Below are 55,791 nucleotides of genomic sequence, written 5' to 3' on the forward strand. Positions count from 1 at the left end.
CAGGTACAGAAAGACAAGGAACTCGATCATGCAGAGCGGCATCGAAAGGGAGCTTACGGGCGACCTCCCATTTCCTGGAACTTTGATCGGAGCGAACGAGATGGCGGTCTCCAGCGACGCGGAACAGAAGTTCGACCGGGTCAAGACCCAGTTGAAGGCGCGTCTGGGGGCTGAAGTCTATTCGAGCTGGTTCGGCCGCATGAAGGTCGCGGAAGCGTCCAAGGGCATTGTCCGCATCTCGGTGCCCACCGCGTTCCTGCGCTCGTGGATCAATGGCCATTATCTCGATCTCATCTCCGAACTGTGGAAGCAGGAGGATGCCGATCTCCTCAAGATCGAGATCGTGGTGCGCACGGCCACCCGTCAGGGGCGCAGCCATGCCGAGCCGGAGTTGGCGCCGGCGCGCAAGATGACACGACAGACGCAGACGGCGCTGGCCGCCGGCACCGTGAGCCCCGGCAGGGTGGAACGCCCCCCAGTGCCGCGCCCGGGTGCGGCGGTCGAGAGCGAGTTCCGCCACAATGTGCTGGGTTCACCGCTTGACCCGCGCTACACGTTCGGCTCCTTCATCGAGGGGCCGTCGAACCGGGTGGCCTTCGCCGCCGCCAAGGCCGTGGCGGAATCGCAGTCAAGCGCCGTGCGCTTCAATCCGCTTTTCCTGCACGCGACCGTCGGGCTCGGCAAGACCCACCTGCTGCAGGCCATCGCGGCGGAATCGCTGAAGCAGAACCCCAAATCCCGCGTCGTCTATCTCACCGCGGAATATTTCATGTGGCGCTTCGCCACGGCGATCCGCGACAACAACGCGCTGACGCTCAAGGAACAGCTGCGCGATATCGACCTGTTGATCATCGACGACATGCAGTTCCTGCAGGGCAAGTCGATCCAGCATGAATTCTGCCATTTGATCAACATGCTGCTCGACAGCGCCAAGCAGGTCGTCGTCGCCGCCGATCGGCCGCCGTCCGAGCTGGAATCGCTCGAGCCGCGCGTCCGCTCGCGCCTCAATGGCGGCGTCGCGCTTGAAATGTCGGCGCCTGATTTCGCCATGCGTCTCGGCATGCTCAAACTGCGCCTGGCCACGGCCAGGATCGACGATGCATCGCTCGACATCTCCGACGAGATCCTCAATCACGTCGCCCGCACCGTGACCGGCAGCGGACGCGAACTGGAGGGCGCGTTCAACCAGCTGCTGTTCCGGCAGTCGTTCGAGCCGCAGATCACCATCGACCGCATCGACGAGATCCTCGGCCACATCTATCGCACGGGTGAGCCGAAGCGGGTCCGCATCGAGGATATCCAGCGCATCGTGGCGCGCCACTACAACGTGTCGAAGACGGAATTGCTGTCCAATCGGCGCACGCGCACCATCGTCAAGCCACGGCAGGTCGCCATGTATCTGTCGAAGGTGATGACGCCGCGTTCCCTGCCCGAAATCGGACGGCGTTTCGGCGGTCGTGACCACACCACGGTGCTGCACGCCGTGCGCAAGATCGAGGATCTCTCCGGCAACGACAACACGCTGGCACAGGAACTTGAGCTGCTGCGACGGCTGATCAACGACCAGGCCTGACCGGTCAGGTACGGGCAAGCCGGAACCGCACTGGAATTCAATGGCTTGCCTACCCGGCCGTGAGTTCGAAATGGGCTCGCGGCCTGGAATTCCGGGAAAAGCGCGAAACGGTTTTCCGGGGGAAGCGCGTAGCGCTTTCCCTTGGAAATTGCGTCAAAACCAAGCCTCGTGACGGTCCGGATTCCGGATTCGGCACCCTGGCCGGCGGTCTTCGCTGCCTTTATCCCCAGAAAGCCTGCGCAGCCGGCCCGAACCGGTGGCGCGGGCTTGCGTTTGCTGGCTTTTTCCTGTCAGTTTACGCAGATTCTGAGCCTGTTCAGACCTTTCGCGGGGCGCCGCCAGCCGGAGACCCGCTCATCCTTTCAAGCGAGCCTGTTTCGTCATGCGTGTTATCCTGGAACGGTCAAATCTCCTGAAGTCGCTCAACCACGTCCACCGAGTGGTCGAACGGCGCAACACGATACCGATCCTGTCCAATGTGCTGCTGAGCGCCGAGGGCGCCAGCCTTGAAATGAAGGCGACCGACCTCGACCTGGAGGTGACGGAAGCGACGCCCGCCAAGGTGGAGCGTGGCGGGGCAACGACGGTTCCAGCGCATCTGCTCTACGACATCGTGCGCAAGCTCTCGGACGGCGCCGAGGTGATGCTGAAGACCGATGAGGACGGCAACGCCATGACGGTGACGTCGGGCCGCTCGAGCTTCCGGCTGCAGTGTCTGCCGCAATCCGACTTCCCCGAGCTTTCAGCCGGATCCTTCTCGCATATTTTCCGGCTCGACTCGGTTGCCCTCAAGGGCCTGATCGAGAAGACGCAGTTCGCCATTTCCACCGAGGAGACGCGCTATTATCTCAACGGTATCTACCTGCACACGCATGAAGTCGGCGGCAAGCTGAAGCTGCGCTCGGTGGCGACCGACGGCCACCGCCTGGCGCGCGCCGAAATCGACGCGCCGGCGGGCTCCGAGGGCATGCCGGGCATCATCATTCCGCGCAAGACGGTGAGCGAACTGCAGAAGCTGGTCGACGATCCGGATGTCGCCGTGACCACCGAACTGTCCGATACCAAGATCCGCTTCACCATCGGCAGCGTGGTCCTGACCTCGAAGCTGATCGACGGCACCTTCCCCGATTACCAGCGGGTCATTCCCACCGGCAACGACAAGAAGCTGATCCTCGACCGCCAGAGCTTTGCCGCGGCGGTCGATCGCGTCTCGACCATTTCCTCCGAACGCGGCCGCGCTGTGAAGCTTTCGATCAGCGAAGGCCAGGTGACGCTTGCGGTCAACAATCCGGATTCCGGCAGCGCCACCGAGGAACTGGCGGCCGACTATTCGTCTGACCCGATCGAGATCGGCTTCAATGCCAAGTATCTGCTCGACGTCGCCGCGCAACTAACCGGCACGGAAGCCAAATTCATGCTGGCCGATGCCGGTTCGCCGACGCTGATCCACGACATGGCCGACGAGACCGCGCTTTACGTGCTGATGCCGATGCGAGTATAGCCCGCGCGGGTATCGATCAGGCCCGTGACAGGACCGGCCGGCTACGAAGCGATGGTTGCGGCACTTCTACAGGCGGATAGCGGTTGCCGGCACAGACGCATATAAGTAAGCTAACACTTACTAATTTCCGCAACTATGCGGCGCTGGCGATCGATCTTGCGCCGGGCGCCGTGGTGTTTTCCGGCGACAATGGCGCCGGCAAGACCAACCTCCTCGAAGCCATTTCCTTTCTGACGCCCGGGCGTGGCCTGCGCCGTGCCCCTTACGCCGATGTCGCGCGCGAAGGCGGCGATGGCGGCTTTGCCCTGCATGCCCGGCTTGACGGACCCGACGGCCAGGTCGAGATCGGCACCGGCATTTCGGTTGGCGAGGGCGAAGGCGGCCGGCGGGTTCGCATCAACGGCGCGACTGCCCGATCGGCCGAAGATATGCTGGAATGGCTGCGCGTGGTGTGGCTGACGCCGGCCATGGACGCGCTGTTCACCGGGCCGGCCGCGGATCGCCGGCGCTTTCTCGACCGGCTGGTGCTGGCGATCGATCCCGGCCACGGCCAACGTGCCCTCGATTATGAGAAGGCGATGCGTGGCCGTAATCGCCTGCTTACGGATGGGACTCGCGATGATCGCTGGTTCGAGGCGATCGAGACGCAGATGGCCGAAACCGGCGTCGCCATTGCGGCGGCGCGCGCCGAACTTGTGCGTCTGCTCGCCGCCATGATCGACAGGTTGCCCGACACGGGACCGTTCCCCCAGGCCGACATCAGCCTTTCGGGCGATCTGGAAGCCGAGGTTTCCAATGCACCGGCAGTCGATGTCGAAGAGCGGTTCCGCCGCGCTCTTGCCTCTGGCCGTGATCGCGATCGCGCCGCGGGACGAACGCTCGAAGGTCCGCATCGTTCCGATCTCCTGGTGCGGCACCGGCCCAAGGCGATGCCGGCCGAGCTCTGCTCGACCGGCGAGCAGAAGGCCTTGCTGGTCGGCATCGTACTCTCGCACGCGCGGCTGACCGGCGAGATGTCCGGCCTGACGCCGATCCTGCTGCTTGACGAAATCGCAGCACACCTAGACGGCGGCCGGCGGGCGGCACTGTTTTCGATCCTCGAGGAGTTGAACTGCCAGGCCTTCATGACGGGAACCGATGCCGCGCTGTTCTCCAGCCTGAAGGGGCGTGCGCAATTCCTGACCGTCGACCACGGCACGGTTGGGCCAACCGAAGACGCCTGACAAGGTTTTTCGGCCGCTGTATGGTCGCGACATGACCACTGCGCTCACCGCCGACGAGATCGAACGCTATGCCCGCCACATCGTGCTGCCGGAGGTTGGCGGCGCGGGCCAGCAGAAGCTCAAGCAGGCGCGCGTCCTGGTGATCGGCGCCGGCGGGTTGGGTGCGCCGGTGCTCGAATATCTTGCGGCGGCCGGCGTCGGCACGCTCGGCATTGTCGACGACGACACCGTGTCGCTTTCCAATTTGCAGCGCCAGGTTATCCACGCCACCGATACGGTCGGCACGCTGAAAACCGAAAGCGCCAGGGCGGCAATCGCCCGCATCAATCCCAACACCGCGGTCGAGACGCACACCTTCCGGCTGAGCGCGGACAACGCCCCTGCCCTCGTCGCCCGCTATGACATGGTGGTCGACGGTTCCGACAATTTCGAAACCCGTTATACGGTGGCTGACGCCTGCGCGAGCGCGCGTAAACCCCTTGTGCATGCCGCCGTCGGCCGCTTCGACGGCTCGGTGACGGTGCTGAAGCCTTTCGAGGTCGGCAAGGACGGCAAGCCCAATCCGGGCTATCGCGACCTCTTTCCCGAGGCGCCACCGCCGGGCCTGGTGCCGTCCTGCGCCGAGGCCGGGGTGCTTGGCGCCTTGACCGGCGTCGTCGGCACGCTGCAGGCGATGGAGGCGATCAAGCTGATCACCGGCATCGGCGAGCCGCTGGTCGGCCGGCTGCTGCTCTATGACGCGCTCGCCGCGCGCTTCGAGACGATCCGCTACGCCAGGCGCTGATCTTGGAGCGGACCGTGCCCCTCTCGATCGACCGCATTCCTGCCGATTTCGGCCGCTGGGATGAAGTGCTCGCCCTGATCATGCATGCCTTCGCCTTCATGGACGGCGTCATCGACCCGCCGTCCTCGGCTCACCTGCTCACGCCAGACACATTGCACGACAAGGCCCGGCGCGAGACCGGTTTCGTGGCTCTCGACGGCGACAGGATCGTCGGCTGCGTCTTTGCCCAGGAGAGGGCTGACGATCTCTACGTCGGCAAGCTCGCCGTCGCCCCGGACTGCCAAGGGCAAGGCATCGGCCGAAGGCTGATGCAGTCGGTCGAAATTCTCGCGCTCGACCGCGGCAAGGCGGCACTGGAGCTGCAGACACGGATCGAGCTCACCGCCAATCACGTCGCCTTTGCCCGCCTCGGCTTTCACGAGACCGGGCGGACGGCGCATGAAGGCTACGCCAGGCCGACATCGATCACCATGCGCAAGGCTCTTTCGTAAGCCTTGGCTTGCATTTGAAGAATGAACAGGAAGCGCCGCCGCGATGCGGTCAGGTTCTGAGCGGCAGCACGCGGTCCGGCGGGCGGTGACCGTCGACGAAGGCCCTGATGTTGATGATGACCTTCTCGCCCATATCGATGCGGCCCTCGAGCGTCGCCGAGCCCATATGCGGCAAAAGCACGACCTTATGCCTGGCGGCGAGCTTGAGCAGCTTGGCATTGAGCGCCGGCTCGTGCTCGTAGACGTCGAGGCCGGCGCCGGCGATCTTGCCGTCCTGGATCAGCTTGACCAGCGCTTCCTCGTCGATGATGTCGCCACGCGCGGTGTTGACGACATAGGCCGTCGGCTGCAGCAGCGCCAACCGCCGCGCCGACAGAAGATGGAAGGTCGCGGGCGTCGACGGACAATTGACGGAGATGATGTCCATGCGGGCCAGCATCTGGTCGAGGCTCTCCCAATAGGTCGCCTCCAGCCCGTCCTCGACCGCCGGCAGAACGCGATGGCGGTTGTGATAGTGGATGGAAAGGCCGAAGGCCTTGGCTCGCCTGGCGACGGCCGTGCCGATGCGGCCCATGCCGACAATGCCGAGCCGTTTGCCCCAGATGCGGCGGCCAAGCATCCAGGTCGGCGACCAGCCGGCCCATTTCTTGTCGCCGGTGAGCACGTTGGCGCCTTCCGCCAGCCGGCGTGGCACCGCCAGCATCAGCGCCATGGTCATGTCGGCGGTGTCTTCGGTCAGCACATTGGGCGTGTTGGTGACGGTGATGCCCTTCTTGGCCGCCGCCTCCACGTCGATCTTGTCGACGCCGTTGCCGAAATTGGCGATCAGCTTGAGATTTTCGCCGGCCTGGGCGATCAGCGCCGCGTCGATGTGATCGGTCACCGTCGGCACCAGCACGTCGGCTTCCTTGACCGCGGCGACCAGTTCCGGCTGCGTCATCGGCCGGTCCTCGACATTCAGCCTGGCGTCGAACAACTCGCGCATGCGGGTCTCGACCGGGTCGGGCAGCTTTCGCGTGATGACCACGAGAGGCTTCTTTTTGCCTGCCATTGTTTCCCTCGTTGAGACCTCTTTAACCAAGACCGGCGAAACTGAAAGCCGGTCGCGGTAGCCGATTTTACCCATGTAACAAGCGGTGCCGCCGAAGACAAAGAAAAAGGGGCGCCGAGGCCACCGGGCCGGCGCCGAAAGGAACGAAAGTGTCTGGTTTCGCGTCGCTTCGCCTGGCCCTCAGCGCAGCATTTCTCGGCGCTCTCCTCTATTCCCCGCTCGCCGCGGCGCAGGGCGCGGCCGCACCCGCCCAGGGTGTCGTCACGCTCGGCCCAAGCGGCCTGCCGCTGCCGCGATTCGTCAGCCTGAAGCCGGCGCGCGTCAACTCGCGCGTCGGCCCGGGCGCCAACTACTCCGTCAATTGGATGTATGTGAAGGCCGGCCTGCCGATGGAGGTCATCCAGGAATTCGATACCTGGCGCCGCGTCCGCGATGCGGACGGTTCGGAAGGCTGGATCAACCAGTCGATGCTCTCAGGCCGGCGCACCGCCATCATCGCGCCGTGGCAGCGCGGCAAGGGCGCCCAGATCAACCTTATGAAAAGCCCCAACAAGGATGCCAGCGTGGTGGCGATCGTCGAGCCGGGCGTCATGGGCACGATCAAGTCCTGTGACGGCCAATGGTGCGAAATGACGCTTGACGGCCACACCGGCTGGCTCGCCCAGGCCGCGGTCTGGGGCGCCTATCCCGGCGAGCGGGTCAAGGACTGAGGTCGTCCCGCTTGTGCCCGATACGGCCAAGGTGGGTGTCCTGAAAACCGGTTGACAGCTTCAGGCCATAGCCCAGTGCGCGGTCTATGGCGATGTGGGCGATCCAGATCAGTGCGACCGCGATCGCGACCGTATGACCTGACAAATACCCGACGAGCAGCAGCAGCACCGGTACGATGAGGATATGCAAGGCGTTGTAAGCGATGGCGCCGATGCGCGGCCCGCCGAGGTAGCCGAACATCGACAGATCCGGCGCCAGGATGAGCAATCCGAAAAGCCACCAGGAACCGCCTGACCAGGCGTAGAAGACGATCGCGGCGGCCGCTACGACAGCCCATTCGAGCCGGACTATCAGGTCGAGGGGCTTCATCCCTGATGTATTATTCTGGCATTGCCGACCATTCCGGGCTCTCGCCGGTCATTCCTGCCGCTTGGGGCGCAGCCTCACGACGATGTCGACATTGGCGATTTCCATGCCCTCGGGCGGATCCGGCAGGTTGGTGACCGTCACCGGACCGTTGGCGATGTCGAAAATCCGGTTTTCGCCTTCGACGTAGAAATGATGGTGGTCGGAGGTGTTGGTGTCGAAATAGGTCTTGGCGCCTTCGACGGCGAGGATGCGCAGCAGCCCTGCCTGGGTGAACTGGTGGAGCGCGTTGTAGACCGTGGCCAGCGACACCGGCACGCCGGCGGCCAGCGCTTCCTCGTGCAGTTCCTCGGCCGAGAGATGGCGATCGCCCTTGGCAAAAAGCAGGTCGGCCAGCGCAATACGCTGCCGTGTCGGCCTCAGGCCGGCTTCACGCACCCGCTTGTCCACAGCGACATTTTCCTTCCGGCAGCCCCGGTCCATCTGGTCTTCCAAGCCAACAGTCCCGCTTCAAGACACGCCCAGAATGGCAAAAAAATGAATGTCTGCCGAAACCGGATCCCTGTTGACATATATTCTGTCGGCCGAATGCGATCAATAGCGCGCATTGACCCGGGCGGACTTGCGGGTTAAGCGCAAACGCCGGTTTCCGGCCTGAAACAGATTGTGTTAGGACACCAACGACAAGGGCGCGCTACCGCCCGGACGATATGGGGACGAGATTGATGGCGGGTAAATCCAGCTACGACTACGAAGAATTGCTGGCCTGCGCCCGCGGCGAGTTGTTCGGAGAGGGCAATGCCCAACTGCCCTACCCGCCGATGCTGATGTTCGACCGTATCACCGAGATCAGCGAGACCGGCGGCGCCTTCGACAAGGGCTTTATCCGTGCGGAGTTCGACATCAAGCCGGATCTTTGGTTCTTTGCCTGCCATTTCATCGGCAATCCGATCATGCCAGGATGCCTCGGTCTGGACGCCTTGTGGCAGTTGACCGGCTTCTACCTCGGCTGGCTCGGCGAACCTGGCAAGGGAATGGCGCTGTCGACCGGTGAGGTCAAGTTCAAGGGCATGGTCACGCCGTCGGTCAAGAAGGTCGAGTATGGCGTGGATTTCAAGCGCGTCATGCGCGGCCGGTTGGTGCTGGGCATCGCCGACGGCTGGATGAAGGCGGATGGCGAGCCCATATATGCGGCGACGGACCTGAAGGTCGGTCTGTCCAAGCAGTCGGCGGTCGCTTGACCGCACCCGTGGCCGACCCACTGGCCAGCATCCCTGGAAGGAGTTGCGAATGAGACGTGTCGTAGTCACAGGCCTCGGCATCGTGTCGTCGATCGGCAACAATGCCAACGAGGTACAGACCTCGCTGCATGACGCCAGATCCGGCATCAGCTTTTCCGATTCCTTCGCCGAGCACGGCTTCCGCTGCCAGGTCTGGGGCGCGCCGACGCTCGACCCCTCCGCCATGATCGATCGCCGCGCGATGCGCTTCCTGAGCCAGGGCGCGGCCTGGAACCACGTCGCCATGGACCAGGCGATCGCCGATGCGGGCCTTGGCGAAAGCGACATCACCAATGATCGCACCGGCATCGTCATGGGCTCGGGCGGCCCCTCCACCCGCACCATCGTCGAGGCGGCCGAAACCACGCTGAAGAACGGCAGCCCCAAGCGCATCGGCCCCTTCGCCGTGCCAAAGGCGATGTCGTCGACCGCGTCGGCAACGCTGGCCACATGGTTCAAGATCCACGGCGTCAACTATTCGATCTCATCGGCCTGCTCGACCTCGGCGCATTGCATCGGCAACGCCTATGAGCTCATCCAGTGGGGCAAGCAGGATGTCATGTTTGCCGGCGGCCACGAGGATCTCGACTGGACGATGTCGGACCTGTTCGACGCCATGGGCGCCATGTCGTCGAAGTTCAACGACCGGGCTTCCGCCGCATCGCGCGCCTATGACGCCAATCGCGACGGCTTCGTCATTGCCGGTGGCGCGGGCGTGCTCATCCTGGAGGAACTTGAACACGCCAAGGCGCGCGGCGCCAAGATCTACGCCGAGATCGTCGGCTACGGCGCGACTTCTGACGGCTACGACATGGTGGCCCCTTCCGGCGAAGGCGCGGTCCGCTGCATGCGCCAGGCGCTGGCGACGGTTTCAACGCCGGTCGACTACATCAACACCCATGGCACTTCGACGCCGGTTGGGGATTCCAAGGAAATGGGCGCCATCCGCGAGGTGTTCGGCGAGAAGATGCCGTTCATCACCTCGACGAAGTCGCTGACCGGCCATTCGCTGGGCGCGGCCGGCGTTCAGGAGTCCATCTATTCGATCCTGATGATGCAAGGCGGCTTCATCGGCGAGAGCGCCCATATCGAGACCCTCGACCCCGAATTCGAAGGCATGCCGATCGTGCGCAAGCGCATCGACAACGCCAAGATCGACACCGTCCTGTCAAATTCCTTCGGTTTCGGTGGCACCAACGCAACGCTCGTTTTCCAGCGCTATTCCGCTTAAGGCCAGCGGTTTTCTAAGAGGATTGCCTGCCATGGACGGATTGATGAAGGGCAAGCGCGGGCTTGTCATGGGCGTTGCCAACGATCATTCGATAGCTTGGGGCATTGCCCAGAAATTGTCCGAACATGGGGCGGAGCTCGCCTTCACCTACCAGGGCGAGGCCTTCGGCCGCCGGGTCAAGCCGCTGGCCGACAGGCTCGGCGCCTCGCTGGTCGTTCCCTGCGATGTCGAGGACAGCGCCTCGGTCGCCGCCACGTTCGAGACGCTCGGCAAGGAATGGGGCGGGCTGGACTTCGTCGTCCACGCCATCGGCTTTTCCGACAAGAATGAGCTGAAGGGCCTCTACGCCGACACCAGCCGCGACAATTTCGTCCGCACAATGGTGATATCCTGCTACTCCTTCACCGAGGTGGCCCGCAACGCCGCGGCACTGATGACGGATGGCGGCTCGATGATCACGCTGACCTATGCCGGTTCGGTCCGCGTCATGCCGAACTACAATGTCATGGGCGTCGCCAAGGCCGGCCTCGAGGCCAGCGTGCGCTACCTTGCCAACGACTACGGTCCGCGCGGCATCCGGGTGAACGGCATCTCGGCTGGCCCGGTGCGCACGCTCGCCGGCGCCGGCATTTCGGACGCCCGTCACATGTTCTCCTACCAGCAGCGCAACTCGCCGCTGCGCCGCACGGTGACCATCGACGAGGTCGGCGGTTCGGCGCTTTATTTGCTGTCCGACCTCTCCTCGGGCGTCACCGGCGAAATCCACTATGTCGATTCCGGCTATCACATCGTCTCGATGCCGACGCTCGACGAGTTGAAGCAGACGGATGGTTAACCAGTCCGGAAACGGATCAAGGCGACCCGCTTTGGGCAACCGTTTCGGAAAATGGCCATTTTTCCAGTAAAGAGAATAATCTTCTCCAGTAAAATTGGATATATTCGCGGAAACTCATTTTAAGAAGATTTCCGCTATAGAGTCCCGTAATCTGGGGACCTTTGAATGCCTGCCGTCAGCAACCCGAAGCGAACACCGGTGTTCCGACTGCTCACGATAGCAAGTTCGGGCATTGGCAGTTTCGTGCTTGGCATCTGGGGCCTGAAGCACGGTCTAGGCGACGGCTTTGCCGGCATATCAATGGACATGATGGTCGCGATCATGGCAGCGCTTTGCGCGCTGGCGGCGTCGGTGGCGGCCATGTCGTTCTTCGCCGGCGTCGATGAATCGGCCGATTTCGTCTTCAACGAAACCCATTTCGACAAGCTGACCGGCCTGCTGGCGCGCCCGGCGATGGTCGGCAAGGTCGCCGAGGCGGCATGCGCGACAAGCCGGACCGGGGAGCCGGTGTTCCTGATCGACATCGACATCGACCGGTTCAAGCAGATCAACGACGCCATCAGCTATACGCAAGGCGACGAGTTGATCCGCGCCTTCACCAGGCGGCTACAGGCCTGCGTGCCCCCACGCGCCCTGATCGGGCGTATCGGCGCCGGCGAGTTCGCGGTGCTGCTTGCGGATCATCAGATCCAGGGAACGATGGAGAGCATGGTCGAAAGGCTCATCGACGAAATGATGGAGCCCTATGAACTGAGCACCCATCAGCAATCGGTGAGCCTGTCGGTGGGTATCGTGGCCATGCCCAAGGACGGCGTCGATCCGGTGCTTCTCCTGCGCCGCTCCAACCTGGCGCTGCAGAATGCGCGCGCCGGCGGGGTCGGCAACTGGTCGGTCTTCGACAGCGAAATGGGGCGTGTCGCCGATTATCGGCAATGGGTCGAATCCGAACTGCACACCGCTTTCGAGCGGGGAGACTTCGACCTCCACTACCAGCCGCAGCTCGACCTGCCGACCGGCCGTATCATCGGCTATGAAGCGCTGATCCGCTGGAATCATCCCGAACGCGGCGTGATCCCGCCCATGGAGTTCATCCAGATCGCCGAGGAAACCGGCATGATCAACCCGATCGGCGAATGGGTTCTGCGCAAGGCCTGCAGCGACGCCCGGCATTTGCCCGACGACTGTTTCGTCGCCGTCAACATCTCGCCGGTTCAGTTCATGACCAAAGACTTCGTCGGCGTTGTGCGCGACACCATGCGGGCCACCGGCATCAAGCCGTCGCGGCTGGAGCTGGAAGTCACCGAGACGGCGATGATGCAGGACCGCGACCGTGCGGCCGCCATCCTGAAAGAGCTTGCCGAAATGGGCATCTCGGTCGCCGTCGACGATTTCGGCACCGGCTATTCCAATCTGAGCTACCTGATCGATTTCTCGTTCGGCAAGCTGAAGATCGACCGTTCCTTCGTCAGCCGCATCGATACCGATTCCAGCTCCGGCGCCGTCGTCTCAACCATTGTCGGGCTTTCTCGCGCGCTCGGCGTCAGCATCATCGCCGAAGGTGTCGAGACCGAGAGCCAGGCGACGCTCCTGCGGGCCGCCGGCTGCGAAGTGGTGCAGGGCTACCTGTTCGGTCGGCCCGCGCCGCTCAAGTTCAGGCTTGGCGACGAGCACGCGACCGACGAGGTCCGGCGCGTCGCCAACCTGCACTGAAGGCGATACCGCCCCGTTTCAACGACACGCGACAAACACCTTGAACATGCCGTCGCGGGCAAGCTCCGCGTGGCTGGCAAAAGCGGCCGACAGCACGGGCTCGTAGGGAAGCTGGCGATTGGCGACCATGAACAGCCTGCCGCCTGGCTTCAACGCCTTGGCCGCCGCGCGGATCATACCGGCGCCGATCTCCGGCTCGGCCGCACGGCTGCGATGAAAGGGTGGGTTCATGGCGATGACGTCGTAACGGCGCTCGACAGGCTCGGCGAGCAGATCCGTCCAGAAGAAGCCTTGCGCCACTGTGTTGGCGAGGTTGCCCTTGGCCGCCTCCAGCGCATCGAAATCGGCTTCGTAAAGATCAAGCGCCGACAAGCCTGGCGAGCGGGCAGCCATCTCAGCGGCCACATAACCCCAACCGGCGCAGAAATCGGCCGCATTGCCGCGCAGGTCGCCGGGCAGGTTGTCGACCAGCAGTTTCGAACCCGCGTCGATGCGGTCGAAGGAGAACATGCCGGGTGCGGTGCGGAACCGCTCCTCGATCAGCATAGTGGGATTGGCGGCGCGAAGCGTGGCGGCGGCCCGCATGTCCGCAGGGCGGTGCAGCCAGAAGGCGATGCCGTGATATTTCGGCATATGGCCGTCGAGCGGCACGAGTTCGTCGACGCGCTTGCGCAGGCTGGCAATGCCGTCGTCCTTGCCGCCGGCGACGACGACAAGTCCGCCCGGCGCCACGCGCTCGAGCGCCTCGGCGATACGCAGTTCGTTCTGGCCGCGATGACGGCCGGCGAGCACCAGGGCGGCATCAAAGCCGTCGCCCTCGGTTCGCGGCGTGACGGTAAAGCCCGCCGCCTGCAACGCGCGGAAATGCGGCCGAAAACTCTGTACGAGATGCAGCGTGGCCTCGAACCCCGACGGCAAGCGCGGGCCGGGCTCGGCGCCGAGGAAGAGGATACGCTCGCCCTTTCGCGGCAAGGCAAGAGCCTCAGCCTCGAACGGATGGAAAAGCGTCTTCAGCGCTTCAGCGGGCATAGAAATGCTCCCAGAGTCTTACGCAATTCCCGGGGGAAAGCGCTTCATACTTTCCTGGAACTGCTCCAAACGAAAACGGGCGCGACATAAGCCGCGCCCGCTTCGATTTTTCTGTCAGATCGCTCAGGCGGCGTCTTCTTCGCCTTCGGCCTTCTTGTCGCGCACGATCTCCTTGCCGGTGGCCTGGTCGACGACCTTCATCGACAGGCGGACCTTGCCGCGCTCGTCGAAGCCCATCAGCTTGACCCAGACCTTGTCGCCTTCCTTGACGACGTCGGAGGTCTTGGCGACGCGCTCATTGGCGAGCTGCGAGATGTGGACCAGACCGTCGCGGGGACCGAAGAAGTTGACGAAAGCGCCGAAGTCGGCGGTCTTGACGACCGTGCCTTCGTAGATTTCGCCGACTTCCGGCTCGGCGACGATGGTGTGGATCCACTTCTTCGCCGCCTCGATCTCCTTGGCGTTCGAGGAAGCGATCTTCACCGTGCCGTCGTCCTCGATGTTTATCTTGGCGCCGGTCTTCTCGACGATCTCGCGGATGACCTTGCCGCCCGAACCGATGACGTCGCGGATCTTGTCCGTCGGGATGTGCATGACCTCGATGCGCGGCGCGAACTCGCCGAGTTCCGGGCGGGCGCCGGTCAGGGCATGCGCCATTTCGCCGAGGATATGCTGGCGGCCGTCCTTGGCCTGGTCCAGCGCGATCTTCATGATCTCCTCGGTGATGCCCTCGATCTTGATGTCCATCTGCAGCGAGGTGATGCCGTTGGCGGTGCCGGCAACCTTGAAGTCCATGTCGCCGAGGTGATCCTCGTCACCAAGGATGTCGGAGAGCACGGCGAAGCGCTCGCCTTCCTTGATCAGGCCCATGGCGATACCGGCAACGGGCTTGGCCAGCGGCACGCCGGCATCCATCAGCGCCAGCGAGGTGCCGCAGACGGTGGCCATCGAGGACGAGCCGTTGGACTCGGTGATCTCCGAGACGACGCGCAGCGTGTAGGGGAACTGGTCAGCGGAGGGCAGCATCGGACGGATGGCGCGCCAGGCGAGCTTGCCGTGGCCGATTTCGCGGCGGCCCGGCGAACCCATGCGGCCGGTCTCACCGACGGAGTAGGGAGGGAAGTTGTAGTGAAGGAGGAACTTCTCCTTGTACATGCCGGTCAGCGAATCGACGTACTGCTCGTCTTCGCCGGTGCCCAACGTGGCAACGACCAGCGCCTGGGTCTCGCCGCGGGTGAACAGCGCCGAACCATGGGTGCGCGGCAGGACGCCGACTTCCGAGACGATCTTGCGGACCGTCTTGAGGTCGCGGCCGTCGATGCGCGAGCCGGTGTCGAGGATGTTCCAGCGCACGACCTTGGCCTGGAGCTCCTTGAACACCGAACCGATCTGCTCGGAGGTGTACTTGGCGTCTTCGCCTTCGGCCGGAGCAAAGGCTGCCTTGACCTTCGCCTTGACGGCGTCGACGGCAGCATAGCGCTGCTGCTTGTCGGTGATCTTGTAGGCATTGCTGAGCTCGTCGCCGACGATCTTCAGCATCTCTGCTTCAAGCGCTGAGTAGTCCGGCGCGGTGAAGTCGCGAGGCTCCTTGGCGGCAACTTCGGCCAGCTTGATGATGGCGTCGATGACCGGCTGGAAGCCCTTGTGGCCGAACATGACGGCGCCGAGCATCAGCTCTTCGCCAAGTTCCTTGGCTTCCGACTCAACCATCAGCACGGCGTCGGCGGTGCCGGCGACGACGAGGTCGAGCTTGGATTCCTGCATTTCGTCGATGTGCGGGTTGAGGACGTATTCGCCGTTGATGTAGCCGACGCGTGCGCCGCCGACCGGGCCCATGAAGGGAACGCCCGACAGGGTCAGAGCGGCCGAGGTGGCAACGATCGACAGGATGTCCGGATCGTTCTCGAGGTCATGCTGGACGACGGTGACGACGATCTGGGTGTCGTTCTTGTAGCCGTCGGCGAAGAGCGGGCGGATCGGGCGGTCGATGAGGCGCGAAACCAGCGTCTCCTTTTCGCTCGGACGGCCTTCGCGCTTGAAATAGCCGCCCGGGATCTTGCCGGCGGCATAGGTCTTTTCCTGGTAGTTGACGGTCAGCGGAAAGAAATCGAGGCCGGGCTTGGGCTCCTTCATCGAAACGACGGTGGCCAGAACCTTGGTCTCGCCGTAGGTGGCGAGCACGGCGCCGTCAGCCTGACGGGCGATCTTGCCGGTTTCGAGGATGAGCGGGCGGCCGCCCCATTCGATTTCCACTTTGTGTTGATTGAACATGTCTTGTCCTTTGTATGAGGAAGGGCCGCGCCGTTTCAGCGTGCGCGGGTGCTCTTTCCTCTGGCTTCCTTTCTCGGGCAGCCACGGGCAAGACAACGGGAGGCTCGGCTTTGTCGGCACGGTGGCCAAACGAGCGTCCTGCAATCCTGCCCCATGACCGTCCATGGGTGGCTTAGAGTGGCCCTCTGCGCGCTCTAAGCCGGATATGGCCAATCGATCGATCGGCCCGCGCATGACCCCGAAACCCACGGCTTGCGGAACGCGTCATGCGCAATTCAACTTTGCGGAGCGTCCGTCCGGCATCCCGATGGGGTGCGCGGCGCTCCAGTCCTGCATTCGAGATCGGATTGGTCCTCGGCTCGAATGCGCGACCGGCGGACTCCTTGAGAGAGCCCGCCGGTCAATTCGTCAACGGCGCAGACCGAGCTTCTCGATCAGTGTCTGATAGCGCGCGTCGTCCTTGCGCTTGAGGTAATCAAGCAGGCTGCGGCGCTGGGACACGAGAGCGAGCAGACCACGGCGGGAATGGTTATCCTTCTTGTGGTCCTTGAAATGGTCGGTCAGGTTCTTGATGCGCTCGGAAAGGATGGCCACCTGGACTTCCGGAGACCCGGTATCGCCCTTGGCGGTCGCGAATTCACCCATCAATTCCTTTTTGCGCTCGGCAGTAATCGACATCGTGTTTTTCCTTATCAGTTTGAGGAAACGGGTCGCCCTCAGCCGGGATGTCGTCCAGCAGGGGCCGGTGCAAGCAAAGCGTCGTGGCGCAATGCTGCGGCGCATATAGTGCAATTCCCGGCAAAACACCAGCCCAATTCACCAAGCCGGCTTTTCAGCTCCAAATGCCAAGTTTTGTCGCCTTTAGAGCCATTTCTTCCACTTGAAGAAGGCAATCAGGCCGACCGCGACAAGCAGCATGAAGACGAGTGCCGCCGGATAACCATAGTAGGCCCGCAGTTCCGGCATGTTCCATGGCGAGGTATCGGGACTGAAATTCATGCCCCAGACGCCGACCAGGAAGGTGAGCGGCATGAAGATTACCGAGACGATGGTGAGATAGCTGATGACGTCGTTGGTGCGTGCCTGGCTCAGCGACAGATGCATCTCGATCAGCCCGGTCAGCATGTCGCGCTGATTTTCGACCAGTTCGATCAATCGCAGCGAATGATCAAGCGTGTCGTTGAGGAAGACCTTGGTCTCGGCTTTCACAAAGGGCACGTCGTTACGGATCATCGTCGCCAGTGCATCGCGCATGGGCCAAAGCACGCCCTTCAACACGTTGGCGTCACGCCGCAACTCATGCAGCTGCCTCATCTGGTGTTTGTGCGGCGTGTGCAGCATCTCGTCCTCGATGCCGTCGACCATTTCTCCGGCCGCTTCGATCGGCGGGAAATAGCTGTCGACTATGGCGTCGATCAGCGCATAGGCAAGATAGTCAGCACCGCGTGCACGCAAGCGGTTGGGCATCGAGCTTTCGATGCGCTTGCGCACCGGGTCGAACGGATCGCCCTCCCGCTCCTGAAAAGTGACGACAAAGTTCTTGCCGAAGAAGACGGCTATCTGTTCGTAGCGGTGGGCGGTGACATCGTCGATCATCCTGACGACGACGAAGGCATGGTCTTCGAAGAAATCCACCTTCGGCCGCTGGCCGGTGTTGACGACATCCTCCAGGGCCAGCGGATGCAGGTTGAAAATGCGGCCGATCTCTTCGATCAGCTGGATGTTGGCGAGGCCGGTACAGTCGAGCCAGATGACCGGCCATTTGTCGCAATTGGCACTGACGTCGTCGATGCTGGCATTGTCGATGGTCCTGAACTTCTGCGGCGAGATCAAGGTCAGCCGCAATTCGGAGCGTCGCGCCGCCGGGTCGGCAATCAGCGTGCCCGGCGAAGCGCCGACCGGCGGCCGCCTCGTCTTCACCGGCGCCCGCTTTTTCACCGCCTCGGCCATAGCCATATGCCCCTCGAGGGTAGAGTCGACGTGAAGTTAGCCGAGAGCCGTCAACCGGCAAAGACCCGCTTGGGCTTGAACATGCCTTGTTCGATCGCGCCGATGGCAACCAGCTTGCCGCGAGCCGTCGCGCAGGCTTCCTCAGCCTCGACAGGCGCATCGCGGCCGCGAATGATGACGGGGTTGCCGAGGCGGATCTTGGTCGCCGCATCGTCGCTGATGGCGATCTGCGGCAGGCAGTCGAGAGCCGCTGACGTGTCGACCAAAAGCGCGTCGATCGCGCCGAAGTCTATCGGCACGTCAATCGCATCGGCATCGTCGGCGGGCTCAGGCTTGTCTTCGCCCGGTGCGCCGAAGCGGGCCGCCTCGAGCTCGGCGATGGTGACGAAATCTTCAGACGTGAACGGCTCGACCTCGACCCGGCGCAAATCGCTGATATGGCCGAAGCAGCCGAGGTCGCGGCCCATGTCGCGGGCCAGCGAGCGCACATAGGTACCCTTGCCGCATTCAACCTCGAAAACGGTGTGATCGGCGTGGTGCTCGATGATATCCAAACGGCCGATCTCGATCTCGCGCGCGGGAATGTCGACCGTCTCGCCTTCGCGGGCGAGGTCGTAGGCGCGTTCGCCCGCTATCTTGATGGCCGAGAATTGCGGCGGCGTCTGCATGATCAGGCCGGTGTATTTTGGCAGCAGCGCCTTCACCTCGGCTTCCGCCGGACGCAGGTCGGAACTCTTGGTCACCGGCCCTTCAAGGTCGTCGGTCGAGCGCTCCTGCCCCCAGGCGACGGTGAAGCGGTAGATCTTGGCGCCGTCCTGCACATAGGGCACGGTCTTGGTGGCTTCGCCTAGCGCGATCGGCAGCATGCCGGACGCCAGCGGATCGAGCGTGCCGGCATGGCCGGCCTTTTCCGCCTGGAACAGCCATTTGATCTTGGAGACGGCCTCGGTCGAGCCCATGCCGACCGGCTTGTCCAGCACCACCCAGCCGGAAACCGGCCGGCCCTTCTTCTTGCCGCGGCGCCCCATTATTCGCTGTCCTTGTCGTCTTTGGCCCTGTCGTCTTTGGCCCCGTCATCCTTGGTCTTGTCGTCGTCCGCATCGAGATCGCGCGCCACTTCGGGCGACTTCAGGAGATCGTTGATCCTGGCGAAATTGTCGAAGGACGTGTCGAGCTTGAAGCGGAACTCCGGCATGAATTTCATCTGCCGCAAGGCGCCGGAGACACGGCCCCGGACAAATTTCGCATGCTTGTTCAGCGCCTCGACAACCGCATCCGTATCCTTTGCGCCGAGCGGCGAGACGAAAGCGGTGGCAACCCTCAGGTCGGGCGACATGCGCACTTCCGAGACCGAAACCACGGTGTTTTCGATCAGCGGATCGATGATCTCGCCGCGCTGCAAGGTTTCGGAGAGCGCATGGCGCACCTGTTCGGCAACGCGCAGCATACGCTGGGACGGGCTGGATGTGGTTGGACGGGGCATTTTTCTCAATCCTGAAAGCGTGAGGCGCGGGATAGGACCGCGCCGCATGTCTCAAACGGGTCATTCTCAAAGGCTTTAGGCGGCGGTCTTTCGACCACCGCCCGGTACCGACAAGTCACGCGAACTCAGAGCGTCCGGGTCACCATCTCGACGCGGAAGCACTCGATGATGTCGCCGACGCGCATGTCCTCGTAGTTCTGGAAGGCCATGCCGCACTCCTGGCCGCCGGGGACTTCCGAAACCTCGTCCTTGAAGCGCTTCAGCGTCTTCAGCGTGCCTTCGTGGATGACGACGTTGTCGCGGATCAGGCGCACGCCCGCGCCGCGCTCGACCTTGCCTTCGGTGACACGGCAGCCGGCGATCTTGCCGACCTTGGTGATGTCGAAGATTTCGAGGATCTCGGCATTGCCGATGAAGGTCTCGCGACGCTCCGGCGACAGCAGGCCCGACAGAGCCGCCTTCACATCATCAACGAGGTTGTAGATGATCGAGTAGTAGCGGATTTCGATGCCCGCGGCCGCGGCCGCGGCCCGTGCCTGCACGTTGGCACGGACGTTGAAGCCGATGATGGCCGCACCAGAGGTTTCCGCCAGCGAGACGTCGCTTTCGGTGATGGCGCCGGCGCCGGCATGAACGATGCGCGCACGCACCTCGTCGGTGCCGAGCTTGTCCAACGCGGCGTTGATCGCCTCGATCGAACCCTGCACGTCGCCCTTGATGACCAGCGGGAATTCCTTCAGCCCGCTCGTCTGCAACTGCGACATCATCTGTTCGAGCGAACCGCGCTGGCCGGCATGCTTGGCCACTGCCTTTTCGCGCGCCAGACGCTGGCGATACTCGGTGATTTCGCGGGCGCGGGCCTCGTTGTTGACCACGGCGAAGCGGTCACCCGCCTGCGGGGTTCCCTGAAGGCCGAGCACCTCGACCGGCATCGCCGGCGGCGCTTCCTTGATCTGCTCGCCGCGATCGTTGACCAGAGCGCGCACGCGGCCCCATTCGTTGCCGGCAACAAGGATGTCGCCAGGCATCAGCGTGCCGGTCTGCACCAGCACGGTGGCAACCGGGCCACGGCCCTTGTCGAGCTGCGCTTCGATGACGACGCCTTCGGCGGTACGATCCGGATTGGCCTTCAGGTCGAGGATTTCGGCCTGCAGCAGGATCGCCTCGAGCAGCTTGTCGAGATTGGTGCCCTTGGTCGCCGACACTTCGACATCAAGCACTTCACCGCCCATCGATTCGACGAAGACCTCATGGCGCAGCAGTTCGGAGCGCACCTTCTGCGGATCGGCGTCGTGCTTGTCGATCTTGTTGATCGCCACGATGATCGGAACGCCGGCCGCCTTGGCATGGCTGATCGATTCGATCGTCTGCGGCATCACGCTGTCATCGGCCGCCACCACCAGGATGGCGATGTCGGTGGCCTGGGCGCCGCGAGCACGCATCGCCGTGAAGGCGGCGTGGCCGGGCGTGTCGATGAAGGTGATCTTCTGACCATTCTTCTCGACCTGATAGGCCCCGATATGCTGGGTGATGCCGCCGGCCTCGCCGGAGACCACATTGGCATTGCGGATGGCGTCGAGCAGCGAGGTTTTGCCGTGGTCGACGTGACCCATGATGGTCACGACCGGCGGACGCGGCACCAGGTCCTCGGCATTGTCGGCGATGTTGAACAGGCCCTCCTCGATGTCGGATTCGGCAACGCGGCGGACCGTGTGGCCGAATTCGGTGGCGACCAGCTCGGCCGTGTCGGCGTCGATGACGTCGCCCGGCTTCAGGATCTGGCCCTGCTTCATGAAGAACTTGACCACATCGACCGCACGTTCGGACATGCGCTGCGCCAGTTCCTGGATGGTGATGGTCTCGGGCAGGATCACTTCGCGCATGACTTTCTCGCGCGGCTCATTATGCATCGCGCGCTTGAACTTCTCCTGGCGGCGACGCATCGACGACAGCGAACGGGCCCGCGCATCCTCGTCGGAAAGCGCGGAATTCAGCGTCAGCTTGCCACGGCGGCGATCTTCCTCGCCCTTGGTCGGCTTGGCCGGACGCGCCACTTCGGGCGTGACCAGGCGGCGCACCGGCGCGCCGGCGCCAGCCCGCTTCGGCTTGACTTCTTCCTCTTCGTCCGCGGTTGCCAGTTCCGCGGCCAGCGGCGCGCGGCGGCGTGCCTCTTCCTCGGCGCGGCGGCGCGATTCGGCCTCGGTCTGCAACCGCGCCTCTTCCTCGGCCTGGCGGCGCGCGGATTCCTCGCGCTCGCGCTTGCGGCGCTCTTCGTCCTCGGCCCGGCGCTTGGCCTCTTCGGCGGCGCGCTGACGGTCTTCGACCTCGCGGACCTTCGAGCCCTCGAGCGCCCTGCGGCGCGCTTCCATTTCGCTGCGCGACAGTTCGTTCAGCACCATGCCGCTGCGCTCGACGGGAGCGGGCGGCGGAGGCGGAGGCGGCGCCTTCGGCGCTTCCTGCACGACAGGGGCCGCGGCAACCGGCGGCTTCGGCGTGAAGACAGGCACAGGGGCAGCGGCAACCGGCTCCGGCTTGTCGCCGGGCAGGGAGAATTTGCGCTTCTTGGTCTCGACCACGACCGACTTGGTACGGCCATGCGAGAAATTCTGGCGCACGGTGCCCTGTTCCATGCCGGGGCGCTTCAGCGTCAAGGTCTTCTTCGGTGTAACACTCAACGTCTTGTCGTCGCCCGATTTCGTATCGCTCATTCCATATCCTCTGCGGGCTCATCTTCGTCAGCAACGGCCGCAAGCATTGCCAGATCGTCCGGGGTACCGCCCCGATATCGGTCGAGCGCAACCATGCGCTTCTGGACCGCCTTACCCGCGTCTCCCGCGAGGACGGCAGCATGTATCACATTTGTACCCCCCAATGCCAAGCTCAACTCGGCCTCGGAGAAAAGTTTGTAGGCAAGGATGGAAGGACCGCCAATATGGACGGTCGCCCGCCGCGCCTGGCTGATCTTTCGCACGCCATCGTCCGACGCTTCGGTCGCGTGCAGCACGAAAAGCGCCAGCCCGCCGCGCACGGCACTCTCAACCTTGGTGGCACCAAGAGAAATCGCGCCTGCCTTGCGGGCGAGACCCAGCATGCCCAGAGCGGATCTGGAAAGCAGCCCATCAACCATGCCGCCGAGATCGGGCGGCACGATCACCTGTGCCTTGAAGGCGCGGGCAAAAAGGTTCTTGGCCGCCGCCTTGTCGATATGTAGGCGGTCGGCACTCACCCAGCAACCGCGGCCGGGCAGATTTCTCTTGAGATCGGGAACGACGGCCGAATCCGGGCCGACGACGAACCGGATCAGATCATCCGGTTCGGCCTGCTTGCGGGTAACGATGCAGGTGCGATCGTTCATCTCGTCCAAGGGCGGGTTGTGTGCGATGCGGTTTCACCTCACGCACCAACGGCTTCGTCAGCCGATGCTTCTTCGGCCGCAAGCTCGTCTTCGGAAATCCAGCCGGCCTTGAGACGGGCATTGAGCACCATCTGTTCGGCATCGGCGCGCGAAACACCGTGATTGGCCAGCACGCCCGGATAGACCTTGGTCTCGCCGTCCTTGCGTTCCTTCCAGCCGGTCAGGTCGTCGGCGGCATAGCCGGCGAAATCCTCGACCGTCTTCACGCCGTCCTCGCCGAGCGTCACCATCATGGCGGTGGTGATGCCGGGGATTTCGCGCAACTCGTCCTTGACGCCCAGCGCCTTGCGCTTCTCGTCATGCTCGGCCTCGATCTTCTCGAGGTATTCGCGGGCACGGGTCTGGATTTCGGAAGCGGTGTCTTCGTCGAAACCATCGATCGAGGCGATCTCGCCAGCGTCGACATAGGCGACTTCCTCGACGCTGGTGAAGCCTTCGGAGGCCAGCACCTGGCCGACCATCTCGTCGACATCGAGGGCTTCCATGAACAGCGCCGAACGCTCGACGAATTCCTTCTGGCGGCGCTCGGATTCCTCGGCCTCGGTCAGGATGTCGATATCCCAGCCGGTGAGCTGCGAGGCGAGACGCACGTTCTGGCCGCGGCGGCCGATGGCCAGCGACAGCTGATCGTCGGGAACCACCACTTCGATGCGCTCGGCGTCCTCGTCGAGCACGACCTTGGCGACTTCCGCCGGCTGCAGCGCATTGACGATGAAGGAGGCGGCCGAGGGCGACCACGGAATGATGTCGATCTTCTCGCCCTGCAATTCGCCGACGACGGCCTGGACGCGGCTGCCGCGCATACCGACGCAGGCGCCGACCGGATCGATCGAGGAATCGCGCGAGATGACGGCGATCTTGGCGCGCGAGCCCGGATCGCGGGCGACCGACTTGATCTCGATGATGCCGTCATAGATTTCCGGCACTTCCATGGTGAACAGCTTCGCCATGAACTGCGGATGGGTGCGCGACAGGAAGATCTGCGGGCCGCGCTGCTCGCGACGCACGTCGTAGACATAGGCGCGGACGCGGTCGCCATACTTGTAGTTTTCGCGCGGAATCAGCTCATCGCGGCGGATGATCGCCTCGCCACGGCCGAGATCGACGATGACATTGCCATATTCGACACGCTTGACGGTGCCGTTGACGATCTCGCCGATGCGGTCCTTGTATTCGTCATACTGGCGGTCACGCTCGGCCTCGCGCACTTTCTGCACGATGACCTGCTTGGCCGACTGGGCGGCGATGCGGCCGAAATCCATTGGCGGCAGCTGTTCGGCGATGAAGTCGCCGAGCTGGGCATCCGGATTGCGCTCGCGGGCCGAGGAAATGGCGATCTGGGTCGCGTAGTCGTCGACCTTTTCGACCACTTCCATCAGCCGCTGCAGCTTCATCTCGCCGGTGTTCGGGTTGATGTCGGCGCGGATGTTGGTCTCCTGGCCGTATCGCGAACGCGCCGCCTTCTGGATCGCATCGGCCATGGCGGCGATGACGATCGACTTGTCGATCGACTTTTCACGCGCGACCGCGTCGGCAATCTGCAGCAGTTCAAGTCTGTTGGCGCTTACAACCATGTTTTTTCTCCCGAGCCTGTTTGCCGGACCTTTGCGCCCGGCAGCTCAATCAACTTTCCTGTTCGTGTTCTTCCGTGGCGTCCGCTTCCGCACCCTCGGGCACGTCATCGTCCGGTTCGCCGCGACGTTTCTTGGCTTCCTTGCGCGCCCTGTTGTCCTTCGACAACGCATCGCGGATGAGGTCGTCGGTCAGGATCAGCCGGGTTTCGGCAATGGCGTCGTAAGGCACGCGCACTGTCGGCTCCTCGCCATAGGCCGCCTTGTCGCGCTCGATCAGCACGTCGTTCTCGCCGGCCTCGGCGATCTTGCCCTTGAAGCGCTTGCGATCGGCGACGATGACCGATGTTTCCATCTTCACCAGATGACCGGTCCAGGTCACGAAATCCGATTTGCGCACCAACGGCCGGTCGATGCCGGGCGAAGACACTTCGAGATGATAGGCCTTTTCGATCGGATCATCGACGTCGAGCGCCGGCGACACCGCGCGGCTGACCTCTTCGCAGTCCTCGACGGTCATGGTGCCGTCCTCGCGCTCGGCCATGATCTGCAGCGTCAGCCCGTTCTGGCCGGACAGATGCACCCGCACGAGGCGAAAGCCGATGCCGCGCAGCACCGGTTGGACGATCAGCGCAATGCGCGCATCGATGCCGCTTTCGCGGATGATGCGGTCGTCACCTTCGCTTGCCGTTGCAGTCATCAAGTACCTGTCGTTTCGAACCTATCGGCAGGTAATAAAAAAGAGCGGGACCGGGTGGACCCACTCTTCGTCATACCGACCAAGAATTTGAGGCTGATATAAACCAACATGGCCGGTCTTTCAAGCCCGCCGTGCCGGTTCGGCAAAAGCCCTGACAGCGTCAGCATTGCTCCAGGCGCATGGCCACCATGCGCCAATCCCCCTGTGAGAGCCGGCGGGGCGCTCTTATCTGTTAGCCACGACACGAACAGAAGCGGCGGGCGGTGGCGCGCGAAAGGACAAGATCATGAGCAACCGCAGACTATTTTCCGCCTTGGGCGATCTCTTCACCGCATTCGGCAGCGCGGTCGCCGCGTCGCGCGCCGTGGAAGCCGGCCGCAAGCCGCGCGCCGACGATTTGCGCAAGCTCGGCATGGATCCGGCCATCTTCAACAGGATCGGCCGTTTCTGAAAATCTGGCGAGGATCCTCGAGGCCGCCTATTTCCTGACAAAGGTCAGATAGGCAGGCCGCCGGCCCTCGCGAATGGCCTTCGCCTCGTAACGCGTGCCCGGCCAGCCCTCATAGGGGCGGTGCCAGTCGGCAGCTTCCGCTGCCTGCCATGCGAAGGCGCCATGCGCCCGGCAATGCAGCAAGGTCCAGTTTACATAGGTGTCGATATCGGACGCGAAGCGGAATTTTGAGCCCGGCTTCAGGACGCGCGCGAAACGTTCGAGATTGACCGGACTGACGAAACGCCGCTTCCAGTGCTTCTTCTTCGGCCAGGGATCGGGATAGAGAAGATCGATGCCGTCGAGCGAGGCCGGCGGCAGCCAGTCGAGCAGCCGCGTGGCGTCGTCGTCATGAACCCGCAAATTGGCCAGCGGCCTTGCCCGCACCGCCATCATCATCTTGGCCATGCCGTTGACGAAGGGCTCGACGCCGATGAAGCCGGTCGTCGGCGCCTCGATGGCGCGCTGCAGAAGATGTTCGCCGCCGCCAAAACCGATCTCGAGCCGAACGGTCGAAACTTCAGTCTCGAACAGAGTGCGCAGATCCGACGGCGCGTCAGCCGTCAGGTCGAGCCTATAGGCGTCAAGCCCGCTTTCCAGGGCCGCCGCCTGCGCCGGGCGAACGGGCTTGCCACGCCGACGACCGAAAAAGGCTTCGGTCGCACGGCTTGGCCTGTCTTGCTGGCTCATCGGGCGGCGCGGGATCTGTCGTGGCCTCAGGCCGCGACAGCATCCTTGAGCGCCTTGGCGAGATCGGTCTTTTCCCAGGAGAAAGACCCGTCACGGCCGGCCTTGCGGCCGAAATGGCCGTAAGACGACGTCTTGGCGTAGATCGGCTTGTTGAGGTCGAGATGACGGCGGATGCCTGACGGCGACAGATCCATCACGCTGCGCAGCGCGTCCTCGAGCTTTGCCTCGTCGACCTTGCCGGTGCCGTGCAGGTCGACATAGACCGACAGGGGCTGGGCGACGCCGATGGCGTAGGAAAGCTGGATGGTGCAGCGGTCGGCAAGCTTGGCGGCCACGACATTCTTGGCCAGGTAGCGCGCCGCATAGGCCGCCGAACGGTCGACCTTGGTGGTGTCCTTGCCGGAGAAGGCGCCGCCGCCATGCGGTGCCGCGCCGCCATAGGTGTCGACGATGATCTTGCGGCCGGTGAGGCCGGCGTCCCCGTCCGGGCCGCCGATGACGAACTTGCCGGTCGGGTTGATGTACCACATGCAATCGTCGGCGATCTTGAGATCGCCAAGTGCCTCGCGGATATAGGGTTCCACGACCTTGCGGACCTTCTTGGAGTCCCAGGTCGCGTCGAGATGCTGGGTCGACAGCACGATCTGCGTCGCCTCGGCGGCCTTGCCGTCGATGTAGCGGACGGTGACCTGGCTCTTGGCGTCCGGGCCGAGCTTGCCGGCCTCGCCGTTGTTTTCATGACGGGCGGCGGCCAGCAGTTCGAGGATCTTGTGGCTGTAGTAGATCGGCGCCGGCATCAGGTCCGGCGTCTCGCGGCAGGCATAGCCGAACATGATGCCCTGGTCGCCGGCCCCTTCCTCGCCCTGGCGGTCGGCGGCGTTGTCGACGCCCTGGCCGATGTCGGGCGACTGGCCGTGCAGGAGAACCTCGATCTTGGCCGTCTTCCAGTGGAAGCCCGCCTGCTCGTAGCCGATCTCGCGAATCGCCTTGCGGGCGACGGATTTGAACTTCGCCGGGTTCACGACCGGGTGGCCTGCGGCATCCTTGAGGATGTTGCCGGCCTTGTCCTTCTTCAGCAGCGTCTCGGGGACGCGCACTTCGCCGGCGATGACGACGCGGTTGGTGGTCGCGAGCGTCTCGCAGGCGACACGGACTTTCCACGGGTCCATGCCGGTCTTCTTGGCTTCACGGTAGACCAGGTCGACAATCTCGTCGGAGATCCGGTCGCAGACTTTGTCGGGATGGCCCTCGGCAACGGATTCCGAGGTAAAGAAGTAATTCTGCCGCGTCACGGGTGTCCCCTCTTGAAAAACGATCGGCAGGCTGCCGATTTTGGCGCGCCACGTGTTAGCGGGGCAAAGCGCCGCTCGTCAAGCGTTGCCGCCATCCTGGCACGACTGTCGATGTCGATATCTTGTGCCACCGGCGGCGAATGCCGCCGGTTCGAGGCGCATCGAGGGTCAGTCGAGATCGTCGGCGGCGAGCGACTTCACCAGGTCGATGATCCTGCGGCGCACCTTGACGTCGGCGATCTTGACGAAGGCCCGGTTGAGCTGAAGGCCTTCGGGACTGCCGCAGAATTCGACGGCGAAAGCCATCGACGCATCCTCGGAAAAGCCACGGCCGGCCACCGCTTCCTGGCCCGGCGCGTCCTCGAAGAAGAAGGCGACAGGCACGCCGAGTATGGACGCTATCGCCTGCAGCCGGCTGGCGCCGACGCGATTGGTGCCCTTTTCATATTTCTGGATCTGTTGAAATGTGATGCCGAGATTTTCGCCCAGCTTCTCCTGGCTCATTCCGAGCATGTTGCGGCGAAGTCTGACGCGGCTTCCAACGTGGATGTCGATGGGATTGGGTTTCTTCTTGTTTTCTTCTGTCATTTTTTCCTCGCCGAATTTTTTCGGCTTTGTGATTTTTTTCCTGCCCAAAAAAAGCCGGAGGCGACTGCCCCAACAGACGATCCACCGGCTTCGAGAAATTTTCAGGCGATACAGTATGAGTTTCTAATGTGTCGACTGTCAATTCACCCGTAGCCTTTGCCTTACGTTCAACAGCGCCCCCACCAGCGCAAACAGCAACATGATCAGCATTCCGTTAATGCGCCGCTGGGCCGAGGAAACGACCGCCTGTCCGGCAATCGGCACCTTCACATCAATGGCTCCGCGCGCGTCGATCGCCAACGCATCGACGATGCGTCCGTGTGGATCGACGACGGCCGAGATGCCGTTGTTGGCAGCACGCAGCAAGGGCAATCCGTTCTCCACCGCGCGAATCTGGGCCTGCCTGAAATGCTGATACGGTCCCGGTGTGTCCCCGAACCAGGCATCATTGGTAACGTTCACAATAAGCTGTGCTGACGTAGCGTCAACTGCCACGAGATCGGGAAAGATCACCTCGTAACAGATAAAAGGCAGGGCACGGATGCCGCCCGGCAGCGTGATGGGATGGCGCTCGTTGCCGGCGGCGAACGTCACCGGTCCGGCGACAAGCTGCGCGATGCCGAAACGGTTGAGCAGGTCGGCGAAAGGCAGGTATTCGCCGAACGGCACCAGATGGACCTTGTCGACGGCATCGGCGATTTCGCCCTTGTCGTTGATGGCCACCACGGAATTGTAATAGCGGCTGTCGGTGCCGGCCGCCGAGCCGCCTTCCTCGCGAACGACGCCGGCGATCAGCATCTGGCCGTCGGCCAGCATGTCGCCCAGCGCCGTCAAGGCATCCGGGCGTTCGGTGAAGAGGAACGGCACCGAGGTTTCCGGCCAGACAATGAGCTGCGGCTTGCCGTGACCGGGGTCCGGCGCCTTGGCGGACAGGCCAAGCAAGGTGGCGAAGATGCGGTCGCGCACCGAGGCGTCCCATTTTTCACTGAGGTCGACGGAAGGCTGGACGATGCGGACATCCAGGCTGCGCTCCGCCGGCTTTTCAGGAGCGGCGAGCCTGACATAGCCGAAACCGACATGGGCTGAGGCAAGCAGGACGAACAGTGCGGCGCCCAGGCGAAGATGCCGGCGCGCCGCCAGCAGCGCCGGCAACGCGAAAAGAAACACGGCAAGCGCGTTCATGCCGATCATGCCGGTCACCGAGACGCTCTGCATGAGAAGAGGCACCGGCATTGCCGCGTAGCCGACGGCATTCCAGGGAAAACCGGTGAACAGGAAGCCGCGCAGCCACTCGGTCAGTCCGAAACCGAAGGCAAGGGCGGCGATGCGGCCGATATCGCTGCTCCACAGGAGCCGGGCGACCATCGTGGCGAAGCCGTAGAAAAAGGCGAGCGCGAACGGAATGCCGACCACGGCGAAGGGAAGCGCCCAGGCAAACTCGTCGGCCTCGACGAGCAGCGCCGAGCCGATCCACCAGAGACCGGCGAGGAAATAGCCGAAGCCGAACCACCAGCCGACGGCGAAGGCCGGCCGCAATCGCCGAAACAGGCTACCCGAGGCTTCGCCGGTCGCGCCATCGAGCAGCCACACCAGCAACGGAAACGAAATGAAGCAGGCGGCGAAGAAATCGTAGGGCGCCTGGCCAAGCACCGCCAGTGCTCCAGCCAGAAAGGCCACGAGCGCACGCCGCCAACCCCAAAGCAGAATTATCCGGCCGGCCAGGCGCTCCATGCATACTTCCGAGTCGCGCGAATCAGGACGCAAGATTTATCAGGCCGCGGCCCGCGCTCCAAACGCCGACCTGCCAGTCGCAATGACCCGATCACCCTCTATCGATGCCAGCCCTCGATGCTGAGACCACTCAACCGCTCGGCCTCTTCGCGGGAAACGGAACGGATGGGCTGGCTGAAGGTCCAGACATGGCCCTCGGGATCACGGGCCCGGTACTGGCGTTCGCCGTAGAACTGGTCCGTCGGCTCCTGGATTATGTCGGCGCCGGCCGCCCGCGCCCGTTCGCAATGCGCATCCAGGCCGTCCTTGAGCCTGACATAGACAGACTGCGTGTTCTTGCCCGAGACCGAAGCCGGGCTCGCGACGTAATCGCTCCATTCGGAATCGACGATGATGGTGCAGTCGCCGTACCGCATCTCGGCGTGGACAAGCTTTCCGTCGGCATCGCTGACCACCATGCTGCGTTCGAAGCCGAAAGCCGCTTCGAGCCACGCCAGTGCTGCGCGAGGATCCCTGCAGAAGACACCGGACCCCAGGCTTGAGTGCTTGAATGGGTCGTCCACCGTCATCGGCAGCGGAAACTCAGGCCTGTTCGGTGCGCGCGGTGGCGCGCCGGCGGCGTTCGCCCTTCTGGCTCTGCACGATGCGCACGCGCTTGACGCGGCGCGGATCGGCATCGAGCACGTGGAACTCGAAGCCTGGAATGGCCTGCACCACCTCGCCCCGCGCCGGCACGCGGCCGAGCGTGTTGAAGATCATGCCGCCGATCGTATCGACATATTCGCCATGTTCGCCGGCGGCGAAATCCTCGCCGATCATCTTGGCGACCTCGTCGATCTCGGCCTTGCCGTCGACGATGAAGACGCCGTCACCAGCCTGGGTGATCATCGGCTCGTCATCGTCATGCTCGTCCTCGATGTCGCCGACGACCATTTCGACGATGTCCTCGAGCGAGACAAGTCCGTCGGTGCCGCCATATTCATCGATGACCAGCGCCATCTGCGTGCGCGTCGTCTGCATGCGGCCCATCAGGTCGGAAGCAAGCATCGAGGGCGGCACGAACAGAACCTGGCGGATCAGATTGAGCTCGCCGATGGTGCGCGCTAGGTCGACCTGGGCAAGATCAAGCTGCGTCGCGACGGGCGTCTTCCTGGTCGTGCGGCCCTTCTTGACGCGCGCGAGCTTGGTGATGTGAGCGAGCACGTCGCGGATATGGACCATGCCGCGCGGATCATCGAGCGTCTCGGAATAGACCGGCATGCGGGAATGGCCGGACTGTTCGAACGTGCCCAGGAGGTCGCCGAGCGTCGTGGTGATCTCGACCGCCTCGATGTCGGCGCGCGGCACCATGACGTCCTCGACGCGCACCTCGCGCAGCCGCAGGATGTTGTTGAGCATGGCGCGCTCGCCAGGCGAGAAGGATTCGGCATCGCTCGCCGTTTCGGCCAGCGCGCCGGCGATTTCCTCGCGCAGGCTGGTGCCGTTGCGTTGCCGAAACAGGCCCAAAACACGGTCGAACAGGGACGGTCCGGCAGGCGAAGGCTCGCTGGCAGCGCTGCCGGTTACGGTACTCGGACTTGATCCCTCTTCCGACGTGTCGGAAGCCTTGGGCGCACTGCCGGCGTCGGGGCGGGCGGCAGTCTCTGGTTTGTCGTTCATCGTCGTCCGGTCAATTGTCAGATGTAGTTACGCGTAGGGATCGGGAATGGCAAGCCTTGCGAGCGCTGCGCGCTCGATGGCTTCCATCTCCTCGGCCTCGGCGTCGGTCTCGTGATCATGGCCCAGCAAATGCAGCAGGCCGTGGATGACGAGATGGGTGATATGGTTCTGCACGGGCTTGTCTTCCAGAGCCGCTTCGCGTGAAACCGTCTCAGCGGCGAGCACGATATCGCCCAGCATCGGCGGCAGTGGCCCACCTTCCACAAACGGAAAAGCCGGGAAAGACAAGACGTTGGTGGGTTTGTCCTTGCCGCGCCATTCGGCGTTGAGGATCCGGATATGGGCGTCGTCGGAAAAAACGACGCTGAGCTCGGAATGGCCCGTCACGCCGGTCTCGGCGAAAGCAGCGCTAACCGCGCGATCGACCAGCCGCGTCAGGCTGGCCTCATCGGGCCAGTCACCCGCTTCGACCGATATATCGATGTCGACGGGGAGACCCCCGTCGCCGGATAAATTGTCCTCAGGCATGAAGCCGCGTCGTCAAAATCAATTCTCGGCGCCGAGGCCGCGCGCCAGCTTGGCGTCGCGGTCATAAGCCCTGACGATTTCCGCCACCAGCGGATGGCGAACGACGTCGACATCGTTGAAGCGTACGGTGACCGCGCCGGCCACACCGTCAAGGACACGCAGTGCTTCGACCAGGCCCGATTTGGTGCTCGGCGGAAGGTCGATCTGCGTCGGATCGCCGGTGACGATCATGCGCGAGTTCTCGCCGAGACGCGTCAGGAACATCTTCATCTGCATCGGCGTGGTGTTCTGCGCCTCGTCGAGGATGACAGCGGCATGCGCCAGCGTGCGGCCGCGCATGAAGGCGAGCGGCGCGATTTCAATGACTTCCGCGGCAATGGCGCGCTCGACCTTGTCGGCCGGCATCATGTCGTAGAGCGCGTCATAGAGCGGCCGCAGATAGGGATCGACCTTTTCCTTCATGTCGCCCGGCAGGAAGCCCAGCCGCTCACCGGCCTCGACGGCCGGTCGAGACAGGATGATGCGCTCGACCATGCCGCGCTCGAGCAGCATCGCAGCATGCGCCACCGCCAGATAGGTCTTGCCGGTGCCGGCCGGACCGATGCCGAACACCAGTTCAGACCGCTCCAGCGCCCGCATATAGGCGTCCTGGTTCAGCGAACGGGCATAAATGGTCTTCTTGCGGGTGGCGATCTGGGCGGCGGAGACCTTGCCCTTGCGCTCCAGCGTCGGCAGCGTCAGCTGATCGTCGGCTGCGACCGCCATGCGCACGGCGCCATCGACGTCGGACTGGCCGATATCGACGCCCTTCTGCAGAATCCCGTAGAGGTTGTCCAAGGCGCGGCGCGCCTGTTCGGCGGCTGAAGCCGACCCCTTGATGGTCAACTGGTTGCCGCGCGAGCGGATGTCGACGCCGAGCTTCTGCTCGAGCCGGGCGAGGTTCTCGTCGAACTGACCGTAAAGGGCGCTGGCAAGCTTGTTGTTGTCGAAAGTCAGAACGATGTGCGCCATGTCAGAAGCCCCAGATGCCGGTACCGGGGGCAGGTTCTTCAGCTCTGCTGCGCTCAACCGTCTCTCCTCATCTGCCGAGACCATCAGGCCAATTCGGCGAACAGGCTATTGTAGCCCGTCTTCGTGATTCGCACCTGGATAATGTCACCGATTTCGCCGGCCTTTTCATCAACAATAACCGGCTGCAGCCAAGGTGAGCGGCCGACCTTCTGGCCGGCCTGTCGGCCAGGCTTCTCGATCAGCGTGTCGATGGTGCTGCCGACCAGGCTCGAACCGAAATCCTGCTGCTGCTTCAAGAGCAGTGCCTGCAGGCGCTGCAAGCGCTCGTCCTTGACCGTTTCGGGCACATGATCGGCCATTTCGGCGCCCGGCGTGCCGGGGCGCGGCGAGTATTTGAACGAAAAGGCCGAGGCGTAGTTCACCTGGCGCACCAGTTCCATGGTCGCCTCGAAATCGGCCTCCGTCTCGCCGGGGAAGCCGACGATGAAGTCGCCGGACAGCGCGATATCGGGCCGGGCAGTGCGGATCCGGTCGAGCAGCGCCAGATAATCCCTGGCCGTATGCCTGCGGTTCATCGCCTTGAGAATGCGGTCGGACCCCGATTGCACCGGCAGATGCAGATAGGGCATCAGCGACGGCAGGTCGCGGTGGGCTGCGATCAGTTCGTCGTCCATGTCGCGCGGATGGCTGGTGGTGTAGCGCAGGCGCGCCAGGCCGGGAATTTCGGCCAGCCGGAACAGCAGGCGGCCAAGGCCCCATTCCTCGCCATTGTCGCCCTGGCCGTGCCAGGCATTGACGTTCTGGCCAAGCAGCGTCACCTCGCGCACGCCGGCATCGGCCAGACGCTCAGCCTCCGCGACGATCTGCGCCACCGGACGCGACACTTCCGAGCCCCTGGTATAGGGCACGACGCAGAAGGTGCAGAACTTGTCGCAGCCTTCCTGCACGGTGAGGAAGGCGGTGACGCCGCGCTTGATGACCTCGGCGCGCTTTGGCTGCGGCAGATGCTCGAACTTGTCCTCGATGGCGTAGTCGGTCTCGACGATCTTCTCGCCGCCGCGCACCCGCGCCAGCACGTCGGGCAGACGGTGATAGGTCTGCGGGCCGATGACCAGGTCGACGGCCGGCGAGCGCCTGATGATCTCGGCGCCTTCGGCCTGCGCCACGCAGCCGGCGACGCCGATCAGCATTTCGCGGCCGGCACTCGCGCGTTCCGCCTTCATGTCGCGGATGCGGCCGAGCTCGGAATAGACCTTTTCGGCCGCCTTCTCCCTGATATGGCAGGTGTTGAGCAGGACCAGGTCGGCCTCGTCGATGGCATCGGTCGCGGTGTAGCCGTCGGCGGCCAGCGCATCGCCCATGCGCTGTGAATCATAGACGTTCATCTGGCAGCCATAGGTCTTGATGAAGACCTTCTTCGCTGCCGTGGCGCGCGCCGCCGGCTCTCCGGCCGGGGCGCCAATGTTGTCGTTTTCGATCGTGTTCAAGTCCATCCGGCGGCTTCTAGCGCCTTTCCGTGACAAAAAACAGACGATTCTCGGCACACAACCGCAGGCGTTGGGCTTGGGCTAGCGGCTCGGGCGCGGATCGGCGAGTGCCGCCTGCATCATCTCGCGCACCTGGCCTTCCATCAGCCTGGCCGTTTCCTTGCGGTTCGTGCCCTTGGCAAAGGCGATCGGCTCGCCGAAATGCACCTCGACGTCGAGCGCGCCTTCCGCCATCAGCACCTTGAGATGCGGCATCAGATCCTCGTCGCCGATCCAGGCCGATATCGGCCGGTGGCGGCGGCCGAGCGGCACGCCATGCAGGCGCGTATAGGCAATCGCCACCGGCTGGATGAACACCTGCTCGGCCGCGCCCTCCGAAATCGCCATCGAGGCGGCGCCGAACAGCGTACTCTTGAAGGGCAGGACGGCATTGCCGTCACCGGTCGACCCCTCGGCGAACAGCACCATGGCATCGCCCTTGGCCATGCGGCTGGCGATCTCGCTTGCCTGGTCGCCGGACGAACGCTTGCGTTCGCGCTCGATGAAGACGGTGCGCTGCAGCTTCGACAGCATGCCGATCAGCGGCCAGCCTTCCATATCAGCCCTGGCGATGAATTTCACATCGGCAAAGGAGCCCAGCACCATGATGTCGGTCCAGGAGATGTGGTTTGCGGCAACCAGCAGAGGCCTTTTGTCGGACAGCGCCCCATTGACGTGGACGCGCATGCCGAGCGCCCTGAGGATCAGCCTGTGCCAGACCTTGAGAATGACGGTTTCCGGCCACCAGCCAGTCTTCATCGACAGGATCTGCAACGGCACAAGAACCAGCGAACCGGCGACGACAAGGCCCAGGGCCAGGAAAATCCTGATTTTTCCGATCATTTCGTCCTGGTCCTACCCGATCTCTCGCTAGCGAAGATCGCGGCGCATGACAAGCGCGCCGGTCGGCCCACGATCGGGCGACCTGTAGTAATCCGGCCGCTTGCCGACTTCGCGGAAGCCCAGCCGGCGGTAGAGGGCGATCGCGGCGACATTGGTCTCGTCGACCTCGAGGAACAGCGCTTCGGCGCGCTGCACATGCAGTTCGCGCAGCACCGCATCCATCAACTGCCAGCCCAGTCCCTGGCGCCGGTGCGATCGCGCCACCGCGACTGTCAGGATCTCGCCCTCGCCGGCGGCCAGACGGGCCAGAACGAAGCCGACGGGCGGCTTGGCGCCCTGCCCGGTCTCGCGCGCGGCGTAGCCGAAGACGGTGTCCTGCTCGAGCAGGGCTGCGAATTCGCCATCAGTCCACGGACGGACGAAATCCTCGCGATGCAGCACCGAGACCGCGGGGCTGTCGGTGATCCTGAGCGGCTCGAGAGCATAGTCCCGACGACGCGGCTGGAGAAAAGGTATGCGCATTAATTCGGTTGCCTCGAAAGAATAAATCCGGCCTGCGGCTTTGCATCCGCGCCGCGCAGGTAAAGTGGTTTCGGCCTTTCGCCCTCGCCTTTGGCGGCAGCCAGACGGGCGTAGGTGAGAATATCAGCGGTCGGCGCCTGAGGCCCGATATCGGAAAGTCGGCCCACCAACGCGGCGATCTGTGCCGCCGCAGTGCCGGCAAGCACCGCAGAGGCTTCGCTCGCCAAGGCACTGGCTTCCGGCAGTGTCGCCACCGCCGGACCGTAAGTCAAAACTAACGCTTTATCGTAGAGCGCTGCATGGATTTCGTCGCGGCCGGCATCGAGCGCCGCCAGCACGGCACGGCCGGGAAATGCCACCGCGGCCTCGGCGGCCAGCGCTTCGAGCGTCGTCACGCCGATCGCCGGAATTTTCAACGCCAGCGCCAGGCCGCGTGCGGTCGAGACACCGACGCGCAGACCGGTGAAGGAACCGGGGCCGACGGAAACGGCAATGGCGCCAAGACCCGGATAGTCAGTTTCGCCCGCCTTCAGCGCCTCGGCGATGACGGCCATCAGGTGCTCGGCATGGCCCTTGCCGAGATCGAGCACCGCGCGGCCAAGCTCCCGCCCGGCCGCCACGTCGTAGACGCAGGCGGCGCAGAGGCTGGCGGCACAGTCGATGGCAAGCACTTTCATGAAGCAACCGGTTCCGAGAAACACCTCCCTGTGCCCGCCAAGGCGCGCCACCGCAAGCATAATTTGTTAAGCGGCTTCGGTTCCGCCAGCGCGCGCTGTCAGACCTGTTCGATGCGCAGCATGTGGTTGTCCCAGACATAGTCCGGTTCCACCCGTGTCGCGCCGCTGCCCTCGATGATCTCACCGGCGCCGGTGGTGGCCATGAAGCCCGATCCATCCGGCGCCAGGCCGCAGACCTCGACCAGCGCGCTGGTCGAGACGACCCGGCCGCTGGCGGCGTCGATCACGACAAGCGAATTGCCTTCCGGCGACGAGACGGCGACGGTGCCGGCTGTCGCATTGGCGGCGACCGAGCCGATATAGTTGCGGAAGCCGGACAATACGTCCTGCGGCATGTCGAGAAGCTGCAACTCCTTGCCGCGCGCGGCGCGGCCGACCAGCAGCGGACGATCGGTGCCCGGCCCCCGATACTGGCAGCCGAACCAGACTGTGCCGGATGGGTCGGTGTCCATATGGCGGATCGACAGCTGGTGCAGGGAAGCCGGCAATTCATGCTTTTCGATGAGGTCGCCGGTGACGCGGTCTATGAGCACATAGGACGGCTTCATGGTGGCGATGTTGAGCTCGGCGCGGCCATAGTCGGGATGGGTCTCGATGCCGCCATTGGCGACCGCGATCGTCCGGCCGTCGCCCATGAGCAGAAGCTCGTGCGGCCCCATGCCATAGGTCGGGAATTCGCCGATGCGGCTGAATTTCGCCCGCGCATCGTAGACGCCGACGACGCCGGCCGCGTTGTCGAAATCATTCTCCGTGGCATAGAGCAGCGCGCCGTCGGGCGAGAACATGCCGTGACCGAAGAAATGTCGGCCGGTGATGCTGGCGATGGTCTGCGGGGCATCGCGCCCGGTGTGGTCGAACACCACGGCGAAGGTACCGGGCTGGCGGGCGAAGACCACCGAGCGTTTCGATATGGGATCGAAGGTGACGTCATGGCCGCGATCGGGCAGGTCGATCGCATGCAGCACCTTGCCGGCCTCCGACAGGACGGCAGCGCCAAAACCGCCGTCACGCTTGACGAAAGCGGTGGCGAAGACGGCGTCGGCAGCAAGCGTCTTCGCCCAGGCAGACGGCGTCATTGCGGCGACGAAGCCGATGCCCGCGGCTCTCAGGAAATCCCGGCGATCGATCAGCGGCGTACGCATGCTCTCTCTACTCTTCTTGAGCATGATCGTTTCCGAAAACCGGCTTCCACTTTTCGGGATCATGCTCAGTCCCCATCCAGCGACGAAAAGCCGGCGGTCAGCCCGAATTCGGCGGTCAGCCTGGTGCCGATGAGGGTCGACAGGCTGGAGCTGATCAGCGCGAAATGCTCGAGCTTCTCGCGCTGCGACGGGTCGGCGAGCGTCTTGTCGATGGGACCCTGGATCGATTTCGCGGTGGCGACGCCGTTGACCAGCTGGATGTGGATGGATTCCGCCATCCAGCGCGCACCGGGCGGCAGCGCATCGCCAAGCTTCGAGGCCTGGAACAGCGCATCGATGCCGGCGAGATTTCCGGCCAGCGCATTGGCGGTGTTTTGCGACCGCCAGTAGATCGCCTGTTTCGGCTTGTCCGCCTCGGCCTTGCCGCCAAGGAAACCTTTCAGGCGGACATCCCTCACCATCTCCAGCTCGTTGATGAAGACACCGACCAGCTCGGTCACCGCTTCGTTGCCGTCGCGGTAGAGCGGGTTCTGCGGCCCCGGATTGGCCCAGAGCACGGCAAAGCCGTCCGGCTTGTTCCAGGCGGCGCTGACCTCACCAGCCATGGTTTCGATGTTGCCGGCAACCGCCGCGCCATAGGCGCAGCGATAGGGATCGTCCTTGCCCGACAGCGCGTCGGCGCCGTCGCCGAAAAGCACGAATTCCAGCGCGCCGAGCCCCTGCATGGCGACGCTCTTGCCGGCGAGCTGTGCAGGATCGGTGGCGGTCGGGTCCTTGTCCGACAGCGCCGCCTGCACCTGTTTGAGGCCGATGCTCTTGCGATCCGGCCAATAGAGGATGCGCTCCAGCCGATTGTTCTCCTTGATCGGCCCGAAACCGATGATTTCGGCCGACGACCAGGAATAGACCGTGGCCGAAAACTCGGCCCGCGCCGCGTCGAGTTCCCCTGGCGAGGGCGCCTCGCAAAGCGTGTGCATCGCCTTCGTCAGGGTTTCGGCATGCCGGTCCAGGTCGGCATAGGCCGGGCGGACAAAACCGTCGATCGCCCGCTGGATGATGTCGGAAGCTTTCACCGCCGCCGAGGCCGGGAAAACGCCGAGCAGAGCCAGCGGCAGAACGAGAACCAGTGCAGGGCGCTTCAGCATCACAGTGACTCCAGGAATTTGACCAGCGCATCGCGCTCGGCCGCATTGGCGGCGGCAAAGCGGTCGCGCGCCTTTTGCGCCTCGCCACCATGCCACAGGATCGCCTCGGTCAAGCTGCGCGCGCGGCCGTCGTGCAGAAAGAAGGAATTGCCGTTGACGGTCTCGGTGAGGCCGATGCCCCACAGCGGCGGGGTGCGCCACTCGCTGCCCGTCGCATCGCCCACCGCCTGCCCATCGGCCAGATCGGGACCCATGTCGTGCAGCAGGAAGTCGGAATACGGCCAGATCAGCTGGAAGGCCTGCGCCTTGTCAGGCGCATCGCGGCGGGTGACGAATTTCGGCGTGTGGCAGGCAACGCAGCCGATCTCGTAGAAGAGCTGCTTGCCGGCGAGCACCTCAGGCACGGCGAGGTCACGGCGCGCCGGCACGGCCAGGTTCTGCGAATAGAAGGTGACGAGATCCATCACCGGCGGTGGCGCTTCGACCGGACCGAGGCGCGCCTGCACGCCATTCGGCATTGCGAGGCATTCTGCTTCTGCAGCGCTGCAGTCGCCCCAGTGTCTTGGTTCTTCCGGCGTCGAGATGCCGATATCGCCGGCGAAGGCATCCGCCGCCTGCTGACGGATCGTCGCGGTCTGCGCCTTCCAGCCGAAACGGCCAAGCGTCAATTCGCCAGTCAGCCCCTCACGCACGATGTTCGCCTTGCCGGAAATGCCATCACCGTCCAAATCGTCCGGATCGGCATGGGCCAGAATATCAGCCGGCGCGATCTGCTCGATCAGGCCTAGGCCGATCATCGGCGGCGTCAGGCGCGGCGACAGCGTGGTGCGCGGATCGAGCGGCCCATAGGCGAGATCGGCGACGGAGTAGCTGGGCTTGCGCAGGGAAACCATCGTGCCGTCCGCCAGCGTCGCCTGCCGTTCCTGATAGTCGACATGCATCCGGCCCTCGCCTCGCAAGCCGGGCACGGCCAGTTCCTGCAACTGCGTGCCATAGACCGGGTCGGGAAAATTGAGCATCTGGTGGTCGGCAAGAGCCGACTTTTCCTCGGCGCTGCTGGCGTCGCGCGCCAGCCGCAGGAACATCGAAGTGGAGCCGGTGACGCCTTGCGGCGGGCGGCCGCGGCCGTCCTTCAGATGGCAGTTCTGGCAGGCGCGTTCGTTGAACAGCGGACCAAGCCCGTCCGACGCCTGCGTCGAGGATGGCGACGACACCCAGTTCTTGCGGAACAAGGCGTTGCCGAGCTTGAAAGTGCCCTCTTCCTCGAAGGTGATGTTGGCCGAGGATTGCGAGAAGGACTCACGGCTGATGTCCTTCCGTGACGTGCCGGCGCCGCCTTGCATCAGTTCGAACGGCTCGGGCTTGGAGAAATCCGTGGTCGGCCTGGTGACGGCGGTGACGCGCGCCTGATCCTTGGCATCGAGGTCGATGCGCGTGGTGGCGAGGCCAGCTGGCTGAATCTCGCCGGCAATCGCGGACGATGTGAGCGCCAGCACGAGAATGGCGTAGCGCCGACCAGCCGATCCGGCTGGTCTTCTCGGGAGAAGCGGCGAGCCGTCGGCCCGCCGCAAGCGGCGCAGGAGTTCTAGCAGGCGCCGCATTCCCGCATGCCTTTACTCCGCCTCGTTGGCCGCGTCGGCGTTGAGCTGGCCGTACTTCTCCTCGCCGATCGAGGCGAGAAGGTCGAGCTGCGTCTCGAGGAAGTCGATGTGACCTTCCTCGTCAGCCAGCAGGTCCTCAAACAGTTTCATCGTCACGTAATCACCAATCTCGTGGCAGATCTCGCGGGAACGCTTGTAGGCCGTGCGCGCGTCATATTCGCCGGCAAGGTCGGATTCGAGCACCTCCTTGACGTTCTGCCCGATGCGCAGCGGCGCCACGGACTGCAGGTTCGGATGGCCTTCAAGGAAGATGATGCGGGCGATGAGCTTGTCGGCGTGGTGCATCTCCTCGATCGATTCTGCCCGCTCCTTCTTGGCCAGCTTCGTGTACCCCCAATCCTCCAGCAGACGGAAATGCACCCAATACTGATTGACCGCTCCGAGCTCCAGGAAAAGAGCCTCGTTAAGCCGCTCGATGATCTGAATTTCGCCTTTCATGGGTTCTGCTCCCGTATTGGACGCGCAGGCCTCTGACGCGATCCAGATGTGAAACGACATCCACGCCGCTCGCCTCCGAGCGGGCGTGGTAATTTTCGGTGACCCGAATGATCGTTTCGACCACATTTGGGAAGCAGCCGCAACAGCGGCCACGCTTCTGCATCGAGTGGTAGACCTTGGCCGGAACGATAAGTTGCCAGGGGTCCTGGTCCAGCAGCCCGACGATCGTCTGCTCGATCTCCCTCTCGGTGATGATGTTGCAATGGCAGATCAGCATTTACAGTGCCCGGATGGCTGACGGCGCCTCCCGCGCCGTGTGGCTTGTTTAGGTCCCGGAGCCCATTCCGGAGCCGATTATCAGCTTCGAACCAGGCTCCAGGTTTCGGCGCTTACTTGAACACCTTGTCAGGTGCGTCGAGGCTGTCGGAGCCCTCGAAGGCGATGGCATTGAGTTTCAGCGAGCCGACGGCGCGTTCGATCGACTTTGTCTGGTCGATCAGGGCGTCGATCGCCGCCTGCACGGTGGCGTTTCCTGCCGTGTTGCCCTCGGCGATCTGCTGGTCGTAGGCCTCGCCGGCTTCCGCCCGCACCTTGATTGCTTCCATCCTGGCGACGGTGACATCGAGCTTGTCGGACAGTTCCTTGTCGATCGCCGGATCGGCGGCCTTGACCATGTCATGCACCGAAGCTCCGGAAACGACGGTACCGTCGAGGCGCGTGTAATTGGCAATGTAGGCGGCCCGGATGCCGATCGCGTCATAGAGATGCGAATTGTAGGTGTTGTCGGAGAAGCAGTCATGCTCCTCTTCCGGGTCGTGCAGCAACAGGCCGAGCTTCATGCGTTCGCCGGCCAGTTCGCCGTAGGACAGCGAGCCCATGCCGGTGAAGATGACCGAGATCGCCGTGTTCGGCTCGCCCTCGACCAGGTTCTTGCGCGCCGCGCCGTCTTCCTTCCAGTCCTTGACCATCTTCTGCAGATCCGAAACCAGAAGGGTCGTTGCTGATTTCAGGTACTCGGCACGGCGATCGCAATTGCCGCCGGTACAATTCTTGAGATCGTAGTCGGTGTAGGGTCGCTCGCCGGCGCCCGGGCCGGTGCCGTGCAGGTCCTGGCCCCAGAGCAGGAATTCTATAGCGTGATAGCCGGTGGCGACATTGGCCTCGACGCCGCCGGCTTGCTGCAGCGTGCCGGAGAGGAATTCCGGCGAAAGCTTCGAGGCATCGACCTTCTTGCCGTTGATCTCGATTTCCTTGTTGGCGATCACATTGGCCGTATAGAGCGAATTCGTGTCCGATTCCGTACCGTAGCTCTTGGCCACATAGTCGATCAGGCCTTCATCCAGCGGCCAGGAATTCACCTCGCCTTCCCAGTCGTCGACGATCTTGTTGCCGAAGCGGTAGACCTCGGTCTGCTGGTAGGGGACGCGCGCGGCCTTCCAAGCTTCGCGGGCGGCCTTGAGCGCTTCCGCCGAAGGCTTGGCGAGCAGCACGTCGACCGCCTTGTCGAGCGCCTGCGCCGTGGTCAGCGAATCCTGGTATTTGGCAAGCGCGATATCGGAATAGGTCTTGATGACCGCTTTCGCGTCGGTTTCCGCCTTGGCAGGCAGCACAAACACCGCCGCCGTCAGCAGCGCCGTGGCACCAATCGCCGCCAGCCTGCCGCCATATCGTGCTGTCATTATCGGTCTCCAGTTTTTCGGAAATTCCATAAGCGGCGCGCGCGGCGACCGGCGTTGGGCCATGTCGTTGCCAAAAGCGCCAAGACTTGCCGCGTCACTGCGCGGTTCGGGGAAGAAAGACACCAAAATGCCTCCAATCGAACGGGTTCAAGGCCCAGACATCAAAGGGATGCGCCATTGCGCAGGCTTCCATAAAGCTTCGACGTCGGCGGAAGTCAACGAAAATCTACGGGAAAAGCCAATTGAAACAATAGTTTAGAATTATTCTAAACTACAACAGTCAACTTTATGCCCTGGCTGTACCGACTTCGCCGCCGAACTGTACGATTGACAGCCACCGTTCCGGGTGCGACCCGCAAACGCTCTCTTGTGGCGGCGCCAGACAATTGCCGCTTGCCGAGAGATCCTAGGGTCGAATCAGGATTTGGGACGCAATGAAGAACGGCGTGGTCATTGTCGGTGCGGGTCATGCGGGCGTGCAAGCGGCCGCCAGTCTGCGCGAGGACGGTTATGACGGACCGGTGATCCTCGTCGGTGACGAGAACGAACTGCCCTACCACAAGCCGCCGCTGTCGAAGACCTTCATCAAGGATGCCGAGGCCAAACCGCAACCGCTTCGGGGCGAGGCCTTCTATACCGGCAGCGCCATCGACTACCGGCCGGGCGTGCGGATCGAGCGTATCGATGCCGGAGGCCGCAGCCTGGAGATATCAGGCGGCGGCACGCTTGCCTTCGACCATCTGATCCTGGCAACCGGATCGCGCCCGCGCGTCCTGCCGCTGCCTGGCTCGGATCTGTCGGGCGTTTTGTCGCTGCGTTCGCTGGCCGATGCGCGGCTGATCCGCGAATTGAGCGCTCAGAGCGAAGATGTCGTCATCCTCGGCGGCGGCTTCATCGGGCTGGAGATCGCCGCGACGCTGCGGGCGGCCGGCCGCACGGTGACGGTGGTGGAAGCGGTCGACCGGCTGCTCGGCCGCGCCGTAGCGCCGGTGGTGGCAAGCCATGTCCGCCAGCGCCTGGAAGCGACCGGCGTGCGCATCCTCACCGGCACCTCGATTGCAAGGCTCGAAGGCGAAAACGGCCATGTCACTGCCGCGATCACTTCGTCAGGTGAAAGGTTGCGGGCGCGTATGGTCATCGTCGGCATCGGCGCCGTGCCTAATGTCGAACTGGCGCAGGAAGCCGGCCTTGCTGTCGCCAACGGCATCCGTGTCGATCACCAAATGCGCAGTTCCGTGCCAGAAATCCTGGCCATCGGCGACGCCGCCTCCTACCGGCACTGGTTCACCGGCGGCGATTTGCGGCTGGAATCGGTGCAGAACGCTACCGACCAGGCCCGCCTTGCGGCGCGCACCATAACTGGCCATGCGGACGGCTATTCTGCGGTGCCGTGGTTCTGGTCCGACATTGGCGACATGAAATTGCAGATGGTCGGACTGACCGCCGGCGGCGACAGCCACGTCGTGCTGGGCGACCTGCCCGAGAACAAGTTCTCCATCTATCACTATGCCGGCGACCGGCTGCTCGGCATCGAATCCGTCAACCGGCCCGGCGACCACATGCTTGGCCGCAAGATGCTGGGCGCCGGTTTCTCACCGACGCCGGAAACGGTGGCGGCTGGACCGGATGAGCTGAAGGCGGCACTGGCAGCGTTTCAAGACATGGAACCGGCCAAGGCCAGAGCGTAGGATTGCCAATTTTTGCCATAGGCCATAAAATGGCCGAATGAGCACCATGAATATCTCACTGCCCGACAGCTTGAAGCATTTTGTCGATCAGCAAGTGACGGATCGCGGCTACGGCACGAGTAGCGAGTATGTGCGCGAGTTGATCCGCCACGATCAGGACCGTCAACATCTGCGCGGTCTCCTGCTTGAGGGTGCATCATCGGCGCCGGGTGCTCCCGTTGATGATGACTATTTCGCCGCGCTGCGAGAACGAGCGCAGGGCCAATAATTTAAGTGGCCACAAAGGCAATTCTTCCTCGAAGCATTGCTCTGCGGGACGTCGGGGACGCTGTTGACTACTATGCGCGCGAAGTTGGTTCGCATGTGGCATTGGGCTACGTCGAAGCGCTTCAAAACGCCTACAAGCTGATCGCGAGCCATCCAGGATCTGGCTCTCTTCGATTTGCCTACGAAATCGGATTGCCTGGTCTGCGCAGCGTGCAACTCAAGCGCTATCCATATCTGGTCTTCTATCTGGAGCAGCCAGACCATATCGATGTGTGGCGGGTGCTGCATGCCAAGCAGGACATTCCCGCTTGGCTACAGAGCCCCTGACGGTACTTACCCTCCCCCTTGTGGGGAGGTCGCTGCGAAGCAGCGGGGTGGGGGTCGGCGCCAAGCCCCCACCCGGACCTGCGGTCCGACCTCCCCACGAGGGAGAGGTAAAGAGGTTCAGGCAGCGCAGACTTCGCGGATCGAGCTTTCCAGGATGTCGAGCGCCTCGTTCATGACCTCGTCCTGGATGGTGATCGGCGCGAGGAAGCGGATGACGTTGCCGTAGACGCCGCAGGTCAGCAGGATCAGACCCTTGTCGAGCGCCTTCAGCCGGATGGCGTTGGCGATCTCGGCCGAGGGCAGGCCCTTCTTGACGTCGTTGAACTCGACCGCGTTCATGAAGCCAAGGCCCCTGATGTCGACGATCTCGGGCACGTCGTCGCGGATCGACTGCAGGCGCTGCTTCAACCGCGCGCCCAGCGTGTTGGCGCGGTCGCACAGCTTTTCGTCCTCGATCACGTCGAGAACCGCGTGCGCGGCGGCAACGCCGATCGGGCTCCCGCCATAGGTGCCGCCGAGGCCACCGGGGCCGGGCGCATCCATGATCTCGGCGCGGCCGGTGACGGCCGACAACGGGAAGCCGCCAGCCAGGCTCTTGGCCATGGTGGTGATGTCGGCGGCGACTTCATGGTGATCCATGGCGAACATCTTGCCGGTGCGGGCAAAGCCGGTCTGCACCTCGTCGGCGATCAAAAGCATGCCGTGCTGGTCGCACAGCTTACGCAGCGCACTCAGGAATTCGCGCGGCGCCTCGTAGAAGCCGCCCTCGCCCTGCACAGGCTCGACGATGATGGCGGCGACGCGGGCCGGATCGACATCGGCCTTGAACAGCCGGTCGAGCGCGGCCAGCGAATCGGCAACCGATACACCGTGCAGCGGCACCGGGAACGGCGCGTGGTAGACGTCGCCCGGCATGGCGCCGAAGCCGACCTTGTAGGGCACGACCTTGCCGGTCAGCGCCATGCCCATGAAGGTGCGGCCATGGAAGCCGCCGGCGAAGGCGATGACCGCCGGGCGTCCGGTGGCGTTGCGGGCGATCTTGATGGCGTTCTCGACCGCCTCGGCGCCGGTGGTGACGAAGATCGTCTTCTTCTCGAACTTGCCGGGCAGCATGGCGTTCAGCCGCTCTGCCAGCCGCACATAGCTCTCATAGGGCACGACCTGGTGGCAGGTGTGGGTGAAACGGTCGAGCTGTGCCTTGACCGCTTCGATCACCTTGGGATGGCGGTGGCCGGTGTTGACGACGGCGATGCCCGAGGAGAAGTCGATGTAGCGGCGGCCCTCGACGTCCCAGATTTCCGAATTCTCAGCCCGGTCGGCGTAAATCTGCGTGGTCATGCCGACGCCGCGCGAGATCGACTGGTTCTTGCGTTCGGAAATGGCTGAATTCTTCATGATATCCCTCATCGGGCCGGCGCCCGTCCTCGTTGATCAGATGTCTTCTGACCTTATTTCACGTTTTCCTCAAGTCGGCACCACCGGCGGGCGATTGGGCCTGCGGCGGGAAGATCCCGCCCTTAACCAGTCGGGCGATACGCGTACGAGGCCGGTTTCCTTTTTCCGGGGATCGATTATCCTCCTGACATCCGCGAGGCGTCGCGATCAGCGAGCGACCCGCGGCTGGGGGAGCCCATGAGCAGGAACGCGACATCGTCCGTCTCGCCGCCATCCGTCAGAACCTCCCGCCTTTTGTCATTTCCAATCGCCTCGGCAATGTGCCTCTGCGCAGCCGCATCGCTGCTGGCCGGCTGCCAGAAGCAGGAAGCGGCGGACAAGAAACTGCCGATCATGGTGCGCACCGAAACGGTGGCGATGGCCGACTATGCGCCGAGAACCTCGCTGACCGGGGTGATCGCGGCGCGCACGCTGAACAATCTGTCGTTCCGGGTTGGCGGCCGCATTGCCGAGCGGCTTGTCGATGTCGGCCAGCATGTCGACCAAGGCGCGGTGCTTGCCCGTATCGATCCGCAGGAGCAGCAATCCGATCTGCGCTCCGCACAAGCCGATCTTGACGCAGCAAAAGCGCAGCTGACCCAGTCCGCCGCCGCCTTCGAGCGGCAGAAGACGCTGCTTGCCCAGGGCTTCACCACCAGACGCGACTATGACGCCGCAGACCAGGCGCTGAAGGTAGCGCAAGGCAGCGTCGATGCCGCGCAGAGCGCATTCGCCAACGCCCAGCAAAACCTGTCCTTCACCGAGCTCAAGGCGGGCGCGCCCGGCGTCATTACCGCCCGCCAGGTCGAAGCCGGTCAGGTGGTGCAGGCGGCACAGACCGTCTTCACGGTCGCCGAGGACGGTGACCGTGATGCGGTGTTCAACGTGCAGGAGACGCTGGTCGCCAAGACGCCGGCCTCGCCGGCGGTGACGATCACGTTGTTGTCCGACCCGCAGGTGAGGGCAACAGGCAAGGTGCGCGAAATCTCGCCGGCGGTCGACCAGGCCTCCGGCTCAATCCGGGTCAAGGTCGGCATTGCCGACACGCCAGCCGGCATGCCGCTGGGGGCAGCCGTCATCGGCTCGGTCAGCGCCAAGCCGGCGAAGGCGATCCTGCTGCCCTGGCAAGCGCTGACATCCAGCGCCGGCAAGCCGGCGGTCTGGATCGTCGATCCCTCGACCAAGGCGGTGACAACGGCGCCGGTCGAGGTGCTGGCCTTCGATTCGGGCACGGTCGTCATCGCCGGCGGACTGAATGAGGGCCAAAGCGTCGTGACCGCGGGCGGGCAGTTGCTCAGTCCTGGCCAGACGGTCGAAATATCGGGAGCGGGCCAATGAACCGGCTGCCGCACGTCATGCTTGGCCTGTTCGCCCTTGGCGCGCTCGCCGCCTGCTCGAAGTCGGAGCAAAAGCCGCCGGAGGTCATCCGGCCGGTGCTGTCGGTCGTGGTAGAGCCGCGCACCACGCAAACCTTCGGCTTTGCCGGCTCGGTCGAGCCGCAGGTCAGCGCCGACCTTGCCTTCCGCCTGCTTGGCCGTGTCGTCTCGCGCGACGTCAAGGTCGGCGATATCGTCAGCAAGGGCACGACGATCGCCGCGCTCGACCCGACCGCACTGGATCTGGCCGTCCAGGCCGCCCAGGCCGAGCTCTCCAATGCCGAGGCACAGTTCGCCAACGCGGCCGCCAGCGAGGAGCGCCAGCGCCAGCTGCTCGCCTCGGCCAACGCCACGCAGGCCGTATTCGATGCCGCGCAGCAGGCACGCAAGGCCGCGGAAGCCAATGTCGAGCGAGCCAAGGCTGCGCTGGCCAAATCGCAGGAGCAGCTTGGCTATGCCAGGCTGTTCTCGGATTTCGATGGCGTCGTCACCGCGGTCGGCGCCGAGGTCGGGCAGACCGTCTCGGCCGGCCAGACGGTCGTCACCGTGGCGCGCTCGGACCTGCGAGAAGCCGTGGTCGATATTCCCGACCAGCTGACCGGCGATCTGACGGCCGGCACGCCGTTCCAGGTCATCCTGCAATCGCTGCCGACGATCGAGACCCAGGCCAAGCTGCGCGAGATCGCGCCGCAGGCCGAAGGCTCGACGCGCACCCGGCGCGTCAAGCTGACGCTCATCGATCCGCCGCAGGCCTTCCGGCTCGGCTCGACGGTGACGGCGACCCGCATGACCAAGGTGGCGCCGACGATCGAACTGCCGATGTCGGCGCTGCTGGAAAAGAACGGTGCGGACAAGGTGTGGATCGTCGACCCGCAGACATCGAGTGTGAGCACGAAAGAAATCAAGGTGGCTGCCAAGGGTGCCGCGACCTTCATCGTCGCCGAGGGACTGGAGGCCGGCATGCGCGTGGTCACGGCGGGCGTCCACAGCCTGAGCGAAGGCCAGAAGGTCAAAGTGCCGGAGGGTGGCGTCTGATGAAGGGCTTCAATCTCTCCGACTGGGCGCTCAGCCACCGCTCCATGGTCTGGTATTTCATGCTGGTCTTCGTGGTGGCCGGCATCTTCTCCTACCTCAATCTCGGTCGTGAGGAAGACCCCAACTTCACCATCAAGACGATGATCATCCAGGCCAACTGGCCGGGCGCGTCGGTCAAGGAGACGGTGCAGCAAGTAACCGACCGCATCGAGAAGAAGCTCGAGGAACTCGACAGCCTCGACTATACCAAGTCCGTCACCACGGCCGGCCAGACCGTCATCTTCGTCAACCTGAAGGACACCACCAAAGCGCGCGATGTCGTGCCGAACTGGCTTCAGGTGCGCAACATGGTCAACGACATCAGGGCGCAGTTTCCGCAAGGCGTGCAGGGGCCGTTCTTCAATGACCGTTTCGGCGACGTCTACGGCAACATCTACGCCTTCACCTCGGACGGGCTGACGCCGCGCCAATTGCGCGATTATGTCGAGGATGTCCGCACCAAGATCCTGACCGTGCCGAATGCCGGCAAGGTCGATCTCGTCGGCGCACAGGACGAAGCCATCTATCTCGAATTCTCGACGCGCCAGATCGCCGCCCTTGGCCTCAACCAGCAGGCGATCGTGGCAAGCCTGCAGGCGCAGAACGCGATCACGCCGTCCGGTGTCATCCAGTCCGGCCCCGAACGCATCAGCGTGCGCGTCGGCGGCCAGTTCACCTCCGAGGACAGCCTTCGCGCCATCAACCTGCGCGTCAACGACCGCTTCTTTCGGCTGAGCGACGTGGCGACGATCACGCGCGGCTATGCCGATCCGCCGACGGCGCTGTTCCGCTTCAACGGCCAGGACGCGATCGGGCTCGCCATCGGCATGAAGCCGAACGCCAATCTGCTGCAGTTCGGCGAGGCGCTGCATGAGGAGATGAACAAGGTGCTGGCCGACCTGCCGGTCGGCGTCGGCGTGCATCTGGTGGCCGACCAGCCGGTCATCGTCGAGGAGGCCGTCTCGGGCTTTACCCGCGCCCTGTTCGAGGCGGTGGCCATCGTGCTCGCGGTGTCGTTCATCAGCCTCGGCATGCGCGCCGGCTTCGTCGTCGCGCTGTCGATCCCGCTGGTGCTGGCCATCACCTTCACGGTCATGGCCTATCTCGGCATTTCGCTGCAGCGCATTTCGCTCGGCGCGCTGATCATCGCGCTCGGCCTTTTGGTCGATGACGCCATGATCGCCGTCGAGATGATGGTGGCGCGGCTGGAGGTCGGCGACAACCTGCGCAAGGCGGCGACCTATGTCTACACCTCGACCGCCTTTCCGATGCTGACCGGCACGCTGGTGACCGTCGCCGGCTTCATCCCGATTGGCCTCAACTCGAGTGCCGCCGGTGAATACACCTTCACGCTGTTCGTCGTCATCGCCGTGTCGCTTCTGGTGTCATGGATCGTGGCGGTGCTGTTCGCGCCGCTGCTCGGCGTCACCATTCTGCCGGCGACGATGAAGACCAAGCACCACGACCAGCCGGGACGCTTCACTTCGTTGTTCCGGCGCGTGCTTGTCGGCTCGGTGCGTCACCACTGGCTGACGATCATCGCCACGGTGCTGTTGTTTGCCGCCTCGATCGCCGGCTTCGGCCTCGTCCAGCAGCAGTTCTTCCCGCCCTCCGACCGACCCGAGCTGATCGTCGACTGGAACCTGCCGCAGAATTCCTCGATCGCCGAGACGCGCGACCAGATGCAGCGCTTCGAGCAGCGGGCGCTGGTCGGCAATCCCGACATCGACCATTTCTCGTCCTATATCGGCCAGGGCGCGGTGCGCTTCGTGCTGGCCTACGACGTGCAGCCGGCCAACCCCTATTTCGGCCAGACAGTGATCGTCACCAAGAGCCTCGAGGCGCGCAACCGGGTCAAGCCGGCGCTGGAGAAGCTGTTGCGCGAGGAGTTCGTCGGCACCGACGCCTTCGTCAAATTGCTCGAGCTCGGACCGCCCGTCGGCCGTCCGGTGCAGTACCGTGTCAGCGGTCCCGATATCCAGACCGTGCGCGAACTGGCACAGCAATTCGCCGGCGTGATCTCGGCCAATCCGAAGCTGGCGGCACCCACTTTCGATTGGAACGAACCGCAGCGCGTGCTGCGGGTCGACGTGCTGCAGGACAAGGCGCGCCAGCTCGGGATCACCTCTTCCGATATCGCCAGCGCGCTCAACAGCACGGTCGGGGGCGCCACCATCACGCAGGTGCGCGACGCCACCTATCTGATCAATGTCGTGGCGCGCTCACGCGACGCCGAACGCGGCTCGATCGGGACGCTGCAGAACATGCAGCTGCCGACCAGCACCGGCGAGGCCATCCCGCTCGCGGCGGTAGCCAACTTCCGCTACGAGCTCGAGCAGCCCACGGTGTGGCGGCGCGACCGCATCCCGACGATCACCGTGCGCGCCGGGCTGGTCGGCGACACGCTGCCGGCCACCGTGGTCAACGAGTTGAAGCCATCGGTCGATGCCTTCATCGCCAAGCTGCCGCCGGGCTATTCGGTCGCGACCGCCGGCTCGGTCGAGGAAAGCGCCAAGAGCCAGGGTCCGATAGCGGCCGTGGTGCCTCTGATGCTTTTCGTCATGGCCACCATCCTGATGATCCAGTTGCAGAGCTTCCAGCGCCTGTTCCTGGTGGTGGCGGTGGCGCCGCTCGGGCTGATCGGCGTGGTGGCTGCCCTGGTGCCGAGCAGGGCGCCGCTCGGCTTCGTCGCCATCCTCGGCGTGCTGGCGCTGATCGGCATCCTGATCCGCAACTCGGTCATCCTGATCGTGCAGATCGAAGACCTCGTCGCCGAGGGCAAGGACCGCTGGGCGGCCGTCATCGAGGCCACGGAACATCGCATGCGGCCGATCGCGCTGACCGCGGCCGCGGCGAGCCTGGCACTCATCCCGATCGCGCGCGAAGTGTTCTGGGGACCGATGGCCTACGCCATGATGGGCGGTATCATCGCCGGTACGGCGATCACGCTGCTGTTCCTGCCGGCGCTTTATGTGACGTGGTTCCGGATCAAGGAGCCGAAGCAAGGGGACAAATCAACCGCTCCGGAGAACGGCGAACTGGCGCAAAGTTCGACTTAAGACCCTGCCGTATCACTCGTTATCGTTGGAGGGTACAGGGAGCGATTTGGCGCGCTGCCACGGCGACGATTTGGAAGTACGCCAAGCATGCCAACCTTTTGGCAAATCAGCCAATTCCAGGATGCTCTCATCCCTCTGAAGCACATTTTGGAGGCTGACGAGCATTATCTCGCGTTCATCGCGATTTTGCGTGTCGCTGCTGTGAAATTGCCAACTGCCGCCTTCATCATTGCAGACATCGTCGTCGTCAGCTTCATGCACGACGTATGCGATCCAGTCGTCAGATTTGAATATGCTCCTGTCCGATAGCACCGCGACGTTGGGTGGATCTGCAAACTTCCATTCCACCATGGAATTCCCCGAAGACGGTTGGTCTGTGCACAGGAAGAACAAACTCAGGCGGTTCTCACAAACCCCTCGCTCGCCCTGAGCAGATTGCGCGTATAGTCCTCCGTCACGCGGTGCGCGACAAGTTGCGCCGCCGTGAGATTCTCCACCGCCTGGCCGCTTTGCATCACCATCAGCCGCTCGCACATATGGGTGATGATGGCGAGGTCGTGGCTGACCATCAGGAAGGTCAGCTTGCGCCGCCGGCGGACCTCTTCCAGCAGGTTGAGCACTTCGGCCTGCACGGAGGCATCGAGCGCGGAGGTCGGCTCGTCGAGCAGCAGGATGGACGGCTCGAGGATGAGCGCACGTGCGATCGCCACGCGCTGGCGTTGGCCGCCCGACAATTGGTGCGCATAGCGGAAGCGGAAACCGTTGCCGAGGCCGACTTCGTCGAGCGCGCGTTCGATGCGCTTTTCGCCGTCGGCAAAGCCGTGGATGGCAAGCGGCTCCTGCAGCAGGCGGTCGACGGTCTGGCGCGGGTGCAGCGAGCCATACGGATCCTGGAAGACCATCTGCACTTCGCGGTAAAAGGCCTTGTCGCGGCGCGCGCCAAGCGTCTTGCCATTGACGGTGATGCTGCCCGAAGCGACCGGCGCAAGGCCGGCGATCGCCCTGAGCAGCGTCGATTTGCCGGAACCGCTCTCGCCGACCAGGCCGAAGGACTCGCCTGACCTGACCTCGAGGCTGACGCCTTTCAGCGCGCGAAACCGGTCGAAGATCACTTCCAGCCCGTCGATGGTGATCGCAGCCGTCATGCAGCCCACTCCGGCTTGCGGTCGAGCACCGGCAGCGGGTGGCGCTCGAAGCCGATCCTGGGCATGCAGTTGAGCAGGCCGCGCGTGTAGGGATGCTGGGCCTGGCCGAGTTCGGAGGCCTTGAGCTGCTCGACCACCTTGCCGGCATACATGACGATGACGCGGTCGCAGAAGGACGACACCAGGCGCAGATCATGCGAAATGAAGATCAGCCCCATGCCACGATCGCTGACCAATTTATCGAGGATGCCGAGCACGTCGAGCTGCACGGTGACGTCGAGCGCCGAAGTCGGTTCGTCGGCGATCATCATTTCCGGCCCGGCGATCAGCATCATGGCGATCATGGCGCGCTGGCCCATGCCGCCGGACACTTCGTGCGGATGCAGGTCGAAGACGCGTTTGGGATCGCGGATCTGCACCGCCTCCAGCATGGCCAGCGCCCGTTCGCGCGCCTCGGCCTTGGAGACCTTTTCATGCGTGCGCAAAGTCTCGACGATCTGGCGGCCGATGCTCATCACCGGGTCGAGCGAATATTTCGGATCCTGCAGGATCATGGCGATGCGGTTACCCCGCAGCGCCCGACGCTGGCGTGGCGAGATGCCGAGCAGGTCGATGCCGTCGAAAGCCAATTTCTTCGCCGATATCCTGGCCTGCGGGGGCGTCAGGCCCATAATGGCGCGGCCGGTCTGCGACTTGCCCGAGCCGGACTCGCCGACAATGCCGAGGCGTTCGCGGCCGAGCGTAAAGGAAACGCCGCGCACGGCCTGGACCAAGCCGGTGCGGGTCGGAAAATCGACCCGAAGATCGTCGACTTCAAGCAGCGTGCCGCTCATTGGTCACCGCTCCGGGGATCAAGCGCGTCGCGCAGGCCATCGCCAAGCAGATTGAAGCCCAGGCTGACGATGAGGATGGCGAAGCCTGGGGCGCCGGCGACCCACCATTGATCGAGGATGAAGCGGCGGCCGGACGCGATCATCGTGCCCCATTCGGGTAACGGCGGCTGCGCGCCGAGGCCGAGGAAACCGAGGCCTGCGGCGGTGAGGATGATGCCGGCCATGTCGAGCGTCACGCGCACGATCAGCGAGGAGATGCAGAGCGGCATGATGTGGCGCAGCACGATGCGGAAGGGCGAAGCGCCCATCAGCTGCACCGCCTTGATGTAATCGGAATTGCGCACCGTCAGCGTTTCCGCGCGGGCTATTCGCGCATAGGGCGGCCAGGAGGTGATGGCGATGGCAAGCACGGCATTCTCGATCCCCGGGCCGAGCGCCGCGACGAAGGCCAGCGCCAGAACCAGCTTCGGGAAGGCGAGGAAGATATCCGTGATGCGCATCAGTATGGCATCGGTCCAGCCGCCGGCGTAACCGGCAACGGTGCCGACCAGCAAGCCGATGGGCGCGGCGATGATGGCGACCAGGATGACGACATAGAGCGTCCAGCGCGAGCCGTAGAGGATGCGCGACAGGATATCGCGGCCGAGGTCGTCGGTGCCGAACCAATGCTCGGCGCTCGGCGCCAGTAGCCGCGCGTTCTTCAGGTCGCCGAATGTCGGCGAATAGGGCGCCAGCACGCCGGCGAGCGCGGCAATGACCAGCAAGGCGATGATGATCAGCAGGCCGACAAAAGCCAGCCGGTTGGCGGAAAAGCGCCGCCACGCGACATAGGCACGGCCAAGCCTTGCCTGCATGCGCGAGGCCGGCCGCTCGCTGAGCAGCCAGTCTCGACGGCTCTGGATGGTGTCTGTGCTCATCCTGTCTTCGTCCTCGGATCGAGCACGCGGTAGAGAAGATCGGACAGAAGGTTGATGCCGATGAAAACCGAGCCGATGACGATGGTGCCGCCGAGCACGGCGTTCATGTCGGCATTCTGCAGCGAATTGGTGATGTAGAGGCCGATGCCCGGCCAGGAGAAGACGGTCTCGGTCAGCACCGAGCCTTCGAGCAGCCCGGCATAGGAAAGCGCGATCACCGTGACCATCGGCACCGCTGCATTGCGCAGCGCATGGCCCCAGATGATGCGGGTTTCCGACAGGCCCTTGGCGCGCGCGGCGACGATGTATTCCTGTGCCAGTTCGTTGAGCATGAACGAGCGCGTCATGCGGCTGATATAGGCGAGCGAGAAATAGCCGAGCAGCGAGGCAGGCAGGATGATGTGGCGGAAGGCATCCCAGAAGACATCCCACTGCCCCTGCATCGCCGAATCGAGAAGGTAGAATCCAGTGATCGGCGTGAAGGTGTATTCGTAGACGACGTCGAGGCGGGCCGGAAAAGCCACCCATTGCAGCTTGGCATAGAACAGAACGAGACCAAGCAGGCCGAGCCAGAAGATCGGCACGGAATAGCCGATCAGGCCGATGACGCGCACGATCTGGTCGATGATGCTGCCGCGTCTGACCGCGGCCAGCACGCCGAGCGGCACGCCGAACAGCGCGCCAATCAGCGTCCCCAGTGTCGCCAGTTCCGTGGTCGCCGGAAGCGCGCGGCGAATGTCGGTCATGACCGGGTTGGTGGTCAGCACCGAGGTGCCGAAATCACCGCTCAGGGCATTTTTCACATAGATGTAGA

54 protein-coding genes (1 of these 54 only partly in view) are annotated in these 55,791 nt (G+C 63.9%); 17 read left to right on the top strand and 37 right to left on the bottom strand.

Features of this window, described 5'->3' with window-relative positions; translation table 11 throughout:
* Positions 1-28: 28 nt before the first annotated feature.
* From dnaA to JG746_RS00025, 5 genes are all read left to right on the top strand, one after another.
* Positions 29-1,573 carry a chromosomal replication initiator protein DnaA gene (gene dnaA / locus JG746_RS00005; protein ID WP_010913341.1) on the top strand — a complete coding sequence of 515 codons (1,545 nt, stop codon included), beginning with the start codon at positions 29-31 and terminating at the stop codon, positions 1,571-1,573.
* A gap of 382 nt (positions 1,574-1,955) precedes the next feature.
* A complete protein-coding gene (gene dnaN / locus JG746_RS00010) occupies positions 1,956-3,074 on the top strand; it encodes a DNA polymerase III subunit beta (protein WP_010913340.1) in 1,119 nt (372 codons plus the stop codon).
* Positions 3,075-3,157: 83 nt separating this feature from the next.
* Complete coding sequence (recF, locus tag JG746_RS00015) at positions 3,158-4,297, top strand: DNA replication/repair protein RecF (protein ID WP_202356319.1); 1,140 nt, start codon at positions 3,158-3,160, stop codon at positions 4,295-4,297.
* 31 nt (positions 4,298-4,328) lie between these two features.
* Positions 4,329-5,081, top strand: coding sequence for a molybdopterin-synthase adenylyltransferase MoeB (locus JG746_RS00020; RefSeq protein WP_202356320.1), 753 nt, complete (start codon positions 4,329-4,331; stop codon positions 5,079-5,081).
* A gap of 14 nt (positions 5,082-5,095) precedes the next feature.
* A complete protein-coding gene (locus JG746_RS00025) occupies positions 5,096-5,572 on the top strand; it encodes a GNAT family N-acetyltransferase (protein WP_244730620.1) in 477 nt (158 codons plus the stop codon).
* A 49-nt stretch (positions 5,573-5,621) separates the two neighbouring features.
* On the opposite strand, the gene JG746_RS00030 is transcribed toward JG746_RS00025, so the two are convergent.
* Positions 5,622-6,623 (bottom strand): 2-hydroxyacid dehydrogenase, encoded by a 1,002-nt coding sequence (locus JG746_RS00030; RefSeq protein ID WP_202356322.1) that lies wholly within the window; start codon positions 6,621-6,623, stop codon positions 5,622-5,624.
* Between the two features lie 149 nt (positions 6,624-6,772).
* Here JG746_RS00030 and JG746_RS00035 point away from each other — a divergent pair, with 149 nt between their 5' ends.
* Positions 6,773-7,333, top strand: a complete 561-nt coding sequence (locus JG746_RS00035; protein WP_202356323.1) for an SH3 domain-containing protein — start codon at positions 6,773-6,775, stop codon at positions 7,331-7,333.
* Here JG746_RS00035 and JG746_RS00040 read toward each other — a convergent pair.
* Both JG746_RS00040 and irrA read right to left on the bottom strand, forming a co-directional pair.
* Positions 7,323-7,703 (bottom strand): DUF4260 domain-containing protein, encoded by a 381-nt coding sequence (locus JG746_RS00040; protein ID WP_202356324.1) that lies wholly within the window; start codon positions 7,701-7,703, stop codon positions 7,323-7,325. The two genes, JG746_RS00035 and JG746_RS00040, sit on opposite strands and share 11 nt — an antisense overlap.
* Before the next feature lie 48 nt (positions 7,704-7,751).
* The gene (gene irrA / locus JG746_RS00045; protein ID WP_202356325.1) at positions 7,752-8,183 is read right to left on the bottom strand and encodes an iron response transcriptional regulator IrrA; all 432 of its coding nucleotides are present in this window, start codon (positions 8,181-8,183) and stop codon (positions 7,752-7,754) included.
* A gap of 242 nt (positions 8,184-8,425) precedes the next feature.
* On the opposite strand from irrA, the gene fabA reads away from it, so the two are divergent.
* The 4 genes from fabA to JG746_RS00065 all read left to right on the top strand — a co-directional run bounded on the left by fabA (position 8,426) and on the right by JG746_RS00065 (position 12,756).
* On the top strand, positions 8,426-8,941 hold the full coding sequence (gene fabA, locus JG746_RS00050; RefSeq protein WP_010913332.1) for a 3-hydroxyacyl-[acyl-carrier-protein] dehydratase FabA: 516 nt from the start codon (positions 8,426-8,428) through the stop codon (positions 8,939-8,941).
* Positions 8,942-8,990: 49 nt separating this feature from the next.
* The gene (gene fabB, locus JG746_RS00055; RefSeq protein WP_202356326.1) at positions 8,991-10,211 is read left to right on the top strand and encodes a beta-ketoacyl-ACP synthase I; all 1,221 of its coding nucleotides are present in this window, start codon (positions 8,991-8,993) and stop codon (positions 10,209-10,211) included.
* Between the two features lie 31 nt (positions 10,212-10,242).
* Positions 10,243-11,046: an enoyl-ACP reductase FabI gene (gene fabI / locus JG746_RS00060; protein WP_202356327.1), complete on the top strand. Its 804-nt coding sequence runs from the start codon at positions 10,243-10,245 to the stop codon at positions 11,044-11,046.
* A 165-nt stretch (positions 11,047-11,211) separates the two neighbouring features.
* Positions 11,212-12,756, top strand: coding sequence for a putative bifunctional diguanylate cyclase/phosphodiesterase (locus tag JG746_RS00065; RefSeq protein WP_202356328.1), 1,545 nt, complete (start codon positions 11,212-11,214; stop codon positions 12,754-12,756).
* Positions 12,757-12,774: 18 nt separating this feature from the next.
* Here JG746_RS00065 and JG746_RS00070 read toward each other — a convergent pair whose 3' ends face one another.
* The 10 genes from JG746_RS00070 to rimP all read right to left on the bottom strand — a co-directional run bounded on the left by JG746_RS00070 (position 12,775) and on the right by rimP (position 25,175).
* Positions 12,775-13,785, bottom strand: coding sequence for a class I SAM-dependent methyltransferase (locus JG746_RS00070; protein WP_202356329.1), 1,011 nt, complete (start codon positions 13,783-13,785; stop codon positions 12,775-12,777).
* Between the two features lie 123 nt (positions 13,786-13,908).
* Positions 13,909-16,056, bottom strand: a complete 2,148-nt coding sequence (gene pnp, locus JG746_RS00075) for a polyribonucleotide nucleotidyltransferase (protein ID WP_202356330.1) — start codon at positions 16,054-16,056, stop codon at positions 13,909-13,911.
* Positions 16,057-16,464: 408 nt separating this feature from the next.
* Positions 16,465-16,839 carry a 30S ribosomal protein S15 gene (gene rpsO / locus JG746_RS00080; RefSeq protein WP_274609316.1) on the bottom strand — a complete coding sequence of 125 codons (375 nt, stop codon included), beginning with the start codon at positions 16,837-16,839 and terminating at the stop codon, positions 16,465-16,467.
* 78 nt (positions 16,840-16,917) lie between these two features.
* Positions 16,918-18,012, bottom strand: a complete 1,095-nt coding sequence (corA, locus tag JG746_RS00085; protein WP_202356331.1) for a magnesium/cobalt transporter CorA — start codon at positions 18,010-18,012, stop codon at positions 16,918-16,920.
* Between the two features lie 44 nt (positions 18,013-18,056).
* Positions 18,057-19,034 (bottom strand): tRNA pseudouridine(55) synthase TruB, encoded by a 978-nt coding sequence (gene truB, locus JG746_RS00090; protein WP_202356332.1) that lies wholly within the window; start codon positions 19,032-19,034, stop codon positions 18,057-18,059.
* Entirely contained in the window at positions 19,034-19,489 is a 456-nt protein-coding gene (gene rbfA / locus JG746_RS00095) for a 30S ribosome-binding factor RbfA (protein WP_202356333.1), read from the bottom strand. The genes truB and rbfA overlap by 1 nt, the downstream gene beginning before the upstream one ends.
* A gap of 125 nt (positions 19,490-19,614) precedes the next feature.
* Positions 19,615-22,197: a translation initiation factor IF-2 gene (infB, locus tag JG746_RS00100; RefSeq protein ID WP_202356334.1), complete on the bottom strand. Its 2,583-nt coding sequence runs from the start codon at positions 22,195-22,197 to the stop codon at positions 19,615-19,617.
* The gene (locus JG746_RS00105) at positions 22,194-22,844 is read right to left on the bottom strand and encodes an RNA-binding protein (RefSeq protein WP_202356335.1); all 651 of its coding nucleotides are present in this window, start codon (positions 22,842-22,844) and stop codon (positions 22,194-22,196) included. The genes infB and JG746_RS00105 overlap by 4 nt, the downstream gene beginning before the upstream one ends.
* A gap of 38 nt (positions 22,845-22,882) precedes the next feature.
* Positions 22,883-24,478 (bottom strand): transcription termination factor NusA, encoded by a 1,596-nt coding sequence (nusA, locus tag JG746_RS00110; RefSeq protein ID WP_202356336.1) that lies wholly within the window; start codon positions 24,476-24,478, stop codon positions 22,883-22,885.
* 49 nt (positions 24,479-24,527) lie between these two features.
* Positions 24,528-25,175, bottom strand: coding sequence for a ribosome maturation factor RimP (gene rimP, locus JG746_RS00115; RefSeq protein ID WP_010913319.1), 648 nt, complete (start codon positions 25,173-25,175; stop codon positions 24,528-24,530).
* A 286-nt stretch (positions 25,176-25,461) separates the two neighbouring features.
* Between rimP and JG746_RS00120 the strand changes: the two genes are divergently transcribed.
* Entirely contained in the window at positions 25,462-25,626 is a 165-nt protein-coding gene (locus tag JG746_RS00120; RefSeq protein WP_096453312.1) for a hypothetical protein, read from the top strand.
* Positions 25,627-25,653: 27 nt separating this feature from the next.
* Here the strand turns inward: JG746_RS00120 and trmB are convergent, their stop codons facing one another.
* The 18 genes from trmB to JG746_RS00210 all read right to left on the bottom strand — a co-directional run bounded on the left by trmB (position 25,654) and on the right by JG746_RS00210 (position 42,857).
* A complete protein-coding gene (gene trmB, locus JG746_RS00125; protein WP_202356337.1) occupies positions 25,654-26,355 on the bottom strand; it encodes a tRNA (guanine(46)-N(7))-methyltransferase TrmB in 702 nt (233 codons plus the stop codon).
* Positions 26,356-26,381: 26 nt separating this feature from the next.
* Positions 26,382-27,647 carry a methionine adenosyltransferase gene (gene metK, locus JG746_RS00130; protein ID WP_056569917.1) on the bottom strand — a complete coding sequence of 422 codons (1,266 nt, stop codon included), beginning with the start codon at positions 27,645-27,647 and terminating at the stop codon, positions 26,382-26,384.
* A 168-nt stretch (positions 27,648-27,815) separates the two neighbouring features.
* On the bottom strand, positions 27,816-28,235 hold the full coding sequence (locus JG746_RS00135) for a helix-turn-helix domain-containing protein (RefSeq protein WP_027032979.1): 420 nt from the start codon (positions 28,233-28,235) through the stop codon (positions 27,816-27,818).
* Positions 28,236-28,373: 138 nt separating this feature from the next.
* On the bottom strand, positions 28,374-29,966 hold the full coding sequence (gene lnt / locus JG746_RS00140) for an apolipoprotein N-acyltransferase (protein ID WP_202356338.1): 1,593 nt from the start codon (positions 29,964-29,966) through the stop codon (positions 28,374-28,376).
* A 98-nt stretch (positions 29,967-30,064) separates the two neighbouring features.
* The gene (locus JG746_RS00145; protein WP_202356339.1) at positions 30,065-30,535 is read right to left on the bottom strand and encodes a VOC family protein; all 471 of its coding nucleotides are present in this window, start codon (positions 30,533-30,535) and stop codon (positions 30,065-30,067) included.
* 13 nt (positions 30,536-30,548) lie between these two features.
* Positions 30,549-31,625: a hemolysin family protein gene (locus JG746_RS00150; protein WP_202356340.1), complete on the bottom strand. Its 1,077-nt coding sequence runs from the start codon at positions 31,623-31,625 to the stop codon at positions 30,549-30,551.
* A 27-nt stretch (positions 31,626-31,652) separates the two neighbouring features.
* The gene (gene ybeY, locus JG746_RS00155) at positions 31,653-32,153 is read right to left on the bottom strand and encodes an rRNA maturation RNase YbeY (protein WP_202356341.1); all 501 of its coding nucleotides are present in this window, start codon (positions 32,151-32,153) and stop codon (positions 31,653-31,655) included.
* Between the two features lie 18 nt (positions 32,154-32,171).
* Positions 32,172-33,164 (bottom strand): PhoH family protein, encoded by a 993-nt coding sequence (locus tag JG746_RS00160; RefSeq protein ID WP_019863063.1) that lies wholly within the window; start codon positions 33,162-33,164, stop codon positions 32,172-32,174.
* Positions 33,165-33,247: 83 nt separating this feature from the next.
* Positions 33,248-34,657 carry a tRNA (N6-isopentenyl adenosine(37)-C2)-methylthiotransferase MiaB gene (gene miaB, locus JG746_RS00165; RefSeq protein ID WP_202356342.1) on the bottom strand — a complete coding sequence of 470 codons (1,410 nt, stop codon included), beginning with the start codon at positions 34,655-34,657 and terminating at the stop codon, positions 33,248-33,250.
* 75 nt (positions 34,658-34,732) lie between these two features.
* Entirely contained in the window at positions 34,733-35,533 is an 801-nt protein-coding gene (locus JG746_RS00170) for a lysophospholipid acyltransferase family protein (protein ID WP_202356343.1), read from the bottom strand.
* Between the two features lie 27 nt (positions 35,534-35,560).
* Positions 35,561-36,055, bottom strand: coding sequence for a ribosomal protein S18-alanine N-acetyltransferase (rimI, locus tag JG746_RS00175; RefSeq protein ID WP_202356344.1), 495 nt, complete (start codon positions 36,053-36,055; stop codon positions 35,561-35,563).
* Positions 36,055-36,732, bottom strand: a complete 678-nt coding sequence (gene tsaB, locus JG746_RS00180) for a tRNA (adenosine(37)-N6)-threonylcarbamoyltransferase complex dimerization subunit type 1 TsaB (protein WP_202356345.1) — start codon at positions 36,730-36,732, stop codon at positions 36,055-36,057. Before tsaB ends, rimI begins: the two co-directional genes overlap by 1 nt.
* A gap of 98 nt (positions 36,733-36,830) precedes the next feature.
* On the bottom strand, positions 36,831-37,934 hold the full coding sequence (locus JG746_RS00185; protein ID WP_202359215.1) for a DUF1513 domain-containing protein: 1,104 nt from the start codon (positions 37,932-37,934) through the stop codon (positions 36,831-36,833).
* 65 nt (positions 37,935-37,999) lie between these two features.
* Positions 38,000-39,079, bottom strand: coding sequence for an imelysin family protein (locus JG746_RS00190; protein ID WP_202356346.1), 1,080 nt, complete (start codon positions 39,077-39,079; stop codon positions 38,000-38,002).
* Positions 39,079-40,680: a di-heme oxidoreductase family protein gene (locus tag JG746_RS00195; protein WP_202356347.1), complete on the bottom strand. Its 1,602-nt coding sequence runs from the start codon at positions 40,678-40,680 to the stop codon at positions 39,079-39,081. The genes JG746_RS00190 and JG746_RS00195 overlap by 1 nt, the downstream gene beginning before the upstream one ends.
* A gap of 12 nt (positions 40,681-40,692) precedes the next feature.
* A complete protein-coding gene (gene bfr, locus JG746_RS00200) occupies positions 40,693-41,178 on the bottom strand; it encodes a bacterioferritin (RefSeq protein WP_096453290.1) in 486 nt (161 codons plus the stop codon).
* The gene (locus JG746_RS00205) at positions 41,144-41,455 is read right to left on the bottom strand and encodes a (2Fe-2S)-binding protein (RefSeq protein WP_202356348.1); all 312 of its coding nucleotides are present in this window, start codon (positions 41,453-41,455) and stop codon (positions 41,144-41,146) included. The genes bfr and JG746_RS00205 overlap by 35 nt, the downstream gene beginning before the upstream one ends.
* A gap of 112 nt (positions 41,456-41,567) precedes the next feature.
* Complete coding sequence (locus JG746_RS00210) at positions 41,568-42,857, bottom strand: imelysin family protein (protein WP_202356349.1); 1,290 nt, start codon at positions 42,855-42,857, stop codon at positions 41,568-41,570.
* Between the two features lie 434 nt (positions 42,858-43,291).
* Here JG746_RS00210 and JG746_RS00215 point away from each other — a divergent pair, with 434 nt between their 5' ends.
* From JG746_RS00215 to JG746_RS00225, 3 genes are read left to right on the top strand one after another with little or no spacing between them, the layout of a single operon-like run.
* Entirely contained in the window at positions 43,292-44,545 is a 1,254-nt protein-coding gene (locus JG746_RS00215; RefSeq protein ID WP_202356350.1) for an NAD(P)/FAD-dependent oxidoreductase, read from the top strand.
* A 37-nt stretch (positions 44,546-44,582) separates the two neighbouring features.
* Positions 44,583-44,813 (top strand): type II toxin-antitoxin system ParD family antitoxin, encoded by a 231-nt coding sequence (locus JG746_RS00220; protein WP_202356351.1) that lies wholly within the window; start codon positions 44,583-44,585, stop codon positions 44,811-44,813.
* Positions 44,814-44,818: 5 nt separating this feature from the next.
* A complete protein-coding gene (locus JG746_RS00225) occupies positions 44,819-45,139 on the top strand; it encodes a type II toxin-antitoxin system RelE/ParE family toxin (protein WP_202356352.1) in 321 nt (106 codons plus the stop codon).
* A gap of 117 nt (positions 45,140-45,256) precedes the next feature.
* Here the strand turns inward: JG746_RS00225 and JG746_RS00230 are convergent, their stop codons facing one another.
* A complete protein-coding gene (locus JG746_RS00230) occupies positions 45,257-46,534 on the bottom strand; it encodes a 4-aminobutyrate--2-oxoglutarate transaminase (RefSeq protein ID WP_202356353.1) in 1,278 nt (425 codons plus the stop codon).
* Positions 46,535-46,771: 237 nt separating this feature from the next.
* Here JG746_RS00230 and JG746_RS00235 point away from each other — a divergent pair, with 237 nt between their 5' ends.
* Genes JG746_RS00235 through JG746_RS00245 form a run of 3 tightly spaced genes read left to right on the top strand, consistent with a single transcriptional unit; the run spans position 46,772 to position 52,082 of the window.
* A complete protein-coding gene (locus tag JG746_RS00235) occupies positions 46,772-47,911 on the top strand; it encodes an efflux RND transporter periplasmic adaptor subunit (RefSeq protein WP_202356354.1) in 1,140 nt (379 codons plus the stop codon).
* On the top strand, positions 47,908-48,984 hold the full coding sequence (locus JG746_RS00240; protein ID WP_202356355.1) for an efflux RND transporter periplasmic adaptor subunit: 1,077 nt from the start codon (positions 47,908-47,910) through the stop codon (positions 48,982-48,984). The genes JG746_RS00235 and JG746_RS00240 overlap by 4 nt, the downstream gene beginning before the upstream one ends.
* Entirely contained in the window at positions 48,984-52,082 is a 3,099-nt protein-coding gene (locus JG746_RS00245) for an efflux RND transporter permease subunit (RefSeq protein ID WP_274609318.1), read from the top strand. The genes JG746_RS00240 and JG746_RS00245 overlap by 1 nt, the downstream gene beginning before the upstream one ends.
* Before the next feature lie 12 nt (positions 52,083-52,094).
* On the opposite strand, the gene JG746_RS00250 is transcribed toward JG746_RS00245, so the two are convergent.
* The 5 genes in view from JG746_RS00250 to JG746_RS00270 are tightly spaced (at most 44 nt apart) and all read right to left on the bottom strand, a layout consistent with a single transcriptional unit that may run on beyond the window.
* The gene (locus tag JG746_RS00250) at positions 52,095-52,433 is read right to left on the bottom strand and encodes an immunity protein Imm33 domain-containing protein (protein ID WP_202356356.1); all 339 of its coding nucleotides are present in this window, start codon (positions 52,431-52,433) and stop codon (positions 52,095-52,097) included.
* 44 nt (positions 52,434-52,477) lie between these two features.
* Complete coding sequence (locus tag JG746_RS00255) at positions 52,478-53,227, bottom strand: ABC transporter ATP-binding protein (protein WP_202356357.1); 750 nt, start codon at positions 53,225-53,227, stop codon at positions 52,478-52,480.
* On the bottom strand, positions 53,224-54,060 hold the full coding sequence (locus JG746_RS00260) for an ABC transporter ATP-binding protein (RefSeq protein ID WP_202356358.1): 837 nt from the start codon (positions 54,058-54,060) through the stop codon (positions 53,224-53,226). The genes JG746_RS00255 and JG746_RS00260 overlap by 4 nt, the downstream gene beginning before the upstream one ends.
* The gene (gene nikC / locus JG746_RS00265) at positions 54,057-54,977 is read right to left on the bottom strand and encodes a nickel transporter permease (protein WP_095198405.1); all 921 of its coding nucleotides are present in this window, start codon (positions 54,975-54,977) and stop codon (positions 54,057-54,059) included. The genes JG746_RS00260 and nikC overlap by 4 nt, the downstream gene beginning before the upstream one ends.
* A protein-coding gene (locus tag JG746_RS00270; RefSeq protein WP_202356359.1) for an ABC transporter permease crosses the window boundary here: on the bottom strand, positions 54,974-55,791 show its 3' portion. 244 nt of this gene lie beyond the right edge of the window; only the last 818 of its 1,062 coding nucleotides appear in the window; the start codon falls outside the window, past its right edge — the gene reads right to left on this strand; it ends in the stop codon at positions 54,974-54,976. Before JG746_RS00270 ends, nikC begins: the two co-directional genes overlap by 4 nt.

The sequence above is a fragment of the Mesorhizobium sp. 113-3-3 genome, from assembly GCF_016756495.1.
Classification (GTDB): Bacteria; Pseudomonadota; Alphaproteobacteria; order Rhizobiales; family Rhizobiaceae; genus Mesorhizobium.

Bases quoted from the DNA above. Each gene is read 5' to 3' on its own strand.
- dnaA (WP_010913341.1), top strand. From the start codon at position 29: ATGCAGAGCGGCATCGAAAGGGAGCTTACGGGCGACCTCCCATTTCCT.
- dnaN (WP_010913340.1), top strand. From the start codon at position 1,956: ATGCGTGTTATCCTGGAACGGTCAAATCTCCTGAAGTCGCTCAACCAC.
- JG746_RS00020 (WP_202356320.1), top strand. From the start codon at position 4,329: ATGACCACTGCGCTCACCGCCGACGAGATCGAACGCTATGCCCGCCAC.
- JG746_RS00030 (WP_202356322.1), bottom strand. From the start codon at position 6,623: ATGGCAGGCAAAAAGAAGCCTCTCGTGGTCATCACGCGAAAGCTGCCC.
- JG746_RS00040 (WP_202356324.1), bottom strand. From the start codon at position 7,703: ATGAAGCCCCTCGACCTGATAGTCCGGCTCGAATGGGCTGTCGTAGCG.
- irrA (WP_202356325.1), bottom strand. From the start codon at position 8,183: ATGGACCGGGGCTGCCGGAAGGAAAATGTCGCTGTGGACAAGCGGGTG.
- fabA (WP_010913332.1), top strand. From the start codon at position 8,426: ATGGCGGGTAAATCCAGCTACGACTACGAAGAATTGCTGGCCTGCGCC.
- fabB (WP_202356326.1), top strand. From the start codon at position 8,991: ATGAGACGTGTCGTAGTCACAGGCCTCGGCATCGTGTCGTCGATCGGC.
- fabI (WP_202356327.1), top strand. From the start codon at position 10,243: ATGGACGGATTGATGAAGGGCAAGCGCGGGCTTGTCATGGGCGTTGCC.
- JG746_RS00065 (WP_202356328.1), top strand. From the start codon at position 11,212: ATGCCTGCCGTCAGCAACCCGAAGCGAACACCGGTGTTCCGACTGCTC.
- JG746_RS00070 (WP_202356329.1), bottom strand. From the start codon at position 13,785: ATGCCCGCTGAAGCGCTGAAGACGCTTTTCCATCCGTTCGAGGCTGAG.
- pnp (WP_202356330.1), bottom strand. From the start codon at position 16,056: ATGTTCAATCAACACAAAGTGGAAATCGAATGGGGCGGCCGCCCGCTC.
- rpsO (WP_274609316.1), bottom strand. From the start codon at position 16,839: ATGCGCCGCAGCATTGCGCCACGACGCTTTGCTTGCACCGGCCCCTGC.
- corA (WP_202356331.1), bottom strand. From the start codon at position 18,012: ATGGCTATGGCCGAGGCGGTGAAAAAGCGGGCGCCGGTGAAGACGAGG.
- truB (WP_202356332.1), bottom strand. From the start codon at position 19,034: ATGGGGCGCCGCGGCAAGAAGAAGGGCCGGCCGGTTTCCGGCTGGGTG.
- rbfA (WP_202356333.1), bottom strand. From the start codon at position 19,489: ATGCCCCGTCCAACCACATCCAGCCCGTCCCAGCGTATGCTGCGCGTT.
- infB (WP_202356334.1), bottom strand. From the start codon at position 22,197: ATGAGCGATACGAAATCGGGCGACGACAAGACGTTGAGTGTTACACCG.
- JG746_RS00105 (WP_202356335.1), bottom strand. From the start codon at position 22,844: ATGAACGATCGCACCTGCATCGTTACCCGCAAGCAGGCCGAACCGGAT.
- nusA (WP_202356336.1), bottom strand. From the start codon at position 24,478: ATGGTTGTAAGCGCCAACAGACTTGAACTGCTGCAGATTGCCGACGCG.
- rimP (WP_010913319.1), bottom strand. From the start codon at position 25,175: ATGACTGCAACGGCAAGCGAAGGTGACGACCGCATCATCCGCGAAAGC.
- JG746_RS00120 (WP_096453312.1), top strand. From the start codon at position 25,462: ATGAGCAACCGCAGACTATTTTCCGCCTTGGGCGATCTCTTCACCGCA.
- trmB (WP_202356337.1), bottom strand. From the start codon at position 26,355: ATGAGCCAGCAAGACAGGCCAAGCCGTGCGACCGAAGCCTTTTTCGGT.
- JG746_RS00135 (WP_027032979.1), bottom strand. From the start codon at position 28,235: ATGACAGAAGAAAACAAGAAGAAACCCAATCCCATCGACATCCACGTT.
- lnt (WP_202356338.1), bottom strand. From the start codon at position 29,966: ATGGAGCGCCTGGCCGGCCGGATAATTCTGCTTTGGGGTTGGCGGCGT.
- JG746_RS00145 (WP_202356339.1), bottom strand. From the start codon at position 30,535: ATGACGGTGGACGACCCATTCAAGCACTCAAGCCTGGGGTCCGGTGTC.
- JG746_RS00150 (WP_202356340.1), bottom strand. From the start codon at position 31,625: ATGAACGACAAACCAGAGACTGCCGCCCGCCCCGACGCCGGCAGTGCG.
- ybeY (WP_202356341.1), bottom strand. From the start codon at position 32,153: ATGCCTGAGGACAATTTATCCGGCGACGGGGGTCTCCCCGTCGACATC.
- JG746_RS00160 (WP_019863063.1), bottom strand. From the start codon at position 33,164: ATGGCGCACATCGTTCTGACTTTCGACAACAACAAGCTTGCCAGCGCC.
- miaB (WP_202356342.1), bottom strand. From the start codon at position 34,657: ATGGACTTGAACACGATCGAAAACGACAACATTGGCGCCCCGGCCGGA.
- JG746_RS00170 (WP_202356343.1), bottom strand. From the start codon at position 35,533: ATGATCGGAAAAATCAGGATTTTCCTGGCCCTGGGCCTTGTCGTCGCC.
- rimI (WP_202356344.1), bottom strand. From the start codon at position 36,055: ATGCGCATACCTTTTCTCCAGCCGCGTCGTCGGGACTATGCTCTCGAG.
- tsaB (WP_202356345.1), bottom strand. From the start codon at position 36,732: ATGAAAGTGCTTGCCATCGACTGTGCCGCCAGCCTCTGCGCCGCCTGC.
- JG746_RS00185 (WP_202359215.1), bottom strand. From the start codon at position 37,934: ATGCGTACGCCGCTGATCGATCGCCGGGATTTCCTGAGAGCCGCGGGC.
- JG746_RS00190 (WP_202356346.1), bottom strand. From the start codon at position 39,079: ATGCTGAAGCGCCCTGCACTGGTTCTCGTTCTGCCGCTGGCTCTGCTC.
- JG746_RS00195 (WP_202356347.1), bottom strand. From the start codon at position 40,680: ATGCGGCGCCTGCTAGAACTCCTGCGCCGCTTGCGGCGGGCCGACGGC.
- bfr (WP_096453290.1), bottom strand. From the start codon at position 41,178: ATGAAAGGCGAAATTCAGATCATCGAGCGGCTTAACGAGGCTCTTTTC.
- JG746_RS00205 (WP_202356348.1), bottom strand. From the start codon at position 41,455: ATGCTGATCTGCCATTGCAACATCATCACCGAGAGGGAGATCGAGCAG.
- JG746_RS00210 (WP_202356349.1), bottom strand. From the start codon at position 42,857: ATGACAGCACGATATGGCGGCAGGCTGGCGGCGATTGGTGCCACGGCG.
- JG746_RS00215 (WP_202356350.1), top strand. From the start codon at position 43,292: ATGAAGAACGGCGTGGTCATTGTCGGTGCGGGTCATGCGGGCGTGCAA.
- JG746_RS00220 (WP_202356351.1), top strand. From the start codon at position 44,583: ATGAGCACCATGAATATCTCACTGCCCGACAGCTTGAAGCATTTTGTC.
- JG746_RS00230 (WP_202356353.1), bottom strand. From the start codon at position 46,534: ATGAAGAATTCAGCCATTTCCGAACGCAAGAACCAGTCGATCTCGCGC.
- JG746_RS00235 (WP_202356354.1), top strand. From the start codon at position 46,772: ATGAGCAGGAACGCGACATCGTCCGTCTCGCCGCCATCCGTCAGAACC.
- JG746_RS00240 (WP_202356355.1), top strand. From the start codon at position 47,908: ATGAACCGGCTGCCGCACGTCATGCTTGGCCTGTTCGCCCTTGGCGCG.
- JG746_RS00245 (WP_274609318.1), top strand. From the start codon at position 48,984: ATGAAGGGCTTCAATCTCTCCGACTGGGCGCTCAGCCACCGCTCCATG.
- JG746_RS00250 (WP_202356356.1), bottom strand. From the start codon at position 52,433: ATGGTGGAATGGAAGTTTGCAGATCCACCCAACGTCGCGGTGCTATCG.
- JG746_RS00255 (WP_202356357.1), bottom strand. From the start codon at position 53,227: ATGACGGCTGCGATCACCATCGACGGGCTGGAAGTGATCTTCGACCGG.
- JG746_RS00260 (WP_202356358.1), bottom strand. From the start codon at position 54,060: ATGAGCGGCACGCTGCTTGAAGTCGACGATCTTCGGGTCGATTTTCCG.
- nikC (WP_095198405.1), bottom strand. From the start codon at position 54,977: ATGAGCACAGACACCATCCAGAGCCGTCGAGACTGGCTGCTCAGCGAG.